Raw genomic sequence first — 54,882 nt, 5'->3', positions numbered from 1 at the left:
TCGCGGTGGCCGGGTAGACGAGCTGGGCGGTGGCGTGGCTGTCGCCCGTCGCGGTCGTCCGGCTGGTCGCGCAGATGTAGGCGTTGGCGGTGACGTGGGTGGAGTAGCCCCAGGCCGCGGCGCCGTCGAGGTTGGCGACGACCGCCTCGATGCCGGTCTTGACGATGCCGGCGGTGCCGTCGGGGTGGGCCATCACGGTCAGGACGGCGTCGTCGGTGAAGAGGGTCCGGAAGACCGTCTTGTCCTTGGTGTCGACGGCGAAGAGGTAGGTCTCCAGCAGGCGTCGGATGGCCAGCTCGTCCTCGGCCGTACCGGTCCCGCAGGCGGAGGCGGCGAGCTCGTAGTCCTCGGACGCGGCGTTGGCGGGCGTCGCGGTGACGAACGCGCCGAGCCCGGCGACGGCGGCACCGGTGCCCAGCATGGTGAGCATGCGGCGGCGTTCCGGGGCGAATTCGGTGGTCGGCATGGCGGATTCCTCTCGACACGGCTGGTGACGCCCGGGCCGGCTCGGGGCGGTCCGGGCACTGACGAGCTTTCCGTGCCGGGGTCGCCGGCGGATCGGCGCGGTGTACGACCGCGATCTCGTACGGATGGACGATGTACGGGGGTGGGGGCGGGTGTCGGCGGTCCTGGGGCTGCCGCCTGCGCGCCCGCGCGCCCGCCCGCCCCGGTCAGGGGAGGAGGCGCTGCTCCTTGGCCACCGCGACCGCGCCCGCGCGGGTGTCGACGCCGAGCTTGTCGTAGATGCGGCCCAGGTGGGTCTTGACGGTGGCCTCGCTGATGAACAGCGCGCGGGCGATGTCGCGGTTGCCGAGGCCGCGGGCCAGCTGGCCGAGGATGTCGAGCTCACGGTCCGTCAGGGTGGGCCGGGTGCCGCGCATGTGGGCCATGACGCGGCTGGCCACCGGCGCGGACAGCGTGGTGCGGCCCTGCGCCGCCGAGTGGATCGCGGCGAACAGCTCCTCGGGTCGTTCCGCCTTGAGGAGGTAGCCGGTGGCGCCCGCGCCGATGGCCCGGGTGATGTCCGCGTCGGTGTCGTACGTGGTCAGGACCAGTACGTGCGGGGGGTGCGGGGCGGCGGTGATGCGGCGGGTGGCCTCGACGCCGTCGATGCCTTCGCCGAGCTGGAGGTCCATCAGGACGACGTCGGGGCGGAGTTTGGCCGCGAGCGCGACCGCCTCCTCGCCGCTGCCGGCCTCGCCGAGTACCTCGATGTCCGGCTCGCTGCCGAGCAGGGCCAGCAGGCCGGCGCGGACCACCACGTGGTCGTCGCACAGGAGGATCGTCGTCATGGTGTGGGCTCCAGGGGGATCGACGCCGAGAGGACCGTGCCCTCGCCCGCGGTGGATTCGATGGTCAGGGTGCCGCCGAGCTGGCGGACGCGGGCGCGCATCGCGGGCAGGCCGTGGCCCCGTTCCGGGGCGGCGGAGCGGGCCTCGGTGAAGCCGTGGCCGTCGTCCGCGACGTCCAGGACGACCTGGTCGCCGAGGAAGCTGAGGGTGAGGGCGGCGGTACGTGCGCCCGCGTGCTCCCGTACGTTCGCCAGCGCGCCCTGGGCGATGCGCAGCAGAGCCGACTCGGCGCGGTCGGGGAGCGGCACGGGGGCGCCCTCCAGGTGGAAGCGGACCTCGATGTCGGGGCCGGCGTCCAGTGCGCGCAGGGCGTCCGGGAGGCCGGCGCCGCCGGCGAGTTCGGGCGGCGCGAGGTCGTGGACCAGGCGGCGGGCCTCGGCGAGGCCGCGCGCGGTGATGTCGGTGGCGGTACGGACGTGCGTGCGGGCGGTGGCCGGGTCGGTGTCCCAGGTGCGGTCGGCGGCCTGGAGCAGCATCTGCTGGCTGGACAGGTGCTGGGCCAGGGTGTCGTGGATCTCCATGGACAGTCGCTGCCGTTCGGCGAGGGTGCCCGCGCGGCGTTCGGTGGCGGCGAGTTCCCTGCGGGTGCGGATCAGGTCGTCGATCAGGGTGCGCTGGGTGGTGGCCTGGCGCTCCATGTGGACGAAGACGGCGGTGGCGAGGGCGGCGACGGCGGGCGGGGCGAGGAGGAGGTTGGGGTCGAAGGGCTCGGAGCCCGCGGCCTGGGAGAGCTTGAGCTGCGCCGCGACGACGAACACCGTCAGGAGGGCGACGAGGACGATCGCGGCGCGGGGCGGGAGGGTGCGCAGGGCGGTGTAGAAGAGCGGCACGGCGCACCAGGCGAAGCTCGGCGCGAGGACGACGAGGACCACCCAGACGGCGACGACGAGGCCGAGCCAGAGGAGCCGGCGCAGGGTGGGGGCGGCGGTGCCGAGGGCGGGGCCGAGTACGTAGAGCAGGGCGAGGGTGATGCTGAGGGCGATGATCCACGGGGTGCGGGGTTCGCCGGGGTGGCGGAGGAGGAAGCGGGCCACGGAGGCGCCGAGGAGCAGGAAGAACGCGGTGTGCATGACCGTGGAGAGCGTGCGGGTGTCCCTCTCGGGCGGGGGGCTCGTGGGGGTCACGGGGGTCACGGGGTGCTCCTGGTTCGGTGGTGCGTGTGGGTACCGCTGCGCGGGGCCGTCCCCTCCCCACCCTTCCACCGTTCCCCGGGCTTCGCCCGGACCCGTGGGCCCGGGGCTCCGCCCGGGCGGAGCCCCGGTCGCCCGCGGCCGCGGTCCCGTGGGGGTGGTCGTGAACAGGTAAGCCGCCCTCGGAGGCGGGGTGCATCAGCCGATCGGTTGACCCTGGGGTCAACCGGTGCGGTGGCCGTTGGGAGCCGGTACGGGGACGGGTGGGCGGGGGTGGCGGGGAGAGGGTGGGAACACGGCAGACAGCCGCCGCGCCGACCACGTTCCAGGAGCAGACATGAACACCCGCACCCGCGTTCTCACCGGTACCGCCCTCGCCGTCGCGCTCGGCGCCGGGACCTTCGGCGCGGTCACCGCCACCGCGGCCCCGGCGACCGCCCCGGCCGCCGCCCCGGCCGCCGCCGCGGCCAAGAAGGACAACGACGGGAACTTCACCACCTCCACCCACCTCACCATCGACGCCGCCACCCGCGCCGCCCAGGCCGCGCTGGAGGCCGCCGAGAAGGAGAACCAGAAGGTGACCGTCGCGGTCGTCGACCGCAACGGCAACACCATCGTCACCCTGCGCGGCGACGGCGCGGGCCCGCAGTCCTACGAGTCGGCGCAGCGCAAGGCCTACACCGCCGTGTCCTGGAACGCCCCGACCTCGGTGCTCGCGGGCCGCCTGGCGCAGACCCCGAACCTGAAGGACATCCCCGGCACCCTCTTCCTCGGCGGCGGCACCCCCGTCCAGGCCAAGGGCGCCCCGGTGGCGGGCATCGGCGTGGCGGGCGCCCCGAGCGGTGAGCTGGACGAGAAGTTCGCGAAGGCCGGCGTGGACGCCCTCGACAAGTAGCCCCCCATGACGCGTCGCGTTCCGCGTCCCCGGGGCGCGGTGCGCCTCGAATAGTCTCGAGCCCGTGGATCTTCGCGCGCTCTCCCGCCTCGCCGCCCCCGCCGCCGTCGCCCTGCTCGCCCTCACCACGGGCTGTACGGGTGACACCGTGCAGGGGCGGCCGGGTGCGTCGGGGGTGCGCGACCCGTACTTCCCGAAGGCCGGCAACGGCGGGTACCAGGTCGAGCACTACGACCTGGACCTCGACTACGACCCCGCCGGCGGGCGGTTGGACGCCACCGCCGTCATCACCGCCCGCGCCGAGCAGGGGCTCAGCTCCTTCAACCTCGACCTCGCCGGCCTCGACGTCGAGCGGGTGCGCGTGCAGGGCAAGGGGGCCCGGTTCAACCGGACCGGCAACGAGCTGACCGTGCGGCCCGCCGAGGACCTGGAGCGCGGCGAGGTCTTCCGTACGGAGATCGATTACGCGGGCAAGCCCAAGCCCGTCACGGATCCCGACGGCTCCAAGGAGGGCTGGATCGCCCTCCCGAACGGCGAGGGCGCGGTCGGCGTCGGCGAGCCCGTCGGGTCGATGGCCTGGTTCCCCGGGAACCACCACCCGAGCGACAAGGCCACGTACGACATCACGCTGACCGTGCCCAAGGGGTACGAGGCCGTGTCCAACGGCGAGTTGCGCTCCCGGAGTCAGGACGCGCAGGGGCGCACCGTGTTCGCCTGGCACAGCCCGGAGCCGATGGCGAGCTATCTGGCGACCGCCGCCGTGGGGAAGTTCAAGGTGACGACCGGTCGGACCCCCGCCGGGATCCCCTTCTACAACGCGGTCGCGCCGACGGCGTCGGGGCCCGTGCTCGCCCGGCTGCCGGAGATCGTCGACTGGGGCAGCGGCAGGTTCGGGGCCTACCCCTTCTCCACGACGGGCGCGATCGTGCTGCCCGAGGGCACCCTCGGCTACGCGCTGGAGACGCAGACGCGGCCCGTCTTCCCCGGGGCGCCCGGCAGCGAGGAGCTGCTCGTCCACGAGCTGGCCCACCAGTGGTTCGGCGACTCGGTGTCGCCGAAGTCCTGGAAGGACATGTGGCTCAACGAGGGTTTCGCGACGTACGCCGAGTGGCTGTGGTCCGAGGACCACGGCGGGCCGAGCGCGCAGCAGCACTTCGACGCCTACCTGGCCGGCGACACCGATGTCGACGCGGCGGCGGGCTCCGACTGGGACGCCTTCCCGCCGGCCGCCCCGCCGGGGCCCGAGGACATCTCCGAGCCTCCGGTGTACGGGCGCGGGGCGATGGTCCTGCAGCGGATCCGGCAGGAGGTCGGCGACGAGCGGTTCTTCGCCCTGGTGCGGGGCTGGGCCGCCGATCACCGGCACGGGAACGTGAGCACGGCCGATTTCACCGCCTACGCGCAGGAGAAGACGGGCCGCGACCTGAAGAAGGTCTGGGACGTGTGGCTGTACGGGGAGGCGCGGCCCACGGCCCCGTAGGCGACGCCCGCGCCACGTCCCCAGGCGGCCCCCGACGCGCTTACGGCTGTTGGAGCGGCTTGCGCAGGACCGTGCAGGGGCGCCCCGCCTCGCGGTCGGCGCCGTGGCGCAGGGGCACGTACCCCTGGGCCTGCCAGAACGCGAGGGCCTTGGGGTTGTTGTCGAGTACGGCGATGCGCACGCCCGAGCGGCCGGCGGCGCGGAAGCGGTCCTCGACCAGGGAGGCCAGGGTCCGGCCGTACCCCTCGCGGTGCGCGGTGGCGTCGACGAGCAGCAGCCCGATCCACGGGTCCGGGTCCTCGGAGGCCGGATCGGGGTGGTGGGCGAGGGTGGCGGCCAGGCCTACGAGGCGGCCGGCGGAGCGGGCGAGGAGGATCTCGGCGCCGTCGTGGGCGAGCTCGTCGGCGAGGGCGGCGGCGACCTGTTCGACCGTGATGCGGCCGGGGTGGGGGAAATCTCCGCTGAGCTCGAAGAACGCGTGGTTGGTCGCGTAGAGCGTGGCGATTTCGGTGAGGACCGGGCCCGGTAGGGCGCCGTCCTCGACGGGGGCGAGCGGGAGGAGGATCACCTACCGAACGGTAGCGAAGCCCCCTCCCCGGACGGCCGGGAGGGGGCTTCGGCCGGCGTGACGCCCGCGTGGCGCCGGCCGGCCGGGCTCGGCCGGCCGCCGCCACGCGTTTCATGCCCGGCGGGTCGTGCCCGGCCGGTCGCCCCGGGCCGGTCGGCCCTGGGTCGGACTCAGACGTTGACGCCGAAGTCCTGGGCGATGCCGGTCAGGCCCGAGGCGTAGCCCTGGCCGACGGCGCGGAACTTCCACTCGGCGCCGTTGCGGTAGAGCTCGCCGAAGACCATGGCGGTCTCGGTCGCCGCGTCCTCGGAGAGGTCGTAGCGGGCGATCTCGGCGCCGCCGGCCTGGTTCACGACGCGGATGTACGCGTTGCGGACCTGGCCGAAGTTCTGGCTGCGGGTCTCGGCGTCGTAGATGGAGACCGGGAAGACGATCTTGTCCACGTCGGCGGGGAGGCCGGCCAGGTTGACGTTGATGGACTCGTCGTCGCCGGAGCCCTCGCCGGTGCGGTTGTCACCGGTGTGGACGATGGTCTGGTCCGGGGTGGACTTGTTGTTGAAGAAGACGAAGTGGCCGTCGGAGACGACCTTGCCGAGCGGGGTGACCGCGATGGCGGAGGCGTCCAGGTCGAAGTCGACACCGGTCGTCGTGCGAACGTCCCAGCCGAGGCCGACGGTGACGGCCGCGAGGCCCGGGGCCTCCTTGCTGAGCGAGACGTTTCCGCCCTTGGAGAGGCTTACTGCCATGGTGACTGGTGTCCCTTCCTAGTCTCACTTGGTCTCACTTGTCGTATGACCGCGAGAGCGCCCAAGTTACCGCTGACCTCCCTAACGCGGGGAGAGGCCCGCTAGGTTCCGGCGTCGGCAAATTGCCCGGAAGGACGCACGGACGGCCGTACGTGCGGACGTGCGGACGGGCCGCCCGTCCGCACGTACGGATCGAGCGCCCTTGCGAAATACGGGTGACGGGGGCCCGCGCGGGGGCGGATCATAGGGGGCATGCCTGGTCCCTATGTCATCCGCGGTTCGGTCGTGCTCCCCGAGGGCGAGCTCGCCTGGCGCTTCTCGCGGTCCTCAGGACCGGGCGGCCAGCACGTGAACACCTCCGACTCGCGCGCGGAGCTGCTCTTCGACGTCGCGGCGACGAAGGCGCTGCCGGAGGTGTGGAAGGAGCGGGCGCTGGAGCGCCTCGCGTCCCGCCTGGTCGACGGGGTGGTGACGGTACGGGCCTCCGAGCACCGCTCCCAGCTGCGCAACCGGGAGATGGCGCTGGTCCGGCTGGCCGCGCTCCTGGCGGAGGCGACCGCGCCGCCGCCCAAGGCGCGGCGGGCGACGAAGATCCCCCGGGGGATCAACGAGCGCCGGCTGCGCGAGAAGAAGGCCCGCGGCGAGACCAAGCGGGGCCGCAACGCGCGGGACTGGTAACGCGCCCGGCGGCGTCCGCCCAGCTGCGCCCGGGGGCGCGTGGCCTGCGGCCCGTCCCGCCCCTACGGCGCCAGGTGCCGGTAGCGCCCGCGGAAGTACGTCAGCGGCGGGGAGTCCGGCGACGGCTGGGCGGCGGCCAGGACGCGGCCGATCACCAGGGTGTGGTCGCCCGCCTCGACCCGGTTCTCCGTGCGGCATTCCAGGGTGGCCAGGGCCCCCGACAGGAGCGGGGCGCCGGAGATCTCGCCCCGGGTGCGGGGGACGTCCGCGAAGAGCAGACGGTCGCTGATGCGGCCCTTCATCGCGAAGCGGCTCGCGATCTGGAGCTGGCTGTCGGCGAGTACCGATACCGCCCACAGGGGCTGCTCCGCCAGCAGGTCGTCCATCCGGGAGCCCTCGCGCAGGCTGACGAGGACCAGGGGCGGGTCCATGGACACGGACATGAAGGCGGTGGCCGTCATGCCGACGTCCTCACCGCGCGGGCCGCCGGCCCTCAGCGCGGGCTCGTGTGCGGTGATCAGACTCACGCCCGCCGCCAGTCGGGACATCGCGGCCCGGAACTCGTCGTTGCTCACCCCCTCAGGATGGGGTGTGGGCTCGGGCAGCGTTGTCGCAGGGGTCGTGTTCGGCACAGTGGGGACGCTACTGTCGCCCTCTCGCGCGGCGCATCGGGCTGAGGTCCGAGCCGCGCCCCCGCCCCTTGGCCTAGGCCCATGCGTATCGTTTGCTCCCGGGAACGCACCGGTGAGGCGTCGGCAACCGACCGGTAGAAAACCGGCCATGGACCGGTGACACGTGCACCTTTATTCATCTCATGTGACTTGAGTCACAGAGGGCAAGATTTGTTGACCCTGTGTACCTGCCGCACAGCTCACTGTGATTCAGTGGACAGGACACCGCAACGAAACGCCGATGACAAACCTGGAGTTGCTGTCGAGGTCTCGGGGAGAGCGAGCAATGGAGACCGAGTCGGAGCCGTACGTCCGTCTTGCGACCCTGCGGCAGCTACACCAAGTAGTGGCCGAGCTCAATACGGCCCGGAGCCTGGCCGACACCCTGCAGACCGTCGTGGACGGCATCGTCGTGGGCCTCGGCTACGAACTCGCCTGTGTCAACCTCGTACGCCCCGACGGTGATCTGGTCGTCGCCGCCTTCGCCGGGGATCCCGCCGCCGAAGCCCTGATCACCGGGCGGGTCGGCTCGCGCGCCTCCTGGGAGCGCCGCCTGACGATGGGCGAGAACTGGGACGGCCTGCGCTTCATCCCGCACACCGAGGGCTGGGTCCTCATGGAGGACGACGTCCCCCAGTGGCATACGGACGGCCCCGATCCGCGCTTCGAAGACGAATGGCATCCCGAGGACCGGCTCTACGCCCCCATGTACGCCTCCGGCGGCGAGCTGCTCGGCGTCGTCTCGGTGGACCGCCCGCGCAACGGGCGACGCCCCGGCGCGTGGGGCCGCGAGGCGCTCCAGATGTACGCGTTCCAGGCCGCGATTGCGATCAGCAATGCCCGCCTTCGCGCGAACATGCAGCGGGCCCTGGTCCGGCTGGAGCGCGAGCAGCAGGCCCTGCGTGCCAGCGAAGAGTCGTTCCGCCAGGCCTTCGAGTACGCGCCCAGCGGCATGGCCATCGCCGAGATGGGCGGCGACCAGCACGGGCGCCTGCTGCGCACCAACGACGCCCTGTGCCGGCTGCTCGGGCGGCCCGCCTCCGTGCTGCGCCGCTATTCCTTCTCCGACCTCGTGCACCCCGAGGACATCGGCACCCTGCTGCGCACCTCCGCCGAGGGCGGCCGCGCGGAGCTGCGCCTGGGCCGGCGCGACGGTACGTACGTCTGGGTGTCGCTGCGCAACTCCGTGGTCGCGGACGCCGCCGACGGGCCCCGGTTCCTCCTCACCCACGTCGAGGACATCGAGGAGCGCAAGCGGCACGAACTCCAGCTCGCCCACCGGGCCAGCCACGACTCGCTGACCGGCCTGCCCAACGGCGCCGAGCTGCGCGCCCGGCTCGGGGCCCGGCTGTGCCGCCGCCCGCAGTCGGTGCGCGCCACCGCCGTGGAGGCGCTGGACGCGGCTTTCGAGGGCCGGCCCGCGGCGGACGGCATCCCGGGACAGGGCACGGGCCAGGGAGCGGGCTCGGGAGCGGGCACGGGCTCCGGCGAGCACGGGTTTCGGCCCGACGGCTTCCCCGACCCCTTCGAGTTTCCCGGCGGCCCCGGGGGCTCGGCCGGTCACGGGGCCGGTCCCGCGGGGGCGGGCCCGTACGACCACCACGTGCACACGGTCGCGCCCGCGACCGACATCGACGACGGTACGAAGGGGCTCGCGGTGCTCTTCTGCGACCTCGACGGCTTCAAGTCGATCAACGACCGGTTCGGGCACCACACCGGCGACGCGGTCCTGATCGAGGTGGCCCGGCGGCTGACGACCGGGGTCAGGGACGGTGACACGGTCGCCCGGCTGGGTGGTGACGAGTTCGTCGTCCTGGCCGACGGCCTGGGCGCCGCCGACGCCGCCGACCTCGCCGTCCGCCTGCGCAACGCGATCATCCCGCCGATCCGGGTGGACGGCCGCGCGGTCCGCGTGGGAGCGAGTTTCGGCATCGGCTGGGCGAGCTGCGGGATGTCCGCGGACGAGGTCCTGCGCTCCGCCGACCAGCGGATGTACATCGAGAAGCGGTCCCGCTCCAAGGCCCACCGGCGGGCCGGGTGAGGTCGCGGGCCACCCGTGGGCGCACCTGTTCGGGGTAGGCTCGCCGCGGTCGAAAGGAGTGACCTGCGATGACGACGCCCGCGAACAACAGCCCGAACGGTGGGGCGAACCAGCCCGAGGACGACGATCCGTTCGGCTACCTCTACGCGGACGGCCAGGCCGCCGGAGCCACCCCGCCGGGCCAGCCCGGTGGGTACGGCTACCCCGGGCCCGCCGGCGGTCAGCCAGGCGGTGCGCAGCCGGGCGTGCCCCGGACCTCGTACAACCAGGTCCGCACGGTCGGTGACCGGCCCTACGGCGGCCAGCGCGGGCAGGTTCCGCCGCAGCAGCAGCCCCAGGCCTACCAGGCGCAGTACAAGGCCCCCGAGGCGCTCCAGGCGGGCGGCTACGGGGTTCCGCCGCAGCAGCAGGCCCCGCAGCCCGTCGGGCCCCACGGCGGCGGCCACGGCGGTGGCGGCGGCGGGTCCAGCCGCAAGGGCATGCTCATCGCGGCCGTCGCGGTGGTCGCCGCGGTCGCGATCGGCATCGGCGCGGCGGTGGCCTTCGGCGACAAGGACAAGGACAAGAACGACGACGCCGGGGGCAACTCCCAGGGCCAGTCGTCGGCCCCGCAGGTCCCCTCGGGCCAGCCGAGCGGTTCCCCGTCGGTGGCGCCCGAGCTGCCCAAGGGTGACGCGGGCGGCCCGGGCATGGTGATCAGCGGCGGCGCCAAGCTGGAGAACACGGTGCCGGGCGCGAAGAGCGCGAGCGGCCAGTACGTCGGCCAGTTCAACCAGCCCGGTGCTGCGGTGACCTGGACGCTGGACGTGCCCAAGGAGGGCAACTACCGGCTCTACGTGCGCTTCGGCATCCCCGGCGAGGAGGCGAACGGCACCCTCGCGGTGAACGGCAAGCCCAACGGCTCGCCGCTGAGCATGCGCAACTTCACCAACTCGCCCAAGGGCGACTGGGAGAAGGGCTGGCAGTCCACCTGGGGCCCGGTGACCCTCACCAAGGGCACCAACACGATCAAGCTGTCGTGCGAGACCGGCAACAAGTGCCAGGTCAACATCGACCAGCTGTGGATCCAGCAGGGCTGAGCGGGTGGCCGGCCTCCCAGGGGCCCGGCCCGTCTAGTGCTGTGCCGGTCGCAGCGCTAGCCGGCTGTCACCTTCACCGACCCCCGTACCTCCTCGTAGGTGCGGGGGTCGAACTCTCCCGCGGCGGGAGCCAGGACCGTGGCCGCCGAGAGGGCGACCGCGCGGGTCAGGCGGTCCGGCCAGTCCAGGCCCTCGGTGAGGGCGGAGAGCAGGCCCGCGACAGCGGAGTCGCCGGCGCCGGTGGGGTTGCCCGCCAGGATGCGGGGCGGGGTCGCTCGCCAGGCGCCCTGGGCGGTGGCGGCGAGCAGGCCGTCCGGGCCGAGCGAGGTGATCACGGCGTGGGCGCCGCGCCGGCGGGCGTCTCGGGTGGCGGGCAGCGGGTCTCGGGATCCGGTCAGCTCCGCGAGCTCGGCGGCGTTCGGTTTGATCATGTCGGGGCGGGCGGCGACCCCGCGCCGCAGGGCCTCGCCGCTGGTGTCCAGGAGCACGGGCACGCCGGCCGCGCGGGCCGCCCGTACGAGGACGGCGTAGGCGCCGACGGGGACGCCGGGGGGCAGGCTGCCGCACAGGGCCACGGCTCGGGCGCCGCCCGCGAGCAGGGCTTCGTAGCGGGAGAGGAACCCGGACCACTCGGCCGGGGTGATCAGCGGTCCCGGCTCGTTGAACTGCGTGGTGTCGCCCGAGGCCTCGTCGACGACGGCGAGGGTGCGCCGGGTGGTGCCCGCGCAGGGGACCAGCTCGTCGCGCACGCCGGGGGAGCCGGCGAGCAGCTCGCGTACGACGGCTCCCGTGCGGCCGCCCGCGAAGCCGGTCGCGGTCACCTCGTGGCCGAGCGCCGCCAGGACGCGGGCGACGTTGAGGCCCTTGCCGCCGGGGCGTTCGGCGACGTCGCTGACGCGGTGGGAGGCGTGCGCGTGCAGCCTCGGGACGCGGTAGGTGACGTCGAGCGCGGTGTTGAGCGTCACGGTCAGGATCATGGCAAGCCTCGGTCGCCTCGGTCTCGGGGTGTGCCGGGATCATGCCAGGAGGCGCCGCCGGGCGGTAGCCGGGGGAAGGAGGCGGCCGGTCCGGTGCCCGGACCGGCCGCCCCGCCCGTGATGCCTGCTCAGGGGCTGCCGTGACGCCCGCTCAGGGCGTCGGCGGCGGCTACGCCTTGACCGGGCTGGTGATCCATTCGCCGCGCCGCATGACGCCCTTGACGTCGAAGGCGGCGTCCAGGACGACGAGGTCCGCGTACTTGCCGGGCTCCAGGGAGCCGACCTGGTCGTACACGCCGATCAGCTTGGCCGGGTTGGCGGAGATCGCCTGGACCACGGACTCGACGGGGAGCTTGTCGAGGGTGACGGACCGTTTGAAGGCGGTGTCCAGGGTGAGGGTGGAGCCGGCGATGGAGCCGCCCTCGACGAGGCGGGCCACGCCCTCCTTGACCTCGACCTCCAGCGGACCGAGGTGGTAGATCCCGTCGCCGAAGCCGGCCGCGTCCATCGCGTCGGTGATCAGCGCCACGCGGTGGGCGCCCGCGTGGTGGAAGGCCAGCTCCAGCATGGCCGGGTGCAGGTGGGTGCCGTCGTTGATCAGCTCGACGGTGACCCGCTCGTCCTCCAGCAGCGCCGCGATCGGGCCCGGGGCGCGGTGTTCCAGGCCCGGCATCGCGTTGTAGAGGTGGGTGGCCACGGTCGCGCCCGCGTCGATGGCCTGGAGGGTCTGCTCGTACGTGGAGTCCGTGTGGCCGATCGCGGCGATGACCCCGTGCTCGGCCAGCAGCCGTACGGAGTCCAGGCCGCCGGGGAGCTCGGTGGCGAGAGTGAACATGCGGGCGGTGCCGTGCGAGGCGTCGATCAGCTTGCGGACCTCGGCCGGGTCGGGGTCGCGCAGGAGGTCTTCCTTGTGCGCGCCCTTGCGGCAGGCGTTGATGAACGGCCCCTCGAAGTGGATGCCCGCGATGTCGCCCTGCTGGGTCAGCTCGCGGAGCAGTCCCGCGCGGCGGGCGAGCTCGTCGAGGTCGCCGGTGACGGTGGAGGCGACCAGCGTGGTGGTGCCGTGCTCGCGGTGGGTCCGTACGCCCTTGAGGACCTCCTCGGCGGTGCCGGAGGTGAAGGAGGCGCCGCCGCCGCCGTGGTTGTGCATGTCGACGAAGCCGGGGACGATCCAGTGCCCGGACAGGTCGATGACGGCCGCGTCCTCCCGGGCGCTGCCGGCGATGCGCTCGCCTTCGACGATGAGCCGCCCGCCCTTCACGGTGCCGGTGGGCAGCACCACGTCGGCGCCGGAGAGAACGGTGCTGCGGCCCACATGTGCGCTTCCGGACATCAGGCAGGTACCTCCGTGGCGAGTAGATCCCAGGCGAGCAGCCCTGCGCCCAGGCATCCGGCGGTGTCCCCTAGGGCCGCCGGAACGATGTGGGGCAGCCGCTGGAACGTCACGCGTTCCTCCACGGCCGTCCGGAGTGGTGTGAACAAGGTTTCCCCGGCCTCGGCCAGGCCGCCACCGATGATCAGCGTGCTCGGGTCCAGCAGGGTGATCGCGGTGACCAGCCCGTCGGCGAGGGCTCCGATGGCGGCGAGCCACACCTCTTTCGCCGCGTCGTCACCGGATTCCACGGCCTTGGCGCAGTCGGCGGCGTCGGCCTCGGGGTCGCCGGAGGCGGCCGCCCAGGCGCGGCTGACGGCGGAGGCGGAGGCGAGGGTCTCCAGGCAGCCGTACTGGCCGCAGCCGCAGGCGGGGCCGCCGGGGCGGACCACGATGTGGCCGATCTCGCCCGCGTAGCCGTGCGCGCCGGCTTCGATGCGGCCCGCGATGCCGATGGCGCCGGCGATGCCGGTGCCGAGCGGGACGAACAGGAAGCGGTCGGCGCCGCGGCCCGCGCCGATGCGGCCCTCGGCGAGTCCGCCCGTGCGGACGTCGTGGCCCAGCGCGACGGGGATCCCGCCGAGGCGTCTGCCGAGCAGTTCGCGCATGGGGACGTCGCGCCAGCCCAGGTTCGCCGCGTAGACGGCGATCCCGTTCTCGGCGTCGACGATGCCGGGGACGGCGACGCCGGCTGCCGAGGCGGCCGTGCCGAAGCGCTCCCGGCCCAGGGCGAGGAGTTCGAAGGCGAAGTCCTGGATCGTCTCGACGACGGCTTCGGGGCCACGCTCGCGGCCGGTGGCCCGGCGCGCCTCGTGGAGCAGGGTGCCGTCGTCGGCGACGAGGGCGGCCTTCATCCCAGTGCCGCCCACATCGAGGGCGATGACGTGTTTCACGGGTTTCACGGGTGACAGTCTCGCGTGCTCGGAGGGGAAAGGTCTAGTCCACTGAGGAGGGATTGTTGAGCGGCCATACAAATCAGGGGCCCGGGTCGGCCCGCGGGCCCGCGGCGGGGCGGGTGTGCGGGGTTCGCGCGCACGTGTGCGGGGGGTCGCGTGCAGGGCGTGTGGACGTTTGGGGGCGGATGTTGACGAGGCGCGAAAGTGGTGTAGACCTTTATTCGAATCGTACGGAACAACCTGGGGTGGAACGAGAACTGTGAAGGCCCGAACTGTGCAGGCCCGGAACCTGAAGCTCGCCGCGTCCGGCGTCGCACTGTGCCTGACCACCGTGACGCTGACCGGCTGCGGAGCCCTGTCGGCCGTCACCGGGAACAACGAGGTCACCCTGCGGGTCGTGGCGGCCGATTACGGGGACAATCCCGAGAACTCCTCGAAGAGCTACTGGAAGGGCCTCGCCACGGCCTTCGAGAAGGACCACCCCGGCATCAAGGTCCAGGTCGACGTCTACTCCTGGTCGGAGGTCGACGCCAAGGTCGCCGCGATGGTCAAGGACGGCAAGGCCCCCGACGTCGCCCAGATCGGCGCCTACGCCGACTACGCCGCCGACGGCAAGCTCTACTCCGCCGACGAGCTGCTCTCCGTCAACACCGAGGCCGACTTCCTGGCGCCGCTCGCCGACGCCGGCAAGGTCAAGCGCGTCCAGTACGGCATGCCCTTCGTGGCCAGCACCCGGCTGATGTTCTACAACGAGAAGCTGCTCACCGACGCCGGGGTCATCGCCAAGGACGCCAAGGGCACCTGGCAGCCCAAGAGCTGGGCGGAGCTGGAAGCGGCCGCCAAGAAGCTCAAGGCGGCCGGGGTCCCGACCCCGTTCGCGCTGCCCCTGGGCCGCGAGGAGGCGCAGGCCGAGACGATGCAGTGGATGCTCGCGGGCGGCGGCGGCTACAGCGACAACGAGGAGGCGTACTCGATCGACTCCGCGGACAACGTCAAGACCTTCGAGTACCTGCGCGACAAGCTCGTCGCACCGGGCCTGACCGGCCCCGTCGAGCCGTCCAAGCTGGACCGGCAGGCCGCCTTCGACGCCTTCACGCGCGGCGAGGTCGGCATGCTCAACGGACACCCCACGCTGCTCAAGCAGGCCGCCGACAAGGGCGTGAAGTACGGCATGACCCCCATGCCGACCGCCGACGGGACCGAGCACTCCACGATGGGCGTCGCCGACTGGGTCATGGCCTTCAAGACCGGCCACAAGAAGGAGTCCGGGCAGTTCCTGGACTTCCTGTACCAGCCGGCCAACGTGACGGCCTTCACCGGCAAGTACGACCTGCTCCCCGTCACCACCAGCGGCTACCGGGAGACCGAGGCAGCCACGGGGGCCTCGTCCACGCAGCTGAAGACCTTCCTGCAGGCGCTGCCCAACGCGCGGCTGTACCCGGTGGGCAAGAAGTCCTGGGCGGGCGTGAGCGAGGACGTCAAGCAGAACATCGGCAAGAGCGTGCAGCCGGGCGGGCAGCCCGCCAAGGTCCTCGGCGACATAGCGGAGGCGGCGCGCAAGAACGACCCGCGCTGAGCGGTGGCGCCACCGCCGGCCGTCGCGGCGGGGTCGGTGGCGCCCGCGCCGGCTGTCGGTGGGCGGCGTTAATCTGGCCGTATGACGGACGAGGGGCGGCCGCCGGCCGGGCTGAGCGCCGACGAAGCGGCGGTGCTCGCCTACGAAGCCCGCACCTGGCCTGGTCCCGGCGCCAAGGAGCGGGCCATACGGGAAGGGCTGGGGATGGCCCCGGTCCGCTACTACCAGCTGCTCAACGCGCTGATGGACGACCCGAGGGCGCTGCGGCACGCGCCGGGCACCGTGAACCGCCTGCGACGCATCCGCGAAGCCCAGCGGTCGCGGCGGTAGCGGTCTCCCGCGCGCCGTAGCCGTGGCCCGGCGGGGCCGTTAGGGTCGAGCGTATGGGGAGCCATCCGCACGATCTGCCGATGCCCGTCACCGCCGCCGGACGCGAGGGACTCCAAGCCCTCCTGCACGCACCGCACCGCTCCGTCGTCGCCCTCGACTTCGACGGCACCCTCGCCGACATCGTCCCCGACCCCGACCAGGCCCGGGCCCACCCCGGAGCCGTCGCCGCGCTCTCCGCGCTCGCCCCCGAAGTGAAATCGGTCGCGGTCGTCACCGGCCGGCCGGCGGGGGTCGCCGTCCGCTACGGGGGCTTCGCCGGGGTCCCCGGCCTGGAGCACCTCGTGGTCCTCGGCCACTACGGAGCCGAGCGCTGGGACGCCGTGAGCGGCATCGTGCACGCCCCGGCCGAACATCCCGGGGTCGCGGCGGTACGGGCCGAGCTCCCGGGGTTCCTGGACGCCATCGGCGCGTGGCGCGGTACCTGGATCGAGGAGAAGGGCCGGGCGCTGGCGGTGCACACCCGCCGGGCGGAGGACCCCGCGGCGGCCTTCGCGGCCCTGCGCGAGCCGCTGGCGGGGCTGGCGGCCCGCCACGGCCTGATGGTCGAGCCGGGCCGGGCGGTCCTGGAGCTGAGGCCGCCGGGGATGGACAAGGGAGTCGCGCTGAGCGAGTACCTCGCGGAGGTGGGGGCGACGTCCGTGCTGTACGCGGGGGACGACCTGGGTGACCTCGCGGCGTACTCGGCGGTGGAGAAGCTGCGGGCGGACGGGATGCCGGGGCTGCTGGTGTGCAGCGGCTCCGCGGAGGTCCCGGAACTCGCCGCACGCGCGGACCTGACCCTGTCCGGCCCGGGCGAGGTCGTGGCCTTCCTGGCCGCCCTGGCCGCGGCGATCGCCGGTGACCCGTCTTCTTGACCCGGCCCGTCCGGCGGACGCGGGTGGGTGCGGGTGGCTGCCCTGCGGGGCCGGCCCCTCCCCACCCTTCCACCGCTCCCTGGGCTCCGCCCAGACCAGGGCCTAGCCCCGCAAGGCGTCCAGTTGGGCGGTGAGCCATTGTGCCGGGGGGAGGGACGTCGCGGCCGCGGCCAGGCGCTTCGTGCGGTCCGCGCGCTCGGCGGCCGGCATGGACAGCGCCGTGTGCAGGGCCTCCGCCGTCTGCGTCACGTCGTACGGGTTCACCGTCAGCGCGTCCTCGCGGAGTTCCCCGTACGCCCCCGCCCCCGTCGACAGCACCAGCACGCACCCCGCGTCCGACACCACGGGGATCTCCTTCGCCACCAGGTTCATGCCGTCCCGCACCGGGTTGACCAGTGCCACGTCCGCCATCCGGTACACGGCCAGTGAGCGCGCGAAGTCGTCCTCGACGGAGACCACCACCGGCTGCCAGTCCGCGGTGCCGAACTCCTCGTTGACCGAGGCCGCGAGCTCCTCCACCGACCGGGTGTACGCGCGGTACGCCTCCAGGTCCTGCCGGGACGGATACGCCGAGGCCAGGTGGACGACCCGGCCGCGCCATTCGGGGTGGACCGTCAGCAGCTCCCGGTAGGCCAGCAGGCCGCGCAGGATGTTCTTCGACAGCTCCGTGCGGTCCACGCGCACGATGGTCTTCAGGCCGCGGGTCTGCTCCCGCAGCCGCGCCAGCTTCCCGTCCACCTCCGGCCGGTGCGCCAGCGCCCGCAGCTCGTCCCCGTCCACGCCCAGCGGGAACACCGCCACCGGCGCCCCCGGCTCCGCCGAGGCCGTGAACTCCCGCGCCCACTCTCCCGTGTGGAAACCCACCTGGTCCGCCCCGAGCATCCCCCACAGCAGCTGGCCGCGGATGTCGTCCGGGAGCATGCGCAGGAAGTCGGGGGACGCCCACGGGGTGTGCGTGAAGTGGCCGATCCGCAGGTCCGGGCGCAGGTCCCGCAGCAGGCCCGGGACCAGCGCCAGGTGGTAGTCCTGGACCAGGACGCAGGCGCCCTGCGCGGCCTCCTCGGCCAGGGCCTCGGCGAACGCCCCGTTGTACGTCACGTACGAGGCCCAGCGCCGCCGGAACTCCGCGTCGAAGACCGGCTCGCGCGGGATGTCGTACAGGTGGTGGTGCAGGAACCACAGCACCGAGTTCGCGATGCCGTTGTACGCGTCGTCGTAGACCGCCGGGTCGATGTCCAGCATCCGCACGCCCGGCTCGGCCACGCCCCGCCGTACCGCCTCCCGGTCCGCGCCCGACAGCGCCGCGCAGATCCACAGCGCATCCGGCTGCTCCGCGAGGGCCGCGGAGAGGCCGGAGACGAGGCCGCCCCCGCCGCGGCGGGCACTGAGCGTGCCGTCTTCGGCGAGGGCGTACGAGAGCGGGCCGCGGTTCGCGGCGACGAGCACCTGGGAAGCCATGCGGCGAACCTAGCCCGCCCCGCGTCCGGTCAAACGTAAGTGCCCACGAGTGCGCCCGCGCCGGACCGAGACAAAGACCACGGCGCCCATTGCCCGGTGAACCGGCCTGCCGGAGGTTCCGGTCACGCCACGCGACGCCGCGCGTACTCCTCGACGTCCCGCATCGGCGGCCGCTCCTCGGTGTCCACGGCATGGGTGTGCGGGACGAAGCCGTCGGGGCCGCGCTCGAACTGCGTCAGCTCCGGCCGTACGAGGTGCCCGCGCGCGAGCCGTACCAGCGCCGTGCGGTAGATCGCCGCGGCCATCCGCCCCAGCGCCTGACCGTCCTGGTGGCGGTGCAGCCGAACGCCCACGTCCACCTGGGCCAGCGCGTCCAGCCCGACCGTGTGCAGCGCGTCCACCAGCAGGCCCAGCTCGACGCCGTAGCCGACGGGGAACGGCAGCCGCTCCAGCAGCTCGCGGCGGACGGCGTACTCGCCGCCCAGCGGCTGGACGAAGCCGGCCAGCCGGGGCCAGTGCAGATTGAGCAGGGGGCGGGCCACCAGCTCCGTGACGCGGCCGCCCTGGCCGTGGGTCTTGCCGGAGGCGAGCCCATTGAACCCGGTGCCCGGCCCGAGCCCGTCGAATTCCCCGTCGAATTCCGCGACGAGCGGGCGGTCGTACATCGCCTTGACGAATTGGATGTCCGGATCGGTCAGCAGCGGGCCGACGATCCCGGAGACGAAGGTGGCCGAGAAGTCGCGCAGATCGGCGTCGACGAAGCAGACGATGTCACCGGTGGTCGCCAGCAGCGAGCGCCACAGCACCTCGCCCTTGCCGGGCAGCGCGGGGATCCGCGGCAGGATGTCGTCGCGGTGCACCACCCGGGCGCCGGCCTTCGCCGCGAATTCCGCCGTACGGTCGGTGGAGCCCGAGTCGATCACGACCAGTTCGTCCACCAAGGGGACCGGCAGTCCGTCGATCAGATCGCGTCGGATCACCTCGACGATGTCGCCGACCGTCGCCTCCTCGTCGAGCGCCGGCAACACCACGCTCACCGTGGTCCCCGCTGCCCGCTTGGCGGAGAGCAGCTGGTCGAGCGGTCGGTCGGCTGCGGACCAGGAGCGGTCCGCCAGCCATCGCTCCACCTCTTCCAGCACCTTCAGCACTCCCTGGTTCATCCATGTTTTGGACCGAATTGTGATCCATCTCGCGGTTCGGACGGCTGTCTCAACCACCCGGGCCTTCGGTTACAGTCTTGAACAACGCGAAGGTCCACCGCATGCCGGGGGTCCCCGCGTACAAACGCCCGGGTGCGCCAAAGAGCGCGTTGCCCGGTGCCATACCGCTCATCCAGAGGGGCAGAGGGACACGGCCCGTTGAAGCCCCGGCAACCCTCCAGTCGGTTCTCGCGATCGCGTACATCAGCGACGTCAGCGAGGTCCCCGGCTAGGGAAGGTGCCAATTCCGTCTCATGGCGAAGTGCGCCATGGGGAAGATGAGGAGAAAGGGCCTCGCCATCATGGCTGCACAGTCTGTCGCAACCTCTGCCGAAACCGTTGCCGTCGTTGAAATCGGCACCGTTGGCGCCTCTGTCGATCTCGGTCCCGCCACCGGCCTTTCCTGTCGTGAGTGCGGCACCCGCTTCGAACTCGGCCCGATCTTCGCCTGCGCCGAGTGCTTCGGCCCGCTCGAAGTCTCGTACGACCTGCCCCTCGGCGACCCGGAGGCGCTGCGCGCCGCGATCGAGGCCGGCCCGAACAACATCTGGCGTTACGCGCCGCTGCTGCCCGTCCCGGCGGACGTGGCCTCCAAGCCGAGCCTGAACCCGGGCTTCACCAAGCTCGTGGACGCGGCCAACCTGGCCAAGGAGCTCGGCGTCACCGGCAAGCTGTACGTCAAGGACGACTCGGGCAACCCGACGCACTCCTTCAAGGACCGCGTCGTGGCCATTGCCGTCGAGGCCGCCCGCGCCTTCGGCTTCACCACCCTGTCCTGCTCTTCCACCGGCAACCTGGCCGGCGCCGTCGGCGCCGCGGCCGCGCGGGCCGGCTTCCGCTCCTGCGTGTTCATCCCGCACGACCTTGAGCAGGGCAAGGTCGTCATGGCCGGTGTCTACGGTGGCGACCTGGTCGGCATCGAGGGCAACTACGACGACGTCAACCGCTTCTGCTCCGAGCTCATCGGCGACCCGCTGGGCGAGGGCTGGGGCTTCGTCAACGTCAACCTGCGCCCGTACTACGGCGAGGGCTCCAAGACCCTGGCGTACGAGATCTGCGAGCAGCTCGGCTGGCAGCTGCCCGACCAGATCGTCATCCCGATCGCGTCCGGCTCCCAGCTGACGAAGATCGACAAGGGCCTGCAGGAGCTGATCAAGCTCGGCCTCGTCGAGGACAAGCCGTACAAGATCTTCGGTGCCCAGGCCGAGGGCTGCTCGCCCGTCTCCACCGCCTTCAAGGCCGGTCACGAGGTGGTCCGCCCGCAGAAGCCGAACACCATCGCCAAGTCGCTGGCCATCGGCAACCCGGCGGACGGCCCGTACGTCCTGGACATCGCGCGCCGCACCGGCGGCTTCGTCGAGGACGTCAACGACGAGCAGGTCGTCGAGGCCATCAAGATCCTCGCGCAGACCGAGGGCATCTTCGCCGAGACCGCGGGCGGCGTGACCGTCGGCGTGACGAAGAAGCTCATCGAGAACGGGCAGCTCGACCCCTCGCTGACCACCGTGATCCTCAATACCGGTGACGGCCTCAAGACCCTGGAGGCGGTGGCCGCCGACAGCGGCCAGACCGCCACCATCCGTCCGAGCCTGGACGCGTTCCGCGCCGCCGGCCTGGTCTGATCTCTCTCCCTGCACCCGGAAAGGCAGTAGCGCCATGAGCGTCAACGTCCGCATCCCCACCATCCTGCGCACCTACACCGGCGGCCAGGCCGAGGTCTCCGCCGAGGGCGCGACCCTCGCCGAGGTCATCGAGTCCCTGGAGAAGAGCCACCCGGGCATCGCCGCGCGCGTCCTGGACGACCAGGGCAAGCTGCGCCGCTTCGTGAACGTCTACGTCAACGACGACGACGTGCGCTTCGAGGGCGGGCTGCAGGCGTCCACCCCGGACGGCGCGGGCGTCTCGATCATTCCCGCCGTCGCGGGCGGCTGCTGACCCGCTGCTGCTGACGGGCAAGCGGCCGCCGATACGCGGCCGCCGGCACCCGGAACGCTGAATTGCCCCCTCCGGTAATAAACGGAGGGGGCAATTCTGCTTGGTTGGGCGCGGTAGAGTTGGGGAAGTCCCCTCCGCTGTACTTGCCCGCCGCATATGAGCGGGTCGCGTGAGGGTTGACATTGAGTCAACATGCAAGTGCGGTATGGGCCGTTGGCGTGGTTTGTCCGGCCCGAGTTGCCCTGGAATATTCCTGGTTTTCACCCTATTTCAATCTTTTGCCATGTCCAGAATTCTCGTCGGAATGACCTGTTGCAGACAGCAGCGGTGCAGATACATTCAGCCCCGGTCGAGGCGTTCCGGCGCAAGTTCTGACCCGGGACCGCGAAGTGCGGTCCTGCGCAAGGGCCAGTAATAGGGGAGTTAGGCATGGCTCAGGGCACCGTCAAGTGGTTCAACGCGGAGAAGGGCTACGGCTTCATCGCGGTCGACGGTGGTGCGGATGTGTTCGTCCACTACAGCGCCATCCAGATGGACGGGTACCGCACCCTTGAAGAGGGTCAGCGGGTCGAGTTCGAGATCTCGCAGGGCCAGAAGGGTCCGCAGGCGGACATGGTCAAGCTCGCCGCCGGCTAGTCCGACCGCGATCGACCACCGACACGTACCGCGGCCACGCACGGAGGCCGCGTACGACGGACAACGGCATGCATACGAGGGGCCCACATCCTGGACACGGGATGCGGGCCCCTCGTGCGTGGGGCGGCCGCGGCCCTTGTCCCGCCTGGGTATTCATCAGGGTTTCCCCAAAGCCGCTTGCACTCGGGGGTGCCGAGTGCTAATCATTGGCGTTAGCACTCTCCTGGTGAGAGTGCTACTAAACGAGGACCGGGTCGGTGAGGCCCGCAGGGTCCGGTGGGAAGGAACCGCCGGGCACGCAGGCCGTCCGTCGCGGGCGCGGGCGCGGTCCGGGAGCAATCCACCGCTGTCCGGGAGGACCACTTCAGATGGCCAAGATCATTGCGTTCGACGAGGAGGCCCGGCGCGGCCTCGAGCGTGGGATGAACCAGCTCGCCGACGCCGTCAAGGTCACCCTTGGCCCCAAGGGTCGCAACGTCGTCCTTGAGAAGAAGTGGGGCGCCCCCACGATCACCAACGATGGTGTCTCCATCGCCAAGGAGATCGAGCTCGAGGACCCGTACGAGAAGATCGGCGCCGAGCTGGTCAAGGAAGTCGCCAAGAAGACGGACGACGTCGCCGGCGACGGTACGACCACCGCCACCGTTCTCGCCCAGGCGCTCGTGCGCGAGGGCCTGCGCAACGTGGCCGCCGGTGCGAACCCGATGGCCCTCAAGCGAGGCATCGAGAAGGCCGTCGAGGCCGTCTCCGCCGCCCTGCTCGACCAGGCCAAGGACGTGGAGACCAAGGAGCAGATCGCTTCTACGGCCTCCATCTCCGCCGCCGACACCCAGATCGGCGAGCTCATCGCCGAGGCCATGGACAAGGTCGGCAAGGAAGGCGTCATCACGGTCGAGGAGTCCCAGACCTTCGGGCTGGAGCTCGAGCTCACCGAGGGCATGCGCTTCGACAAGGGCTACATCTCGGCGTACTTCGCCACCGACATGGAGCGCATGGAGTCGTCCCTCGACGACCCGTACATCCTGATCGTCAACTCGAAGATCGGCTCGGTCAAGGACCTGCTGCCGCTCCTCGAGAAGGTCATGCAGTCCGGCAAGCCGCTGCTGATCATCGCCGAGGACGTCGAGGGCGAGGCCCTGTCGACCCTGGTCGTCAACAAGATCCGCGGCACCTTCAAGTCCGTCGCCGTCAAGGCCCCGGGCTTCGGCGACCGCCGCAAGGCCATGCTCGGCGACATCGCCATCCTCACGGGCGGCACGGTCATCTCCGAGGAGGTCGGCCTCAAGCTCGAGAACGCCGGTATCGACCTGCTCGGCCACGCCCGCAAGGTCGTCATCACCAAGGACGAGACCACCATCGTCGACGGTGCCGGTGACAGCGACCAGGTCGCCGGTCGCGTGAACCAGATCCGCGCCGAGATCGAGAGCTCCGACTCGGACTACGACCGCGAGAAGCTCCAGGAGCGCCTCGCGAAGCTGGCCGGCGGCGTGGCCGTCATCAAGGCCGGCGCCGCGACCGAGGTCGAGCTCAAGGAGCGCAAGCACCGCATCGAGGACGCCGTTCGCAACGCGAAGGCGGCCGTCGAAGAGGGCATCGTCGCCGGTGGCGGCGTGGCCCTGCTGCAGGCCTCCGCGGTCTTCGAGAAGCTCGAGCTCACGGGCGACGAGGCGACCGGCGCCAACGCCGTGCGCCTGGCCCTGGAGGCCCCGCTCAAGCAGATCGCCGTCAACGGTGGTCTCGAGGGTGGCGTCGTCGTGGAGAAGGTCCGCAACCTGCAGATCGGTTGGGGCCTGAACGCCGCGACCGGCGAGTACGTCGACATGATCGCCGCGGGCATCATCGACCCGGCGAAGGTCACCCGCTCTGCCCTGCAGAACGCGGCGTCGATCGCGGCCCTCTTCCTCACCACCGAGGCCGTCATCGCCGACAAGCCCGAGAAGGCCGGCGCCGGCGCCGGCGGCGGCATGCCGGGCGGTGACATGGACTTCTGATCGGCCCCGGCTGATCGGCTGTTCTCGTACCGAGGGCGGCACCCCTTCTCCACGAAGGGGTGCCGCCCTCGGGCGTTCGGCGGGGTGGTCTTCCTGCCCGGCCCATGGGACGCATCGCCGCGGATCGGCCGGGTTTGGTTGACTGCTGGCATGACTGAGCCGTTCGTCAAGATCTGCGGTCTGAAGACCGCGCGTGACATCGACACCGCCGTGGAGGCCGGAGCCGATGCCGTGGGGTTCATCCTCGCCGCCGGCACCGTGCGCACGATCGATGCCGCCGCCGCGCGGGAGCTGGCCGCGCGCGTGCCCGCCGGGGTGCTCACCGTCGGGGTGTTCCGGGGGCAGTCGGTGGACGAGGTCCGGCGGCTCGCCGAGGAGAGCGGGGTGCGCGCCGTACAGCTGCACGGGGACGAGGGGCCCGAGTACTACGAGGAGCTGCGCGCGGAGGGCCGGACGCTGATCCGGGCCACGGCCCGCGCGGTGCCCGCCGTGGGGGAGTACGGGGAGGACCTGCTGCTGATCGACGCCCCCGACGCAGGCTCCGGCAAGCCGTGGAACTGGGGATCACCGGATTTCACCGCGCCGCGCGGCCGGTGGCTGCTGGCGGGCGGGTTGAACCCGGGGAACGTGCGCGAGGCCCTGTCGGTCACCGGGGCGTGGGGCGTGGACGTGTCCAGCGGGGTGGAGCGGGAGCGCGGGGTCAAGTCCCCGGAGCTGATCCGTGCCTTCATCGCGGCGGCCCGGGGTGCGGGCGGCTGAGGGGCTGAAGGGCGGCCGGCCGGCGGTGCGGTGTCGCCGGGGTGGTTCGGCTGCGCCGTCCGGCCGCTCGCGGGAGGTGTCGCCGGGGGCCGGGACCCGGGGGGTGGTCGGCTGGCCGACGGCCACGAACGCCGACATCGAAAGGTGGTACCCGGTGAACCGAGCACGGTTCCTCGCCGCGGTCGTCCCGTCCCTGCTGGTGGCTGCGCTCGGGGGCGCCGCCGCGACCGCGTCGGCCGAGGCCGCGCCGCTGCCGAGGCCCGAGCAGCAGGTCCCGCACTGCTTCGACTCCGACGGCGTCGACGTCAACGAGCTCCTCGGCCTGAAGGAGCGGATCATCGGACCGCCCTCCTGCCGCGAGACCTACGCCAAGGAGAAATGGGTCAGGACCGCGCCGGCGTGGGTCACGGCGCCGAGCGCCGAGAAGGCCGTCTATCCGGAGGGCTACACGCCGTCCCGTCCCGATCCGATCGACGACTTCGACTCCAAGTTCGTCAGTGCCACTTACATCAACGACATGGGCACACCGCGGGAGCGGAGCTTCACGTACGAGAAGAAGCGGGTCCTGCACACCGGTTTCGTCGGCACCGACGGTCTCCCGTTCTCGGTCGTCGCCTCGCCCCCGCTCAAGGCGCTGCCCCTCGGGCCGCACACCAACACCGTCCTGTTCACCCTGAAGGAGCAGCACTGCGACGGCTTCGGGACGGTCGAGGCGGAGAACTGCCTGCCGGCCGGCACCTTCGCGTACTCGACCGACACCCCCTTCACGGTGGTCCCGAGGCCGGCCGGCTGACCACCGGCTGACCATCGCCGACCGCCGGCCGACCGCCTGCTGGGAGGGGCGGCCGGGCGTCAGGCCAGCGAGTCGATCCAGCGCTCCAGCCGGCGTCCCTCCGTGGCCATCAACTCCGGGTCGCGGAAGGTGTTGGTGAGCAGCGAGATGCCCTGGTACGAAGCGATCAGGGCGACCGCGAGCTCACGTGCGTCGGCGGCCCGGCCCAGTGCGTGGAACTGCTGCTCGGCCCAGTCGAGCAGCACCCGCATGACCTTGGCGAGGGTCTGGTCGAGGCCGTCGTCGCGCTTGTCGAGCTCGGAGGCGAGCGTGCCGGTGGGGCAGCCGTAGCGGGCGGTGACCTCGCGCTGCTCCACCCAGCCGGCGAGGAGGGCCTTCAGGCGGTCCTGGGGGGTCGGGAGCGCGTCGAGGGCGGTGATCAGGCCCGCGAGGGTCTGCGCGTGGGCGTCGATGGCCGCCTCGACCAGCTGGTCCTTGGTCTTGAAGTAGTAGTAGACGTTGCCGAGCGGGACGTCGGCCGCGCGCGCGATGTCGGCGATCGTCGTCTTCTCCATGCCCTGTTCGTGCAGGACTTGGGCCGCTGCCGCGGCGAGCCGTTCGCGCTTGCCCCCGCGCCTGGCCTTCGGGCGGGACGGCTCGGCGGGGCGGGACGGCTCTGTGGCTGCGGATTCTGAGTAAGTCACCTGACTAAGTGTAGACGGGCGCCGCCCGGCGGGCTATGGTCGTCGCAGGAGTTAGCCAGTTGGCTAACTAAAAACCGACGGGCGGGGAGCCTTTCATGATCGTCATCACGGGTGCGACCGGAAACGTCGGCAGCGAGCTCGTACGGGTCCTCGCGGCGGCGGGGGAGCAGGTCACGGCCGTCTCCCGCCGGACGCCGGAGCACGCCCTGCCGGCCGGCGTCCGCCACCACCGGGCCGACCTCGCCGACCCGCAGAGCCTGCGGCCCGCGCTCGACGGCGCCGAGGCCCTGTTCCTGCTCGTCGCCGGCGAGGACCCGCGGGCGCTCCTCGATCTGGCCGCGGCAGGCGGCGTACGCAGGGTCGTGCTGATGTCCTCCCAGGGGGTCGGGACCCGGCCCGAGCAGTACCGCCACCCGGCCGCCTTCGAGGAGGCCGTCCGCCGGTCGGGCCTGGAGTGGACGATCCTGCGCTCGGGCGGGCTCGACTCCAACGCCTTCGCCTGGGCCGAGTCGATCCGTACCCACCGCACGGCGGCCGCGCCCTTCGGGGACGTCGCCCTGCCCACGGTCGACCCGGTGGACGTGGCCGAGGTCGCGGCGGCCGTGCTGCGCGGCGGGGGGCACGCGGGAGCGGTGTACGACCTGACCGGGCCGGTCCTGGTCACGCCGCGCGAGCGGGCCGAGGCGATCGCGGGGGCGATCGGCGAGCCGGTGCGGTTCGTGGAGCAGAGCCCCGAGGAGGCCCGCGCGCAGATGCTGACCTTCATGCCCGAGCCGGCGGTCGAGGGGACCCTGTCGATCCTGGGCGCGCCCGTCGCCGCCGAGCTGGCGGTGAGCCCCGCCGTCGAACTGATCCTGGGCCGCGCCCCGCGGCCGTTCGCCGCCTGGGCGGACCGCATGGCCCCGGCCTTCCGCTGACCGGCCGCGTACCCGGCCCCGGTCCCTCCCGCGCCCGGCTCCGCCGTCCGAAGCGTCACCGTCAACTCCCAGGAGGAGCAGCAGCCATGCCCGTACAGCCCGTACTCGACTCGACGATCCACTACCGGGAGGCCGGAGCCGGAGCCGGAGCCGGCGTGCCCGTGGTCTTCCTGCACGGAAACCCCACCTCCTCCCACCTCTGGCGGGAGGTCCTTCCCGCCGTCGGGGGCCCCGGCCGGCTGCTCGCGCCGGACCTGATCGGCATGGGGGAGTCGGGCAAGCCGGCCATCGACTACACCTTCGACGACCACTCCCGCTACCTCGACGCCTGGATCGAAGCCCTCGGCCTCGGCGAAGTGGTGCTCGTCGGGCACGACTGGGGCGGTGCGCTCGCCTTCGACTGGGCAGCCCGGCATCCGGGGCGGGTACGCGGGATCGCGTTCACCGAAACCATCGTCAAGCCGATGAGCTGGGAGGAGTTCCCCGAAGGCGGCCGCGGGCTGTTCCGGGCGATCAAGACGCCCGGCGTCGGCGAAGCCATGATCCTCGACGAGAACGCCTTCATAGAGCAGGGGCTGCCCGGCAGCGTCGCCGTCCCGCTCGACCCGCGCGACCTGGACGCGTACCGGGCCCCGTACCCGACGCGGGAGAGCCGGCGCCCGCTGCTCCGGTGGGCGCGGTCGATGCCGCTGGGCGGGGAGCCCGCAGAGGTGGTGGCCCGCGTGGCGGCGTACGGCGACTGGCTGGCGGCGAGTCCGGAGGTGCCCAAGCTGCTGGCGACCTTCGCGCCGGGACCCGGGGCCATGACGGGACCGGAGACCGTCGACTGGTGTGCGGCGAACATCGCGGGCCTGGAGCTCGCTCGGCACGACGACGTGGCCGCCGGGCACCACACGCCCGAGGACCACCCGCTGCTGATCGCGGCGGCGGTGGGGGAGCGGGCCGAGCGGCACGGGCTGTGGAGTTGATCCGGCTGCCGGGGTGGAGCGGGCCGCCGGGGTGGAGCGGGCCTTCGGGGTGGAGCCGGCCGCCGGGGTGGAGCGGGCCTTCGGGGTGGAGCCGGCCGTCGAGAACAGGGCGAAGGGCGGGCAGCGCGGGTCTTCGGTCCCTCCGGAGGCGGACGTAGGTCCCTGTCGGCGGGCCTTCCGCCCCGGCGAGACTTCGGGGATGGACACCCTGGACTCGATGATCGTCAGCGCGAACGATCACCTCTGGACCTACCTGCTGATTCCGCTGGTGGTCGGTGCCGGCCTGTACTTCACGGTCCGGTCCCGGGGTGTGCGGCTGCGCCTGCTCCCGGAGATGTTCCGGGTGCTGACGGAGAAGACCCCGCCGCGCTCGGACGGCCGCAAGCAGGTCTCGTCCTTCGGCGCCTTCACGATCTCCGCCGCCGCACGCGTCGGCACCGGCAACATCGCCGGCGTCGCCACCGCCATCACCCTGGGCGGCGCGGGCGCCGTCTTCTGGATGTGGATGATGGCGCTGATCGGCGCCGCCTCCGCCTTCGTCGAGTCGGCGCTCGCCCAGCTCTACAAGGTGCGGGGCTCCACCGGCGCCTACCGGGGCGGTCCGGCGTACTACATGCAGCGCGCGCTCGGCAAACGCTGGCTCGGGGTGCTCTTCGCGGTGACGATCACCCTCACCTTCGGCTTCGTCTTCAACGCGGTGCAGGCCAACACCATCACCGCCGTCGCCTCCGGCTCGCTGGCGGACGCGGACGGGGCGAACTGGTTCGGGCCCTCGCTCGGCGTGCTGCTGGCCGCCCTGCTGGGCCTGGCCGTCTTCGGCGGCGTCAAGCGGATCTCCTCCGTCACCACCGTCCTGGTGCCGGTGATGGCGATCGTCTACCTGCTGCTGGGCGCGGCGGTGGTCCTCCTGAACATCACCGAGTTCCCCCGGGTGATCGCGGACATCGTCGGAGGCGCCTTCGGCTTCCGCGAGCTGGGTGCCGGCGGCATCGGCGCGGCACTCCAGCAGGGCATCCGGCGCGGCATGTTCTCCAACGAGGCGGGCCTCGGCTCGGCCCCGAACGCGGGCGCCGCCGCCGAGGTCTCGCACCCGGTCAAGCAGGGCCTCGTACAGTCCCTGGGCGTCTTCTTCGACACGCTCCTGGTGTGCACGATGACGGCCTTCATCGTCCTCGTCACCAACCCGGAGCTGTCCGGCCGCCAGGGCGCGGACCTGACCCAGACGGCGCTGAGCGACACGCTCGGCGGGTGGGCCGGCCACCTGCTCACGGTCGTGGTCTTCATGCTCGCCTTCAGCAGCATGATCGGGAACTACTACTACGGCGAGACGAACATCCAGTTCATCACCCGCAAGCGGTGGGTCCTGCCCGGGTACCGCGCGCTGGTCCTGGGCGCGGTCGTGCTGGGCTCGCTCGGCTCGGTGTCGGTCGTCTGGAACCTGGCGGACGTGTTCATGGGCCTCATGGCCCTGATCAACCTCGCGGCGATCATCCCGCTGTCGGCGATCGCGTTCCGCCTCCTGGACGACTACCTCGCCCAGCGCCGGGCGGGCCTGGAGCCGGTGTTCACCCGCGACCGCATGCCGGACCTGAAGGGCGTCCAGTGCTGGGATCCGATCCGCACGACGGTCCCGTCGGCGGCGGCTCCCGAGCGGGTGTAGTCAGCGCCGCGCCAAGGCGGCGATCTCCTCTTCGGAGATCGGCGGGTGACCGCCCGCGCTCATTGCCGAAGTCGCCGGGAGCCCTCATTGATCCCAGGGCTGCTCCTAGGGGGCATTTCAGGGGTCGGCACCCGATGCGACTCGGGGTGTCGGGCCCGTAGCTTCGTGGTCATGACCACACCGCGAACCGCCTTCATCGCAGCCCCCGTTCTGATGGGCGCCTATGGCGTCATCCGCATCATCGACGGTCTCGACGGCAGCCGCGGGCCGGGCTTCGCGTGGAGCCTCGGGCACCTGTGCTTCCTCGGCGCGCTCGTCTACTTCGTCCAGGGCTTCGCCGCGATGCGCACGATGGCCGGCCGCAACCGGCTGTCCACCGTGGGCCTGTGGACCGGCACGGCGGGGGCCATAGCCGTCGGCGGGCAGTTCGCCATCGACCTCGTGGTCGGGTTCCTTTCGGCGGACCGGGGCGCCATGGAGGTGCTGTTCGCCCGGGTCCAGGAGATACCCGGCATGCTCCCCGTGTTCTACGACTTCGGCCCGATGCTGTTCTTCGTCGGCCAGCTGATCCTGGTCTCCCAGCTCGCCGCGCGCCGCATCCTCAAGCCGTGGGCCCCGGTCCTGGTCCTCATCGACACCACCCTGCCCTTCGCCGACAAGGACCTCATACCGCTCGGAGCCGTACTCCTCCTGGTCTCCCTCGCACCGCTCTACCGCGGCCGCCCGGCTGCCGATCCGGTCGGCCCGGTCGCTTCCGCCTCCGCTGCGGCGAAGGTGCTGGTCTAGGACCGGGCAGGTCCGGGCGATCACGCTGTTCGTCGGGGTGCGAGGCCGGCAGCGTCTCGGCCACGGTGATCTGTTCGCCGTCCGCCCATCACCAGGTCTTCGGGGCCCGGACCACGCTGACGAGGAACCAGGTCGTCATCCTGCACCAGCCCTGCCCCAACGGTGAGGTACCCACTGGTGGAGGAGGGCGGGGTCAAGCGCAAGGAGTGGTCATCCAGAGTTCACTCCAGAGCCTCAACACGTGGGAGGTCAGGTACTGGAACAACTCCGGGGCGACCCACACGGTGGAGCCCTTCGTCGTCTGCTCGGCCGCTCCCCACCATCAGGTCCCCGGACGGCCGGGCTCGGTGGGGAAGTTCCACGGTGTCGGAACCTCGTGGGTCGGGTGTCCGGCGGGACAGCAGGTTACCGGTGGTGGAGGGTACAGCGAGAACTCCGAGTTCATCCTGACGACCTTCGAGAACAACGGCTGGCGGGCCAGCGTCGCCAACGAATCAGCGGACTTCCAGCAGGTGAACGCGTTCGCGGTATGCACGGCAGCTAGGACGCCGGTGACCGTCCGCCTCTTGACTCCTTGAGCGGGCGGGCGGCCCGGCCGGCGCCGCATCGCCTGTTGCCTCACGGGCCGGCCGGCCGGACGCGCTAGCCGAGGGCGGCCACGAAGGCGGACCACGCCGGGGCACCGAAGGCGAGGTGGGGGCCGTCGGGGACCTTGGAGTCGCGGACGGGGACGATGCCGGGGTGGCCGTCGGCGACTTCGACGCAGCTGCCGCCGCTGCCGTCGCTGCCGTCGCTGTGGGTGGACTTGCGCCAGGTGGCCATCTCCAGACAGTCACCGCCGCTTCCGCCGCTGTAGCTGGACTTGTGCCAAGTGGCCGCCGACAGGTCGTACTCAGGCTGGTGCGTCATGCTCGTAACCCTCCGCCACGTACTCGATCATGGCCGGCGACTTGTCTGGGGAGAGCGCGTTGGCCGTGAGCAGATCGTAGGTCAGGGAGTGCCGGGCGACCTCGGCCGGATCGTCCAACAGCAGTCCTGTTCCATTGCCTTGAACGTAAGCGAGCGGGGGAGCATCCTCGAAGCCCATCAGCTTGAGAGAACCCTCTGGGGCGTGTATCGAAAGTGTCGACGGGCCGGGCGAGGTGATGTCCAGGTCCGGCCCGTCTGTTTGCAGCTAGAGGTCGAGCTGGTGCTGGTGCGTCGTGTGCGTGGGTGTGTAGCCGAGACTGTCGTTGATGTGTCTCATGGGCCTGTTGCTGTCGGCGGTGTCGGTCAGGAGGCCACCGAGGCCCGGATAGTGCCCATGGGCCTGTCGGATCGACTCGGCCTTCATCCGTCGGCCAAGGCCGTGTCCACGGTGCTCGGGCCGCACGCCGGTGCCGTAGTGCTGGCCATCACCTGTGCCGTTGCCGGGAATGACGAGTTCTGTGAATCCGGCGATCGAGCCGTTGGAGGTGTCGATGGCGACGACGGTGTGCAGCTGGTCGCCGCGCCGTTCGACGGCCTTCGCCGCGGCCCGGACCCGGTCCACGTCCCACGTCACGGTGCCGTAGTCGGTGTCTTCCATGGGCATGTCGTCCATGGCGCGACGTGAGGCGGCAAACGTTTGGGCGAGGTCGTCGGGGACAGCTCCCTGCCATGCCGCCAGCCGGTAGCCGGGATGCGAATGCTCGATGATCTCGGCGAGGGCGGTGGTGTCCACATCGGCCAGTGGCAAGCGGGAGAACCTCAGGGTGAGCACCTTACGAAAACCGCGCGCCACCAGGAACTGGTCGCCGGGCGATCCGGCCTCGGCCTGCGCAATGACGCAGCGGCGGGCGTTGTCCCGGGCGGCGGCCACGGCGGCGTCGAGGAGCTGCGAGCCGACGTGCTGGCCTCGCTCCGCCGGATGGACCTGGAGGGTCAGTTCGGCCAGGTGCTCCTGTCCGGGACTGTTGAACAGGCGCAGAAAGGCGGTTCCGATGGGGATGGAATCGGCGTCGGACGCCAGCCATGCGAGGCGCCGGCTGTTCGGGCCGTGAGCGGGGTCGGTCAGTGGGGTGATGCGAGACGACAAGGTGTCTCCGTCGTGAGGAAGTGGCAAAGGTCAGTACGCGGACTCAACTGCTGGGCACTCCTGCACATGTGCTCCACACCTCCTCGTCGACAGCGCCGGTCCGGAACAACCGGGACGGCTGGGAGAACCTAGCTGGCCCATCGGTTCCTCGGCAAAGGGTTAACGAAAGACCGGTGCGAGCGTGCGGCCACGGCCACTCATTGGTGGCCGCGACCAGCACGGTTGCCTCATAGCGGACCGCCAGCTTGTCGTACCTCGTGGCCACGGCCCGGTGGCGCTTGAGGCGATTGATGTCGCACTCGACCGCATGCCGATCTCGATAGTCGATCTTGTCGAACTTCGGCGGACGGCCACCGCGCGAGCCGCGCTTCTTGCGGTTGAGGGCCTGGTCGGCCTTGTCCGGGATGGTGCAGCGGATGCCGCGTTTGCGCAGGTAGGCGCGGTTCTTGCGGGAGGCGTATGCCTTGTCGGCGCGGACCCGGTTGGGCCGGGTCCGCGGCCGGCCCGCACCAGTGCGGGCGACGCGGATTTTGTTCAGGACCGGCTCGAATTGCGGGGAGTCGCCGCGCTGTCCGGCGGTGATCACAATCGACATGGGCTTCTGCTCTTGCTCGACGGCCAGGTGGAGCTTGGTGGTCAGGCCGCCGCGCGAGCGGCCAAGGCCATGGTCGTCCGGCTCGACGGTGACGCCGCCGGGCGGCTCGACCTGCAAGTCCCCCTTTCACCGACACCCACGCGAACCGCAAGACCGCCGTCCTGGGCTGGTCGCAGGGCGGCGGCGCGGCGGCGTTCATCGCCCAGAACTACCGCTCGTACACCCCGGAGACCCAGCTGGTCGGCATCGCGGCGCTGGCGCCGGCGGCCAACCTGGGACCGGACTTCACGGGCCTGGTGCTGCCCGGCCCGACCGATGCCACCTCGGCCGCCCACAACGCGGCGCTGCGCATCAACGTCTACCGGGGCTTCCTCGCTGCCTACCCCGAGCTGAAGGCCGAGGACGTGCTGAAGCCGGCCGGCCTGGAGGCGCTCAGAGGCGACGGGGTGGCGTGCATCGAGCACTTCTCCGACGTGATCCAGAACAACGTGGGCAACGTCGGGCAGCTCGACACGCTGTTCCAGCCGCTTTCGGAGGTGCCGGAGGTCTGGCACCAGCACTTCCGCGAGAACACGGCGGGCCTGGTCGCCGCGGTGGCGCCGGTGCTGGTGATGCAGGGGACGGCGGACACCGTCATCAACCCGAACTCGACCGACGAGTACGTCGCGCGGGCCTGCAGCTTCGACGACGCGGTGGTGCAGTACACGAAGTACCAGGGCGCGACGCACCAGACGATCCCCAACGTCGCGGAGCAGGAGTACCTGGGCTGGATCGCGGACCGCTTCGCGGGCCGGCCGGCTCCGTCCAACTGCGCCTGATGCGGCGTGATGCGGCGTGATGCGGCGTGACGTGATGTGACGTGAGGCAGTGAAGGCTCCCGGCCGGTGTGGTCCACCGGCCGGGAGCCTTCTTCCGTCAGGCCAGGGCCGGTTCCTTCGTGCGCTCCGGGTGGGCGGCTTCCGCCGGCTCGGTGTCCGGGTCGGTGTTGAAGTCGGCCAGCATCTGACGCGTGAAGCCGAAGAAGTACGTGGCGAGGAAGCCGACGAGGTAGCCGACGGCCAGGCCGCCCGCGTAGATCGCGATGGTCATCCCCATGCCCGACTTGCCGTCCAGCAGCGGGAAGAGGGCCCAGCCCGAGGGGCCGATGGCGTTGGAGCCGAAGGCGGTGCCCAACTGGTTGAAGAGGCCGACGAAGGCTCCCCCGGCCGCGCCGCCGACGCACGCGGTGATGAAGGGTCGGCCCAGGGGGAGGGAGACGCCGTAGATCAGCGGTTCGCCGACGCCCAGGAAGCCGGCCGGGAGGGCGGACTTGATCGTGGTGCGGATCGAGCGGTTGCGCGGGAGGCGGTAGTAGACGGCGATGGCCGCGCCGACCTGGCCCGCGCCCGCCATGGCGAGGATGGGCAGGAGGACGGTGTAGCCGGTCTGCTCGATCAGGGTGGTGTGGATGGGGATCAGGGCCTGGTGCAGGCCCAGCATGACCAGCGGGAGGAAGAGGCCGCCGAGGACCAGGCCCGCGAAGGCGCCGCCGGTGGCGAGGAGCCACGTGGCGAACGTACCGATGGCGCTGGAGACCTCACCGGCGACGAACATCAGGCCGAAGATGGTGACCAGGCCGGAGATCAGGACGGTGAGGGTGGGGGTGACGAGGACGTCCAGCGCCTCCGGGACCCACTTGCGGCACCACTTCTCCACCTGGACCGCGAGCAGCGCGGCCGCCAGGGCGCCGAGTACGCCGCCCTGGCCGGGGGAGAGCTGCTGGCCGAAGGCGTCGATCTTGGTGACGCCCGGGAAGACGATGATCGCGGCGACGGCGCCGCCGAGGATCGCGGTGCCGCCGAACTCCTTGGCGGTGTTGTAGCCGACGAAGACCGCGATCAGGGACATGAACCCGGTGGCCGTGGCGGCGAGCGCCGGGACGACCGCGGGCAGCCAGCCCATGTTCGTCATGAAGCCGCCCAGGCCCGCGATGATGCCGCAGCCGATCAGGGCCGGGATCAGCGGGACGAAGATGTTCGCGACGCGGCGCAGGACCAGCTTGAAGGGGGTGGCGTTCCTCGCCTTCCGGGCGTCCTTGATGGCCGCGCCCTGGGCGGCGAGTTCGTCGGCGGTGACGGTGTGGCCGGGGGCCCCGGGGGCCCCGGCCACCGGGGCGGCCGAGCGGCCCTCCGCGACCAGGGCCTCGAACTCGGGCGTCACGCGGGCGACGGTGCCCGGTCCCAGCACGATCTGGTAGGTGTCGTCCTCGACGACGCCCATCACGGCGGGCACGGCCTTCAGGGCCTCGTCCTGGACCAGGGAGCGGTCGCGCAGGGTGATGCGCAGCCGGGTCATGCAGTGCGCGATGGAGAGGACGTTGTCCGGGCCGCCGACCAGAGGAAGGATCGCGGCGGCTGTGGCGCGGTTCTTGTCAGTGGACATCGTGGTGTTCGCCTTGCTGCTCGGGGTCGGCGGGGGTCAGCGGGTGGTCTGGGCGAGGGCGGCCCGGAGGTGGCCCTGGGAGGCGGTGAGCAGTTCGGCGGCCGTCGGGCCGTCGACGCCGCCGAGGATGACGAGGATGGCCTGCTTGACCTCGCCGCCGGCGGCGGTGAGCGCGGCCTCGATCTCCTCGTCGGGGGCCCCGGTGGCGAGCGAGACGATGCGGCGGGCGCGGGCGCGCAGCTTCTCGTTGGAGGAGCGCATGTCGACCATCAGGTTTCCGTACGTCTTGCCGAGCCGGATCATCGTGACGGTGGAGATGAGGTTGAGGACGAGCTTCTGCGCGGTGCCGGCCTTCAAGCGGGTGGAGCCGGTGAGGAGTTCGGGGCCGACGACGACCTCGATGCCGTGGTCGGCGGCCGCGGCGAGCGCGGAGCCGGCGTTGCAGGACAGGCCGACGGTGAGCGCGCCGCGGCCGCGGGCGAACTCGACGGCGCCGATCGCGTACGGGGTGCGGCCGGAGGCGGAGATCCCGATGACGGTGTCGTCGGCGGTCAGGGCCAGCGCGGTCAGGTCCTCGGCGGCCAGTTCCCTGGAGTCCTCGGCGCCTTCGACGGCCTTGACCATGGCGGAGGGGCCGCCCGCGATCAGGCCGACGACCTCGCGGGGGTCGGTGTTGAAGGTGGGCGGGCACTCGCTGGCGTCCAGTACGCCCATCCGGCCGGCGGTGCCGGCTCCCGCGTAGACCAGGCGCCCGCCGCGGGCCATCCGCTCGGCGATCCCGTCGATGGCGGCGGCGATCTCCTCCAGCCGGCCGGCGACGGCGGCGGGGACGGTGGCGTCCTCGGCGTTCATGAGACGGGCGATCTCAAGGGTGGACAGCCGGTCGATCTCGGCCAGCTCGGGGCGGAAGGCCTCGGTGGTCAAGGTGGCGAGCTGGGCGCGGAGTTCGGTGTACGCGGTCATGAGTGGGGGCTCCTGAACTGCTAGCGGGTGGTGCTGCTGCGCTTGGCCGTGGGTACGGGGGTGTGGTGCCGGGGCGCGAGCGCCTCGTACGAGGCCGCGAGCGCGGGCGCGGCGGTCTCGTACGTCTGCTGAGCGACGCCGACGAAGAGGCAGTCGACGACGAGCAGCTGGCTGGTCCGGCTCGACATGGCGGCCGGGCGCAGCTGGGTCTCGCGGGCCGCGGAGGTGGCCAGTACGAGGTCGGCGTAGTGGGCGACGGGGGCGTTCGGGCGGCCGGTGAGCGCGAGGGTGGTGGCGCCGCGCTCGAAGGCGATCCGCAGGGGCTCGATGACGTCGCCGGTGCCGCCGGAGTAGGTGATGGCGACGGCCACGTCGCCGGGGCGGAGCAGGACGGCGTTGGTGACGGCCAGGTGCGGGTCGTTGTGCGCGTGGGCGATGAGGCCGATGCGCTGCAGCTTCTGGGCGAGGTCCTGGGCGACGAGGCCGGAGGCTCCGACGCCGTAGATCTCGATGCGGCGGGCGCCCGCGAGGGCGGTGACGGCCGTGCCGAGGGTGGCGACGTCGAGGCCGGCGGCGGTGTCGGCGAGGGTCTGCGCCTCCTCGTGGGCCAGCTTCGCCACGACGTCCGCGAGGGAGTCGTCGACGGCTATGTCCACGGTGACGGCGGGGGCCGCGCCGGACTCCTGCTGGGCGGCGAGCGCGGCGAGCGCGAGGCGCAGGTCGCGGTAGCCGGGGTAGCCGAGGAGGCGGGCGGTGCGGACGACGGTGGCCTCGCTGGTGCCGGTGCGGGCGGCGAGGTCGGTGACGGTGAGCGCGGCGCAGCCGGCGGGGTCGTCGGCGACGGCTTCGGCGACGGCCTGCATGGAGCGGGTCATGGAGGGGCCGAGGCTGCGGACGCGGGCGCGCAGGGCGGCGGGGGCGGGGGGTGCGGGGGTGCCGGGGGTGTCTGCGTCCGCTTCCCCGCCGCCGTTGAAGGTTTCTTTCACATGCTTGCTCACCCTTGAAATCTATTTTCAGAGGGGTGGGGGCGTCAAGCCGCCATGAGTCACCGGTGGAAGGGGCCGTATGCGGGCGGCAAAGAGGACCTTCACCACTTGGCCCGCGCGGGTCCACAATGTCTCCATGGACCACGCGACCCCCCTGGAACAGGCGCTGCACGCCGCACGCGCCCTCGTACTCGCCGATCTCGTCGCGGGAGAGGTCGCCGAGGCCGATGTCGTCTCCCTCGTCGAGAACTCGGTCACGCACCGCCGGTGGTGGGTGGAGCAGTGGCCGGAGGGGGTCGACTACCTCGCCGGACTCGTCGCCCAGGACGTCAAGGACGCGCTGCTGCAGAAGTACGGGCGCTGGCCGCTGTGCCCGGTCTGCAGTCACGGAGAGCCGCACGCGCTGGACGTGGAGCCCGAGCTCGGACCCGACCCGCAGTGGGTGTGCTCGGAGGCCGGCGTGCGGGTGGCGCCGGTGGGCGGACTGGGATCCGTCCTCGGGTCCGTCCTCGGGCCCGGCGAATGAGCCGCCGGTGACCGTGTACATCGACCCGCCGACCTGGCCCGGCCACGGCCGCATGTGGTCGCACCTGGTCAGCGACGTCTCGTTCGAGGAGCTGCACGCCTTCGCGGCGTCGATCGGCTGCCCCGCGAAGGCCTTCGAACGCGACCACTACGACGTGCCCGAGCAGCGGTACGCGGACGCCGTGGGAGCGGGCGCGGTCGAGGTGGGCAGCAAGGAACTGCTCCGCCGCCTGACCCAAGCGGGCCTGCGGCGGCCCAAGGGCCGGCCGGCGGCTTAGACCCGGCTTAGACCCGCTCGGACTCGGCCGCGAGGGCAGGGGCCGAGGTGGCCACCAAGCGGCTCGGGGCCGGGGTGCGGCGGTCCAGACGGAGGGCTACGAGGCCCAGGGCGATGGCGGAGACCGTCATGGCGCCGCCGGCCCAGGCGGTGGCGGAGTAGCCGTAGCCGGCGTCGATGACGGTGCCGCCGAGCCACGGGCCGCCGGTGTTGCCGAGGTTGAACGCGGCCGTCGTCGTCGCGCCGGCCAGGGTCGGGGCGGCTCCCGCGACGTTGAACATGCGGGCGTTGAGCGCGGGCGCGGTGAAGAAGGCCGAGAAGCCGATCAGGAAGGAAAGGGCGACGGCCGCCGCGGCGACCGAGGCCAGCAGGGCCAGCGCCGCCAGGAAGAGGGTGGAGGCCGTGATGCCCCACAGCATCACCCCGAAGAGGTGCGCGTCGGCGATCCGCCCGCCCACCGTGGTGCCCACCAGCGCGCCCACCCCGAAGAGGCCCAGCACCCACGGCACCCAGCCGGAATCGAGCCCGGCCACATCCGTGAGCAGCGGGGACAAGTAGCTGAAGGCGCAGAAGACGCCGCCCGCGGCGAGCGCGGTGACGCCGATCGACAGCCACACCTGGCGGTCGCGGTAGATGCGCAGCTCCCGGGCGAGCGTCGGCTTCTCGGCGGGCAGCGGGATCCGCGGGATCAGGGCGAGGATGCCCACGAGCGCGACGGCGGAGGCCGCGCCGACCGCCCAGAACGCAGAACGCCAGCCCAGGTGCTCGCCGAGGAACGCGCCGGCCGGGACGCCGAGGACGTTGGCGATGGAGAGCCCGCCGATCATGACGGCCATGGCGCGGGCGCGCTGGTGCTGCTCGACCATGGCGATGGCCACGGCCGCGCCGACCGCCCAGAACCCGGCGCAGGCGAGCGCGGAGACGATGCGGGAGGCGAAGAGCAGCTCGTACGAGGGCGCCAGCGCGCCCGCGATCTGCCCGAAGCCGAAGAGGCTGATGAGCGAGACGAGCGTGGTGCGGCGGGGCAGCCGCAGCGTGGCGACGGCGAGCAGGGGCGCGCCGACGACCATGCCGATCGCGAAGGCGGATATGAGCAGCCCCGCCTGGGGGATGGTGACGCCCATGTCCTCGGCGATGGGCGGGAGGAGCCCGGAGAGCATGAACTCGCTGGTTCCGAGTGCGAAGACGGACAGGCCGAGGACGTAGACGGCGACGGGCATGCGGGTGCGTTCGGCTGAGGCTGCGGGCATGGATTACACCAACCGTCGCGAACGGGATCACATTCCCCCGGTCCGTTTCAGGTGTGTGAAGACAGCTCCGCGAGCTCGGCGGCCAGGTTCGCGCGCGCCGGTGCCTCCCAGTGCGCGGTGCCGTACGGGGTGCGGAAGAGCCGGGGCAGGTCCAGCAGCTGGCGCAGGACGGCGGCGCGGCCGGCGCGGAAGGCTTCGTCGGGGACGAAGCCGTACTCGGCGCGGACGGCGGCCGCGTACGCGGCGTACGCCTGCGGGGAGCCGGCCAGGACGGCCAGGTCGGCGTCGCACAGCACCTCGCCGTCGGTGTCGCCGGGCGCGGGGTCGTGGGTGACGGTCAGGCGGACGAGCCGGGCCGTCTCGGCGGTGCGGGCGTCGCCGATGCCGAGCTCGGGCAGGGCCCGCTCGGCGAGGGCGGCGCTGCGCTCCTCGTTCTCGGAGCGGTCGGGACGGTAGACGGCGTCGTGGAACCAGGCGGCGAGCCGCACGGCGGCAAGGTCTTCGGCGTGCTCGGCGAGTACGTCGATCCGCGCGAGTACGTCGGCCAGGTGCGCGGTGGTGTGGTACTCGCGCTGCGGCTCCGCCCAGGCGGCGAGGAGGCGGTCCGCGTAGGGGGCGGGATCGCGATCGGGGTCGGCGCCGGCGTCGATGACGGTGCGCTGCCAGCGGGCGCGGAGTCCGTGCTCCTGATCGGCCGCGTCGGGGTGCGGGTCGGGGGGCGTGCCGGGGGGCGTGCCGGGGTGCGCGTCGTCGTGCGCGTCGGATGTCATGCGCACATTGTGGTGGTGGCGTGATTGTGCTGGTGGAGGGTGGGGGAAGGCCCGTACCCTGAATATTGGACTAGACCTATTTGCCATACTGGCCCGGAAGGGTCATACGAGCAGTTTTCCGAAGGATGGGATGACATGAGCAACCGTGCGCTCCTGGAGGTGATCGCCCTCGACGTGGAGGATGCGGTCGCGGCCCAGGCCGGTGGGGCGGACCGACTCGAGCTGGTCACCGACATGGCCGCCGACGGGCTCACCCCGCCGCGCGAGACCTTCGCGGGGATCAGGGCGGCGGTCGACATCCCCCTGCGCGTGATGCTCCGCAAGGCCGACGGCTTCTCGGCGGGCCCCGCCGCGGACCTGGAACGCCTGGTGGCGCAGACACGGGCGCTGCGCGCGGAGGGGGCGCGGGAGTTCGTCTTCGGCTTCCTGAACCCGGACGGCAGTCCCGACCTGGCCGCCGTCGAGACGGTCGTGGCGGAGCTCGACGGCTGCGCGTGGACCTTCCACCGGGCGATCGACCGGACGGCGGACCGGGACCAGCTCCGCAAGGCGCTGGCGGAGCTGCCCGGGCTGGACACGTACCTGACGGCGGGCGCGGCGGGCGGGGTCGACGAGGGCCTGCCGGTGCTGCTGGAGGAGGCGGCGAGGGCGGGTACGCCCGGCTACGAGGCGCGGATCCTGGTCGGCGGCGGGCTGGCGCTCTCGCACCTGCCGGTGCTGCGCGAGGCGGGCATCGACGCCTTCCACATCGGCGGCGCGGCCCGGCCCTCGGGCTGGACCCATCCCGTCTCGGCGTCGGCGGTCGCCGCGTGGCGGTCCGCCCTGTCCTGACGGACCGGGGGCCTGGCAGTTCGGGTGCGGCGACGTTGCCGGGGGCCGGCCCCCGGACCCCCGCGCCTCGAACGCCGGCGGGGCCGGGTTGGCCCGTCCGGCGCTTGAGGACCGGGTCCGGGCGGAGCCCGGGGAACGGTGGAGGGCGGGGAGGGGCGAGCCCCGCAGGGCGGCCGGGCCCGCGTGGGGCTATGTCAGGGCCGCCGGCAAGGGGGCCGCGTGGAGGAGGGTCAGGCCTGAGACCGCTCGGGTGAGGCAGACGTACAGGCGGCGCAGGCCCGTGCGCTCGTCCGGTTCGCCGTCGACGATCGCCGCCGGCTCGTCCAGCACGACGTAGTCGTACTCCAGGCCCTTGGCGAGTGACGCCGGCACCAGCGTCAGCCGCGAGTGGGCCGTCGTCTCCTCGCCGGGCGAGAGGTACGGGAGGTCCGCCGCCAGCAAGGCCTCCGCCAGCTCCGGGATCCGCGCGTCCGCCGCGATCAGCCCGATCGAGCCCTCGTACGCGAGTGAAGCCCGGCAGGCGTCCACGGCCGCGGCCGTCGGATCCGCGACCGGCGAGACCACCAGCGAGCCCGGCGTCTCACGCACCGAGGAGACCGGCACCAGCCCCGGCGAGATCGACGGGAGCAGGCGGGAGGCGTAGGCGATCACCTCGCGCGGTACGCGGAAACCGGCCGTCAGCTCCTCCAGCACCGCCCCCGGCTTGCCCAGGTGCTCCAGCGCCTCGACCCAGCTGCGTGTCGCCCACGGCGTCGTGCCCTGCGCGAGGTCGCCGAGGATCGTCGCCGATCCGGTCGTGCAGCGCCGCCCGACCGCGCGGTACTGCATCGGGGACAGGTCCTGCGCCTCGTCGAGGACGACGTGGCCGAGCGAGTGCGTGCGCTCCACCAGGTCCGCCGTCTCGTCGATCAGGACCAGGTCCGCCGGCGACCACTTCGCCGATTTCACGCTCCGGAACGGCTTCTGCCACAGGAGCAGCTTCTGTTCGTCGTCCGTGAGGACGCCCTGCGCGTGCTCCGCCAGGAACTCCGGGTCGGAGAGGAGGCGCAGCACCAGCTTCGCCGGCTCCACCAGCGGCCACACCGCCTTGACCACGGCCTTGACCGCCGCATTGCGCGCCACGGCGTCCTGGACGCGGTCGTCCGGGGCCTCACCCGCCTGTTCCATCCGTACGAGGACCGTGTGCGCGATCCGCTGCGGCAGCGCGTCGCGGGCGGCGCCGTAGCGGATGTCGCGGTTCTGCAGCTCGGCGACGATCTCGGCGAGCTCGTACGCCGGCACCCGCCAGCGCCGCGATCCGCGCACCACCATCAGCGGCTCGGCCGGCTCCGTCACGTGCGAGTGGACCGCTCGGCGCAGCACCTGCGCCATTCGGGCGTCGCCCTTGACCACGGCGGTTTCGGCGGCGTCCGCGCCGCGCACCTCCAGGTCCGCGCGGGCGACCAGGTCGTCGACCGTGGCCTGCTTGACCTCCAGCTCGCCCAGCGCCGGCAGGACCTGCTCGATGTAGTGCAGGAAGGAACGGTTCGGTCCGATGACCAGCGTGCCGGTGCGGGCGAGGCGGTCGCGGTGCGCGTAGAGGAGGTACGCGACCCGGTGCAGGCCGACCGCCGTCTTGCCGGTGCCGGGACCGCCCTGCACGCAGACGGAGCCGGACAGCCCGGAACGGACGATCTCGTCCTGCTCCGGCTGGATCGTCGCGACGATGTCGCGCATGGGGCCGACGCGTGGGCGCTCGATCTCCTGCTGGAGCAGCTTGCTGACGGTCGCCGCCGCCTCGGCCGGGTCGGAGAGGTGCTCGTCCTCGTACGCCGTCAGCTCGCCGCCGGTGTAACCGAAGCGGCGGCGCAGCGCGACGTCCTGCGGGTCGGCCTTGGAGGCCCGGTAGAAGGGCTGGGAGACGGGCGCGCGCCAGTCGATCACCATCGGGTCGCCGCCGGCGTCGTGGACGTGGCGGCGGCCGATGTAGAACTGCTCGCCCTCCGCACCTTCGGCGAGCTCGGCGCCGGGCGCGTGCAGGTAGTCGAGGCGGCCGAAGAAGAGGGGGGTGTGGGAGAGGTCGGCGAGGGCCTTGATGCGGTCGTCGATCTGGGCCCGGAGGACGACCGCGTTGACCCAGTTCGCGGTGACGTCGCGGATGTCGAGGGCCTCGACGTCCTCGCGCATCGCGCGGAGCGCGGAGCGGGAGGAGGCGAGGTGGGCGCGCTCGCGGCCCAGGGGGCCGGTGGCGGCTGCGTCGGTGTCCGCGGAGGTGTCTGCGGCGGGGTCGGTGACGTGGGCGTGCGCGGGCACGGAAATGCCTCCAGCTGCTGGGTGACTGCGGGATGCGGACGGACCCCGCCGGTTTCCGGCCGGCGGGCGGCTCTCCCGGTGACGCGGCGGGAGGCGGCAAGAGCGGAGATTCTAGTCACCGGGCCGTGTGGCGCGCGAACGGATAACGCACGGGGTGGTGCGGCGGGCCGCCGGTCGGGGCGGGGCTTCGCGGTCCGGGTCGAAAGAGGGCGGGACATGGTCCCAAGCCCCTTCGCCCCGTTGCCCCGTACGGGTGTCGTTCGGGTCGGATCCTCCTTCGGACAGAGCCCGTAGGGGGAGGCATGGGTCGTGAGTCGTAGACGGGAGGCCCGGACGTTCAGCCCTGGGGCCGATGTGCCGGACCGGGCGAGAACGCACCATGGATACATGAGCACCGCAACCTTCACCCCGGTCCAGGTCGGCCGCCCGAGCGGCGCCACCGCCATCTCCGACTCCCGCCCGCGCCACGGCGTCGGCAACGTCCTGCGCGCCGCGAGGGTCTTCGCGGCCGCCGCCGTGAGCGTCGTCGTCCTCGGTGAATACGCCGAGGACGCGGGCGTCATACGCCGCTGACCCAACCCGCCCGGTCCGGCCCCCGTTGCGTGCCGACGCACCGCCCGTCCGGCCTTCGGTCCGTGCCGGTGCCCCGTCCCCGGACCCGCTAAGGTCACGCCGTGACCCAGAGTCCCGACACCAGCCGCTTGCCGTCGCCTCGCGCCGGTGTGCTGGTCGCGGGCCTGCTGCTCGCGCTGGGCGTGCTCTGCATCGCTCTGCGCATCCCGACCGCCGATGCCCTCGTCCACGGCTTCTCCGCCGCCGAGTGGCGTCCGCCCGCCGCGTATCCGCCCTTCGCGGCGATCCTGTTCACGCCGGCCGCCTGGCTGCCGTCCGGCGTACTGAAGGCCGTCCTGGTCCTGGGCGATGCCGGCCTGCTCGCCCTGCTGATCCTGTTGTCCTGCCGCCTGGCGGGTCTGCGGACCAGGCCGGGCGCCGTCCTGGCCGCCACCGTCGCCGGGCTGTGGCTGGAACCGCTGTTCCAGACCCCGCTGACCGGCCAGATCAACCTGGCGCTCGCCTGCCCGGTCCTGTGGGACCTGCGCAGGCCGAGCGCCGCGCTCGGCAAGGGCTTCGCGCTGGGCACGGCCGCCGGGATCACGCTGACCCCGGCGCTCTTGATCCCGTACCTCCTGCTGACCGGCCGCGTCAAGGCCGGCCTGACCGGGCTGGGCGCCTTCGCCGGCACCGGCCTGCTCGGGCTGCTGGTCCTCCCGCGGGCCTCCGCCGAGTTCTGGTCCCGGCACCTGCCCGCCGGCGGCCGCTCGATCCTGCTGGACTGGCCCCATCTGTGGGTCTGGGCCGTCCCCCTGCTCACGGCCCTGCTCGCCGCCGCCCTGCGCCGCCGCGGCAGCCTCCGCGGCTGCCCCGGAGTCCCGGGCGTCCCGTCGCCGAGGTCACCCCTCCGGGAGGAGGGGGTCCGCGTCGCCGCGGACCCGCACGACCACGGGCGGCAGCCGCCGGCGCGACACCACGTACTGCGCCACGATCTGTGAGGTGAGCCGGATCCCGCGATCCTGCTCGCCCGAGGCCGTCAGTCGCTCGCCAGCAGCTCGTCCGCGTCCATGATCCGGTAGGCGTAGCCCTGTTCGGCCAGGAAGCGCTGGCGGTGCGCGGCGAAGTCCTGGTCGATGGTGTCGCGCGCGACGACCGAGTAGAAGCGCGCCTCGTGGCCGTCCGCCTTCGGGCGCAGGACGCGGCCCAGCCGCTGGGCCTCCTCCTGGCGCGAGCCGAAGGTGCCGGACACCTGGATGGCGACCGTGGCCTCGGGCAGGTCGATGGAGAAGTTCGCGACCTTCGAGACGACCAGCACGCTGATCTCGCCCTCGCGGAAGGCGTTGAAGAGCTTCTCGCGCTGCGCGTTGGAGGTCTCGCCCTTGATGACGGGGGCGTCGAGGTGCTCGCCGAGCTCGTCGAGCTGGTCGATGTACTGCCCGATGACCAGCGTCTGCTCGCCCGCGTGCTTGCGCACCAGTGCCTCGGTGACCTTGCGCTTGGTCGCGGTGGTCGCGCAGAAGCGGTACTTCTCCTCCGTCTCGGCGGTCGCGTACGCGAGCCGCTCCGATTCGGTGAGGTTCACGCGGACCTCGACGCAGTCCGCCGGCGCGATGTAGCCCTGCGCCTCGATCTCCTTCCACGGGGCGTCGAACCGCTTGGGCCCGATCAGCGAGAAGACGTCCGACTCGCGGCCGTCCTCGCGCACCAGCGTGGCGGTCAGCCCGAGCCGCCGCCGCGCCTGGAGGTCGGCGGTGAACTTGAACACCGGCGCCGGCAGCAGGTGCACCTCGTCGTAGAGGATCAGGCCCCAGTCCCGGGAGTCGAAGAGCTCCAGGTGCGGGTAGATGCCCTTCCGCTTCGTCGTCAGGACCTGGTACGTGGCGATCGTGACGGGCCGGATCTCCTTGCGCGTACCGGAGTACTCGCCGATCTCCTCCTCCGTCAGCGAGGTCCGCTTGATCAGCTCGCTCTTCCACTGGCGGGCGGAGACGGTGTTCGTGACCAGGATCAGCGTCGTCGCCTTGGCCTTCGCCATCGCGCCGGCGCCGACCAGCGTCTTGCCGGCGCCACAGGGCAGCACGACCACGCCGGAGCCGCCGTGCCAGAAACCCTCGACGGCCTGCTGCTGGTAGGGGCGCAGCGACCAGCCGTTCTCGTCGAGCTCGATCGGGTGCGCCTCGCCGTCCACGTACCCGGCGAGGTCCTCGGCCGGCCAGCCCAGCTTGAGGAGCGTCTGCTTGATCTGCCCGCGCTCGGAGGGGTGCACGGCGACGGTGTCGGCGTCGAGCCGCGCGCCGACGAGCGGGGCGATCCGCTTGGACCGCAGGATCTCCTCCAGCACGGGCCGGTCGGTGCTGGTCAGGACCAGTCCGTGGACGGGGTGCTTGGAGAGGGTGAGGCGGCCGTAGCGGGCCATGGTCTCGGCGACGTCGACGAGCAGCGCGTGCGGGACGGGGTAGCGGGAGAACTCCACGAGCGCGTCCACGACCTGCTCGGCGTCGTGACCGGCGGCCCGCGCGTTCCACAGGCCGAGCGGGGTGATCCGGTACGTGTGGATGTGCTCGGGAGCGCGCTCCAGCTCGGCGAACGGCGCGATGGCGCGGCGCGCGGCTCCGGAGAGCTCGTGGTCGATCTCGAGGAGGAGGGTCTTGTCGCTCTGGACGATGAGTGGACCATTCACGCGGCGCCCCGTTTCATTCAGGTCAAAACTCCAGTGTGCCGTACGCCGGCGGAACAAACGAGCCGCAGGGACGGCGTGTGTCCGTCGTTCAGCCGCGAGGAGGGTTGTCGAACGATGCCGGGACCTCGTCCGCCCAGTATTCGTGGGCGAGGTCCTGGGCGGTCCAGCCGTGGCACGCGATTCTCGGTGCGCCGTGCTCGTCGGCGAAGGGCAGGCAGATCGCGAAGTTCCGCCTCTCGTCGTGAGCCATCAGCGTGAGGAAGCGGAGCATGGACTGTTCCACCCCGCGTACACAGACGTCGGCCGAGTCCTGATAGCGGAGGGTACGAAAACTTTCGGCGTGCGGACGTGAATAGAACAAGGGGAAGGCGCCCGTGCCGTTGTCGCGCTCGGTCCCTGAGGCGTTTCGGGGGTCGTTCGGATCCGGAATCAGGCACCACTCTCCGGTGGCTTCCCCGTTCTCCTGCCTCATCAGGGTCCAGAAGGGCTGTCCCACCGCGGACTCCGCCGGGCAGGCGATCGGGGAGATCATGGCGGCGATCACATTGCCGAGGTGGGGAAGATCCCCTCCGGCGTAGTGGACGATTCCGTGGTCCTGAAGGTACTTGCGCGCGGCGGGCTGGAAGCCGCTCTTCGAAATGAAGATCCCGATGGTGCTGGGCAGATCCCTGATCTTCCCGGCGAAAGCGATGGCGTCGTCGCGCTCCACGGGACGACGGGTGTCCTTGCACTCGATGGCCACCCTGTGGTGGAGACCTGCCACATCGAACTCGTAGAAGATGTCGATGTTGTAGGAGTTTCCGTGGTTGTCGAAGACCGTCGCCCGCCTGGAGACCGAGATGTTTCGCCCCTGGGCTCCCAGCAGGGTCTGATAGACGAACTGGACATAACTTTCGAAGGATTCGCCCGTATTCTTCAAGAGTGCTCCGATCGTGAGGCAGGGATTGCGCGCTCTTCGATCTCCTCCATGAGGAGCCGCAGAGTGAGCGAGTGCTTTTCCGGTGGCAGGGCATCCAGCGCGCCCCGCGCGTAAGCGGTCCCACCGGATACGTCGCCGGAGCGGGCAAGCATGAGGCCACGGTGCATCTCGAGATGAGTCGCGAACCGGGGCAGCTCTGCGGGCAGTTCACGCCGCGCCGCTTCCTGTGCCTGAACTGCCCCTTGTTCGTCACCCAGGCGGGCCAGGAGGAGCGACAGGAAGACATTCATGCGCCACCAGGGCACGGCGTAGTCGCTGGTCTGCTCGTAGGAACCGGCCTTGTCGAAGATTCGCCGGCCGTCCTCGGCGAGCTTGAGTGCCGTGGCTCGGTCACCTCGAAGCGCTGCGGCGTGAGCCTTGCCCATTACGGCGTTCAGGAGGCCCAGAGAGGGCCGTTCCGATATGGCCAAGGCCTGGTCCGCGAGCACATCGGCGACTCCCAACGACGCCCCCTCGTAGCCCAGGGCGATAGCAGCACGTCCACGCACCCACACTCGTGCATCATCGTCTCCGGACTCGTCTGCGGCTCTCGCTGCCATCCGGTACCAGTGGACAGCTTTGGAGCCATCCGAACCCGGAAACGTCTTGGCGTACAGGGTCATCAGACGGGAGGCGACCGACCACAGCCGGGGGGTGTCTAGCTGCTGCTGGACGACGACGAGTTCACCACTGATGCGACGCTGAATGTCGGCAGCCCCAAGGCTCATGTACTCCGTGCCGTAGGTGGTCAGCTTGGCCTCCCAGGCGTCCACTGAGGGACCGCCGGAGAGTCGGGCAGCGAATCCTGCGGACAGCAGGTCTGAGGCCACGACAGGGGCTATGGCGACCCCTGCCACGTCGGTGAGGAACTCGCGTCGGTCCACTTGGCCTTCCAGGACAGCTAGGGGCACGTCGAGCGTGGCGGACAGCGCGGCAAGGTAGAACGCGCCAGGCGTCACCTTGGAACGCTCCCAGTTGCTCACGTACTCCCGCGTGAGCGTGGTGCCGTACGCCTTGTTGATCGCTGACGCTAACCGCCCCTGGCTCCACCCGCGAGCCTTGCGGAGATCACTGATCAGTGCCCCGAGTTCCATGGGCTCAGCCTGCCACCCGGAGTGCCACTAGACAGCCCTCTTTCCTTCCGCCGGCTGGGGTTGCCACTAGGGATCTCACTAGGCCGTGCAATTGGAGGGGCCGATGGTTAGAGCACGCTCGATGGGCAACGCAGAGGGGTGCGGCATGGTGGCGACGGCACAGCGGCTTTGGGTTCAGGTGCCCCAGCGGGACCCCTTTGAGCGGCCTGACGCGGAGCCCCACCCCGGGTGCGATGTGTGCGCCGCCCTCGTGAACCAGCGGGCCGCGTATCGGAGCGAGCGCAACGCATCAGGGGTCACTGACTGCAATGTGGAGATCCGGCAGCACCCGCACCCGGGACGGAAGCGGTGACCACCGTCATGCGGTACGTACAACACCGCATCACCTCTCATCCCACCGGAGAGATCAGCGTGTCGGCGCAGTGTCTCGACCCTGATTGCCGATGGGCGTCAGCGGTGATCCCGGACGTGGCCGCCGTGGACGTGGCGTGCATGTCTCACACGGGCCGTACGGGTCACCCCACGTTCGCGAGGAGGTACGAGGACGTGGCCCTTGTGACGCGCGTCGAGCAGCCCCTTGAACGGCCCCGTCCGGCGCCGGTTAGCGGACAGCCAGGCGGGGCTTCCCGCTCTGCTCCCCGGCGGGCTAAGTATGTGTATCGGGCTTGATCGAATGGACGATGAGGGGCCCGTTCACGCGCGTCCCTTTCCTGCGGGGGAAGGCCGCCCGGACGCGGGCGGCCAAACCTCCAGTCTGCCGTATCGCGGCGCAGGCTGAGCGGTTCTGCGGCCTACGGGCCCTGCCCCGGGATCGCGGCGAGAGCGGACCGGGCTCCTGGGGCGGCCCCGGGTGCTGTTCCGGGCGCGGTCAGGCGGGGCGCGGTCAGGCAGTGGGGATGGAGGTGGGGATGGGGATGGAGGTGGAGGTGGCGAAGGCGAGGATTTCGGGGGCGGCCTCGCGGAGCGTGGGGAAGTGGCGGTGGGCTTCGGGGTGGGGGGCGGGGGTGTTGACCGTCCAGACCGTCATGCCCGCCGCGAGGCCCGAGCGGATGCCCGAGGGGGCGTCCTCGATGACCAGGCAGTGGGCCGGGTCGGCGCCCAGGAGGGCCGCGCCCCGCAGGTACGGGACCGGTGAGGGCTTGCCCTCGGTGACGGCGGCGGCGTCCACGAGCACCGGCGGCACCGGCAGGCCGGTGCGCTCGAAGCGGCCGCGCACGCGGTGTTCGTAGTTCGAGGTGACCAGCCCCCAGCTGCCCGGGGGCAGGGCGGTCAGCAGCTCGGCGGCGCCGTCGAAGGCCCCGTAGACCCCGGAGCGGACGTCCTCGTCCTCCAGCTCGTGCAGCGCGGCCAGGCACGCGTGCGGGTCCTGGTCGGGGGCGACGGCCGCGAAGGTCTCCATCGGGCGGGTCCGCAGCGCGACCTCGTACACCGCGTCCGGGTCCAGGCCGTACCGGGCGGCCCAGGTCGCCCAGACCCGGCGCTGGTTGGCGACGGCGTCGACGAGGGTGCCGTCGACGTCGAACAGGACGTACCGGGCGGGCGGTGCGGGCGGTGCGGTCGGCGCGGGAGCGGTGGCTGCGGTGGTCACCCGCGGATCATGCCAGGCCGCGTAGGAGCAGGGTCAGGCCGCCCAGGAACTCCCGGTCCGGGGTGACCGAGCGGGCGTCGCGCGCGGTGGCCGTCATGTACGGGAACTCGTGCGCGGGCAGACCGGCGATGGCGGTGGTGCCGGGTCCGGCGAGCGGGCCGAGGCGTTCCAGCTGCGTGGCGCCGATGACGTACGCGATGACCGCGCGCAGGGCGACGACCCGGTCCTCGGCTTCGATACCGGCCTCGGTGAGCACGCCGAGCACCGTCTCCGACCAGCGCAGGCCGCTCTGCGAGCGGTGCCGGTGGGTGAGGGTGAGCGGCAGCACGGCCGGGTGGTCGCACATGGCGTCCCGCAGGCGGGTGGCCAGGGCGGTGATCCGCTCGCGCCAGGGCCCGGGGGGCGGCGGGGTGGTGTCGACGCCGCTGAGGACGAGTTCGACGACGAGTGCTTCGAGTTCCTCGCGGTCCCGGACGTAGCGGTACAGGGCCATGGGGCTGATGCCGAGTTCGGTGGCGACGGCGCGCATGGACAGGCCGGGGAGTCCGTCGCGGTCGATGACGGCGAGGGCGGCGGCGGCCAGTTGGTCCGGGGTGTGCGAGCGGGGGCGGGGCATGACGGTTGACAGCGTACGGCATACGCCTACGCTGAGGGGGTAGGCGTACGGCATACGCCTACGCCCGTCGAGGGAGGGTTTCCCATGCTCGAACCCGGTTCCGCCGTGCCCGCCCGCCGTCTCGCCGCCGTCACGGGACAAGCCGTGCCCGTGTCCGTGCCCGACCCCGGGCGGCTCGTCCATCTGCAGTTCCGGCGTTTCGCCGGCTGCCCCGTCTGCCACCTCCACCTGCGCTCGGTCGTCCGGCGCCACGCGGAGATCGAGGCCGCCGGGATCCGCGAGATCGTGCTCTTCCACTCCTCCGCCGAGGAACTGCGGCCGCACACGGCCGACTTCCCCTTCGCCGTGATCGCCGACCCGGAGCAGCGGCTCTACCGGGAATTCGGCGTCGAGGCCTCCCCGCGGTCCCTGCTGAACCCGCGCGCCTGGGGGTCGGTGCTGCGGGCGCTCGCCCGGTCGGCCGCGGCCGTGGCGCGCGGCCGGGAGCGGCTTGCGGCCCCGAGGCCGCGGGGCGGGCGGTTCGGGCTGCCCGCGGACCTGCTGATCGGTCCGGACGGGCGGGTACTGGCCGCCAAGTACGGGGAGCACGTCTACGACCAGTGGTCGGTCGACGACCTCCTGCGGCTGGCGGCCCGATATCCCGTGGGCACCGGGGAAGGGGCTGCGTAGGGTCGCCGCATGAGTACCGATCAGCAGGACTTCGTGCCGGGAGCGGACGCGTTCGAGGTGCCCGCCGGGCTCGTCGGGGACGGCTTCCGGCTGGATCCCCTCGGGCCCGAGCGCAACGAGCGGGACCTCGCCGCCTGGAGCGGGAGCATCGAGCACGTGCGGGCGACCCCAGGATTCCAGGGGCGCCACTGGCCGCCGCCGGAGGGGATGAGCGCCGAGGAGAACCTGGCCGACCTGGTGCGCCACGCACGGGACTTCGCCGAGCGGCGCGGGTTCACGTACAGCGTCCTGGAAGGGGAGGGCGAGGTCATCGGGTGCCTCTACGTCTACCCCGCGAAGGACGACCCGGAGCGCGTGCGCGTCAGCTCCTGGGTGCGCGCCGACCGGGCCGCGCTGGACAAGGTCCTCTACGACACCGTCACGCGCTGGCTCGCCGAGGTGTGGCCCTTCGGCGCGGAGCGCGTCGACTACGCGCCCAGGTGAGAAAGGCCGAAGGGGCCCGGCACACGCGGTGCGCGTGCCGGGCCCCTTCGCAATGGTGCGTGGTGACTAGCCGCGGACGGCGCGGCGGCGGCGGGCGCCGAACCAGGCGGCAGCGCCGCCGAGGGCGATGAGGACGCCGGCCAGGCCGGTGTACAGGCCGGTGTTGGAGTCGGAGCCGGTGTGCGCCAGGGAGCCGGTCGCGGCAGGGGTGTTGGCCGTGGTGGGGGCGGCCGTCGTCGGGGCCGGGGCCGACGTGGCCGGCGCGGCGGACGTCGGGGCCGGGGAGGTGGGCGCGGGGGTGGTCGGCGCCGGGGAGGCGGGCTTGACCGGGCCGAGCTGGAACTGCTGGTCGGCGGACAGGAAGCTGTGGGTGTTGCCCTCGGCGAGAGCGACCGAGGCGGTCGCCTTGACCAGGGTGAGCTTCTTGACCTGCGTCTGCGGGCCGAGCTTGACCTGCACGTAGGTGAGGTGGTGGCCGGAGGCGGCGCTGAAGCCCTTCGGGATGACCGGCAGGTTGAAGTTGCCGGACTCGCCCGGCAGGTCCTTCCACTGGCCGTCGACCTTGACGCGCGCCTGGAGGTCGGCCTTGTCCAGGCCGGGCATGTCCACGCTGAAGCGGGTGGCGAGGGCGGAGTTGAACTCGCCGTCACCGCCGGCCGCGTAGCGCACGGCCATCACCTGGCAGTCGTCGGCGCCGGTGGCGTCGCAGGGGCCGACCTGGTCGAACCAGGCCTCCAGGGTCCCGGGCTTGGCCTCCGGGCCGGCCTTGAAGGTCAGGGCGGCCGTGCCGCCGTCCGCGATCTCGTTCGCGAAGCTCGACGCGCGCAGCTGGAAGTCGCCGTTGTTGGTCGGGTAGCTCGCGCCGAGGCCGATGGTGACCTTCCAGGTCAGCTTCCCGCCGGCCGGGATCTCGAAGCCGTCGGAGGCCGTCTTGCCCACCGGGTAGAACATGCCCTGCCACTCGCCGTCCTGCTGTCCGATCTCGGACTTGGTCGCCGGGGCGCTCAGCGCTTCGACCTTGTAGACCACGTCGCTCTGCTGGAGCGGGCTGGCGCCGGTGGGGTCGAGGAGCATCCACGGGTGGTAGGAGGAGACCTTGTCGGTCGCGTTGGTCACCGTCAGCTCGAAGGTCTCCGTCGCGCCGCCCCGGGTCAGCGGGCTGCTCGGCACCGGAGCGCTCATCGTCGTCTTCAGCGCCTTGGGGTTGCCCTCGGCGGCCTGGGCCGACAGCGGCATCAGGACGGTCCCGGCGACGGCGGCGACGACGGCGGTGGCGGTGGCGGCGCGGAGGGTGGCGGTGCGGAGGGTGGCGGTGCGAGCGGACATGGTGGACTCCCCCAGGAATCAACGAGATCAGACGGCAGTGGCGGCCGAGAGGCCGAGAGGCAGAGCAGAGGTTGAGCGGCCGAGCGAGGTGGCCGGCGGTTCAACGCCGGTCCGGTGGTGCTGGGTTCTCGCTGGCGGTCCGGTTTCTTTCCCCCCGGTCGCTGCTGCGATGAACTGATCTTCACACAGAGCACATCTCCAATCCGTCGTCGGAATGTCACCGCTGCGCAACAGGCCCGGGATCCCCTTCCGTGCCCTCTGACGCGTAAATAGCAGCAGGTCAGGGTGGGTGTGGGCATGGCTGGGTGCCCGGTGGCCGTTGTCGGCTGCCGGGTGTCCGGTGCGGGGAGGGTCAGGCCGCGGTTTCCATCGGGTTGAGGGTGACGGTGTAGCCGAGCTGGTTGAGCTGGGTGATCGCGCGGCGGGTGGCCCGTTCGGGGTCGCGCTGGGTGAAGTAGGTGCCGCCGAGCTCGGCGTAGGGCTTGTGGTCGGTCAGCATGTGCCAGATCGCGGTGATGATCGAGTGCTCGACGGCGACCAGTGCCCTGAGCGGGCCGCGGCGGGCGGTCAGCCGCCGGTAACGGGCGGCGAGGTAGGTGTCTTTGGTTCTCACCGCGCCGAACGCGGCGAGGCCGAGTGCGCCTTTGAGGTAGGGGTTGCCGGGCCGGACCTTGGTGTTCTTGGTGCGGCCGGCGGACTCGTGGTGGCCGGGGCAGACCCCTGCCCAGGACGCGAGGTGCTTGGCCGTCGCGAACCGGGTCATGTCGCCGCCGGTTTCCGCGATGATCACTTCGGCGGTTGCCTGGTTGATTCCGGGGATGGTGTCGAGGAGGTCGAGGGCGTCACGAAAGGGGGCCATCGCCTCCTCGATGCGTCCGCTGAGTTGCTCGATCATGCTGGTGAGCTGGTCGTACTGGTCGAGGTGCAGGCGGACCAGGAAGGCGTGGTGCTCACGGAAGCGTCCGGTCAGCGCCTCGGTGAGTGCGGGAATCTTGTGGCGGAGCCTGCGTTTGGCCATGTCCGCGAGGGTCTGCGGGTCGCGTTCGCCGTTGACGAGGGCTTCGAGCATGGCCCGCCCGGAGACGCCCATGATGTCGGAGGCGACCGCGGACAGTTTGATCCCGGTGTCCTCCAGGAGCTTCTCCAGGCGCTGGACGACCCGGGAGCGTTCCCGGGTGGCGGTGGTGCGGGCCCGGGTCAGGTCCCGCAGTTCCCGGATGGGCTGCGGCGGGACGAAGGAGGGGCGGACCAGGCCGTGGGCGCCGAGCTGGGCCAGCCAGGCCGCGTCGGAGACGTCCGTCTTGCGGCCGGGCAGGTTCTTGACCTGGCGGGCGTTGACCAGAATCACGTTCAAGTCGTCGGCCAGCACGTAGTAGAAGGGTTTCCAGTAGTCCGAGGTCGCCTCGATCACCACCAGGGTGACCCCGGCGGCGAGCAGGTGGTCGAGCAGGGCCAGGACC

The 54,882-nt window shown here is 71.9% G+C and carries 56 protein-coding genes and 1 riboswitch (1 of these 57 only partly in view); of the genes, 27 read left to right on the top strand and 29 right to left on the bottom strand.

Going from position 1 to position 54,882, the window contains the following annotated elements; genetic code table 11:
- The 3 genes from J7F03_RS15095 to J7F03_RS15085 all read right to left on the bottom strand — a co-directional run.
- Nucleotides 1–466 carry the 5' portion of a nuclear transport factor 2 family protein gene (locus J7F03_RS15095; RefSeq protein WP_214949701.1) on the bottom strand. It extends 146 nt beyond the left edge of the window, so only the first 466 of its 612 coding nucleotides appear in the window; its start codon is at nt 464–466; its stop codon lies beyond the left edge, outside the window.
- A 205-nt stretch (nt 467–671) separates the two neighbouring features.
- Nucleotides 672–1,292, bottom strand: a complete 621-nt coding sequence (locus J7F03_RS15090; protein ID WP_214949700.1) for a response regulator transcription factor — start codon at nt 1,290–1,292, stop codon at nt 672–674.
- Nucleotides 1,289–2,422 (bottom strand): sensor histidine kinase, encoded by a 1,134-nt coding sequence (locus J7F03_RS15085; RefSeq protein WP_214949720.1) that lies wholly within the window; start codon nt 2,420–2,422, stop codon nt 1,289–1,291. Before J7F03_RS15085 ends, J7F03_RS15090 begins: the two co-directional genes overlap by 4 nt.
- A 397-nt stretch (nt 2,423–2,819) precedes the next feature.
- Between J7F03_RS15085 and J7F03_RS15080 the strand changes: the two genes are divergently transcribed.
- Nucleotides 2,820–3,377, top strand: a complete 558-nt coding sequence (locus tag J7F03_RS15080; protein WP_214949699.1) for a heme-binding protein — start codon at nt 2,820–2,822, stop codon at nt 3,375–3,377.
- 64 nt (nt 3,378–3,441) lie between these two features.
- Nucleotides 3,442–4,857 (top strand): M1 family metallopeptidase, encoded by a 1,416-nt coding sequence (locus J7F03_RS15075; RefSeq protein ID WP_214949697.1) that lies wholly within the window; start codon nt 3,442–3,444, stop codon nt 4,855–4,857.
- Nucleotides 4,858–4,897: 40 nt separating this feature from the next.
- Here the strand turns inward: J7F03_RS15075 and J7F03_RS41010 are convergent, their stop codons facing one another.
- Together J7F03_RS41010 and J7F03_RS15065 are read right to left on the bottom strand one after the other, a co-directional pair.
- Nucleotides 4,898–5,425: an N-acetyltransferase gene (locus J7F03_RS41010; protein ID WP_214949695.1), complete on the bottom strand. Its 528-nt coding sequence runs from the start codon at nt 5,423–5,425 to the stop codon at nt 4,898–4,900.
- 170 nt (nt 5,426–5,595) lie between these two features.
- On the bottom strand, nt 5,596–6,171 hold the full coding sequence (locus J7F03_RS15065) for a TerD family protein (protein WP_214949694.1): 576 nt from the start codon (nt 6,169–6,171) through the stop codon (nt 5,596–5,598).
- A 252-nt stretch (nt 6,172–6,423) separates the two neighbouring features.
- Here J7F03_RS15065 and arfB point away from each other — a divergent pair, with 252 nt between their 5' ends.
- Nucleotides 6,424–6,849 (top strand): alternative ribosome rescue aminoacyl-tRNA hydrolase ArfB, encoded by a 426-nt coding sequence (gene arfB / locus J7F03_RS15060; RefSeq protein ID WP_214949692.1) that lies wholly within the window; start codon nt 6,424–6,426, stop codon nt 6,847–6,849.
- Nucleotides 6,850–6,911: 62 nt separating this feature from the next.
- Here the strand turns inward: arfB and J7F03_RS15055 are convergent, their stop codons facing one another.
- Entirely contained in the window at nt 6,912–7,481 is a 570-nt protein-coding gene (locus J7F03_RS15055; protein WP_308379540.1) for a flavin reductase family protein, read from the bottom strand.
- A gap of 325 nt (nt 7,482–7,806) precedes the next feature.
- Between J7F03_RS15055 and cdgB the strand changes: the two genes are divergently transcribed.
- Together cdgB and J7F03_RS15045 are read left to right on the top strand one after the other, a co-directional pair.
- A complete protein-coding gene (gene cdgB / locus J7F03_RS15050) occupies nt 7,807–9,561 on the top strand; it encodes a diguanylate cyclase CdgB (RefSeq protein ID WP_214949690.1) in 1,755 nt (584 codons plus the stop codon).
- 68 nt (nt 9,562–9,629) lie between these two features.
- The gene (locus tag J7F03_RS15045; RefSeq protein ID WP_214949688.1) at nt 9,630–10,640 is read left to right on the top strand and encodes a CBM35 domain-containing protein; all 1,011 of its coding nucleotides are present in this window, start codon (nt 9,630–9,632) and stop codon (nt 10,638–10,640) included.
- Between the two features lie 56 nt (nt 10,641–10,696).
- Here J7F03_RS15045 and J7F03_RS15040 read toward each other — a convergent pair whose 3' ends face one another.
- The 3 genes from J7F03_RS15040 to J7F03_RS15030 form a co-directional block, all read right to left on the bottom strand.
- The gene (locus J7F03_RS15040) at nt 10,697–11,617 is read right to left on the bottom strand and encodes a 1-phosphofructokinase family hexose kinase (protein WP_214949686.1); all 921 of its coding nucleotides are present in this window, start codon (nt 11,615–11,617) and stop codon (nt 10,697–10,699) included.
- A 169-nt stretch (nt 11,618–11,786) separates the two neighbouring features.
- Complete coding sequence (nagA, locus tag J7F03_RS15035; protein ID WP_214949684.1) at nt 11,787–12,950, bottom strand: N-acetylglucosamine-6-phosphate deacetylase; 1,164 nt, start codon at nt 12,948–12,950, stop codon at nt 11,787–11,789.
- A complete protein-coding gene (locus J7F03_RS15030; protein ID WP_251071954.1) occupies nt 12,950–13,843 on the bottom strand; it encodes an ROK family protein in 894 nt (297 codons plus the stop codon). Before J7F03_RS15030 ends, nagA begins: the two co-directional genes overlap by 1 nt.
- Nucleotides 13,844–14,144: 301 nt before the next feature.
- Here J7F03_RS15030 and J7F03_RS15025 point away from each other — a divergent pair, with 301 nt between their 5' ends.
- The 3 genes from J7F03_RS15025 (at nt 14,145) to otsB (ending at nt 16,705) form a co-directional block, all read left to right on the top strand.
- A complete protein-coding gene (locus tag J7F03_RS15025; RefSeq protein WP_308379538.1) occupies nt 14,145–15,461 on the top strand; it encodes an extracellular solute-binding protein in 1,317 nt (438 codons plus the stop codon).
- An 81-nt stretch (nt 15,462–15,542) separates the two neighbouring features.
- Nucleotides 15,543–15,791 carry a DUF3263 domain-containing protein gene (locus tag J7F03_RS15020; protein WP_214949682.1) on the top strand — a complete coding sequence of 83 codons (249 nt, stop codon included), beginning with the start codon at nt 15,543–15,545 and terminating at the stop codon, nt 15,789–15,791.
- Nucleotides 15,792–15,844: 53 nt separating this feature from the next.
- Entirely contained in the window at nt 15,845–16,705 is an 861-nt protein-coding gene (otsB, locus tag J7F03_RS15015; RefSeq protein WP_214949679.1) for a trehalose-phosphatase, read from the top strand.
- A gap of 102 nt (nt 16,706–16,807) precedes the next feature.
- Here the strand turns inward: otsB and J7F03_RS15010 are convergent, their stop codons facing one another.
- Together J7F03_RS15010 and J7F03_RS15005 are read right to left on the bottom strand one after the other, a co-directional pair.
- Nucleotides 16,808–18,163, bottom strand: coding sequence for a trehalose-6-phosphate synthase (locus tag J7F03_RS15010; RefSeq protein ID WP_214949677.1), 1,356 nt, complete (start codon nt 18,161–18,163; stop codon nt 16,808–16,810).
- Between the two features lie 122 nt (nt 18,164–18,285).
- Nucleotides 18,286–19,302 (bottom strand): glucosyl-3-phosphoglycerate synthase, encoded by a 1,017-nt coding sequence (locus J7F03_RS15005; RefSeq protein WP_214949713.1) that lies wholly within the window; start codon nt 19,300–19,302, stop codon nt 18,286–18,288.
- 186 nt (nt 19,303–19,488) lie between these two features.
- Nucleotides 19,489–19,647, top strand: a riboswitch (SAM riboswitch).
- On the opposite strand from J7F03_RS15005, the gene thrC reads away from it, so the two are divergent.
- The 6 genes from thrC to J7F03_RS14975 all read left to right on the top strand — a co-directional run bounded on the left by thrC (nt 19,641) and on the right by J7F03_RS14975 (nt 25,476).
- A complete protein-coding gene (gene thrC, locus J7F03_RS15000; RefSeq protein WP_214949675.1) occupies nt 19,641–20,984 on the top strand; it encodes a threonine synthase in 1,344 nt (447 codons plus the stop codon). It overlaps the preceding riboswitch by 7 nt.
- A gap of 34 nt (nt 20,985–21,018) precedes the next feature.
- On the top strand, nt 21,019–21,297 hold the full coding sequence (locus J7F03_RS14995; protein WP_214949673.1) for a MoaD/ThiS family protein: 279 nt from the start codon (nt 21,019–21,021) through the stop codon (nt 21,295–21,297).
- Between the two features lie 429 nt (nt 21,298–21,726).
- The gene (locus tag J7F03_RS14990; RefSeq protein ID WP_008743607.1) at nt 21,727–21,933 is read left to right on the top strand and encodes a cold-shock protein; all 207 of its coding nucleotides are present in this window, start codon (nt 21,727–21,729) and stop codon (nt 21,931–21,933) included.
- Between the two features lie 368 nt (nt 21,934–22,301).
- A complete protein-coding gene (groL, locus tag J7F03_RS14985) occupies nt 22,302–23,924 on the top strand; it encodes a chaperonin GroEL (protein WP_214949671.1) in 1,623 nt (540 codons plus the stop codon).
- Between the two features lie 150 nt (nt 23,925–24,074).
- Nucleotides 24,075–24,683: a phosphoribosylanthranilate isomerase gene (locus J7F03_RS14980; RefSeq protein ID WP_214949669.1), complete on the top strand. Its 609-nt coding sequence runs from the start codon at nt 24,075–24,077 to the stop codon at nt 24,681–24,683.
- Nucleotides 24,684–24,837: 154 nt separating this feature from the next.
- Entirely contained in the window at nt 24,838–25,476 is a 639-nt protein-coding gene (locus tag J7F03_RS14975; protein ID WP_214949666.1) for a hypothetical protein, read from the top strand.
- Nucleotides 25,477–25,535: 59 nt separating this feature from the next.
- Here the strand turns inward: J7F03_RS14975 and J7F03_RS14970 are convergent, their stop codons facing one another.
- Complete coding sequence (locus tag J7F03_RS14970; protein ID WP_214949665.1) at nt 25,536–26,159, bottom strand: TetR/AcrR family transcriptional regulator; 624 nt, start codon at nt 26,157–26,159, stop codon at nt 25,536–25,538.
- 95 nt (nt 26,160–26,254) lie between these two features.
- Between J7F03_RS14970 and J7F03_RS14965 the strand changes: the two genes are divergently transcribed.
- The 5 genes from J7F03_RS14965 to J7F03_RS14945 all read left to right on the top strand — a co-directional run bounded on the left by J7F03_RS14965 (nt 26,255) and on the right by J7F03_RS14945 (nt 31,068).
- The gene (locus tag J7F03_RS14965) at nt 26,255–27,076 is read left to right on the top strand and encodes an SDR family oxidoreductase (RefSeq protein WP_214949663.1); all 822 of its coding nucleotides are present in this window, start codon (nt 26,255–26,257) and stop codon (nt 27,074–27,076) included.
- Between the two features lie 86 nt (nt 27,077–27,162).
- Entirely contained in the window at nt 27,163–28,044 is an 882-nt protein-coding gene (locus J7F03_RS14960; RefSeq protein ID WP_214949661.1) for a haloalkane dehalogenase, read from the top strand.
- Nucleotides 28,045–28,243: 199 nt separating this feature from the next.
- Nucleotides 28,244–29,704, top strand: coding sequence for a sodium:alanine symporter family protein (locus J7F03_RS14955; RefSeq protein ID WP_214949659.1), 1,461 nt, complete (start codon nt 28,244–28,246; stop codon nt 29,702–29,704).
- A 171-nt stretch (nt 29,705–29,875) separates the two neighbouring features.
- A complete protein-coding gene (locus J7F03_RS14950) occupies nt 29,876–30,490 on the top strand; it encodes a hypothetical protein (protein WP_214949657.1) in 615 nt (204 codons plus the stop codon).
- Between the two features lie 206 nt (nt 30,491–30,696).
- Nucleotides 30,697–31,068, top strand: a complete 372-nt coding sequence (locus J7F03_RS14945) for a hypothetical protein (RefSeq protein ID WP_214949655.1) — start codon at nt 30,697–30,699, stop codon at nt 31,066–31,068.
- 64 nt (nt 31,069–31,132) lie between these two features.
- On the opposite strand, the gene J7F03_RS14940 is transcribed toward J7F03_RS14945, so the two are convergent.
- Genes J7F03_RS14940 through J7F03_RS42650 form a run of 4 tightly spaced genes read right to left on the bottom strand, consistent with a single transcriptional unit; the run spans nt 31,133 to nt 33,258 of the window.
- A complete protein-coding gene (locus J7F03_RS14940) occupies nt 31,133–31,399 on the bottom strand; it encodes a DUF397 domain-containing protein (RefSeq protein WP_214949653.1) in 267 nt (88 codons plus the stop codon).
- Nucleotides 31,383–31,607: a Scr1 family TA system antitoxin-like transcriptional regulator gene (locus tag J7F03_RS14935; protein ID WP_308379545.1), complete on the bottom strand. Its 225-nt coding sequence runs from the start codon at nt 31,605–31,607 to the stop codon at nt 31,383–31,385. The genes J7F03_RS14940 and J7F03_RS14935 overlap by 17 nt, the downstream gene beginning before the upstream one ends.
- Before the next feature lie 57 nt (nt 31,608–31,664).
- Nucleotides 31,665–32,546, bottom strand: a complete 882-nt coding sequence (locus tag J7F03_RS14930; protein ID WP_214949649.1) for a GNAT family N-acetyltransferase — start codon at nt 32,544–32,546, stop codon at nt 31,665–31,667.
- Between the two features lie 43 nt (nt 32,547–32,589).
- A complete protein-coding gene (locus J7F03_RS42650; protein ID WP_374104336.1) occupies nt 32,590–33,258 on the bottom strand; it encodes an IS5 family transposase in 669 nt (222 codons plus the stop codon).
- 44 nt (nt 33,259–33,302) lie between these two features.
- Between J7F03_RS42650 and J7F03_RS14920 the strand changes: the two genes are divergently transcribed.
- The gene (locus J7F03_RS14920) at nt 33,303–33,959 is read left to right on the top strand and encodes a lipase family protein (protein WP_214949711.1); all 657 of its coding nucleotides are present in this window, start codon (nt 33,303–33,305) and stop codon (nt 33,957–33,959) included.
- A gap of 97 nt (nt 33,960–34,056) precedes the next feature.
- On the opposite strand, the gene J7F03_RS14915 is transcribed toward J7F03_RS14920, so the two are convergent.
- From J7F03_RS14915 to J7F03_RS14905, 3 genes are read right to left on the bottom strand one after another with little or no spacing between them, the layout of a single operon-like run.
- Nucleotides 34,057–35,562 (bottom strand): PTS transporter subunit EIIC, encoded by a 1,506-nt coding sequence (locus tag J7F03_RS14915; protein WP_214949647.1) that lies wholly within the window; start codon nt 35,560–35,562, stop codon nt 34,057–34,059.
- A gap of 36 nt (nt 35,563–35,598) precedes the next feature.
- Nucleotides 35,599–36,525, bottom strand: a complete 927-nt coding sequence (gene murQ / locus J7F03_RS14910; protein ID WP_214949645.1) for an N-acetylmuramic acid 6-phosphate etherase — start codon at nt 36,523–36,525, stop codon at nt 35,599–35,601.
- 20 nt (nt 36,526–36,545) lie between these two features.
- Entirely contained in the window at nt 36,546–37,523 is a 978-nt protein-coding gene (locus J7F03_RS14905) for a MurR/RpiR family transcriptional regulator (protein WP_214949643.1), read from the bottom strand.
- A gap of 124 nt (nt 37,524–37,647) precedes the next feature.
- Here J7F03_RS14905 and J7F03_RS14900 point away from each other — a divergent pair, with 124 nt between their 5' ends.
- Nucleotides 37,648–38,037: a hypothetical protein gene (locus J7F03_RS14900; RefSeq protein WP_214949641.1), complete on the top strand. Its 390-nt coding sequence runs from the start codon at nt 37,648–37,650 to the stop codon at nt 38,035–38,037.
- Nucleotides 38,038–38,044: 7 nt separating this feature from the next.
- The gene (locus tag J7F03_RS14895) at nt 38,045–38,314 is read left to right on the top strand and encodes a DUF4031 domain-containing protein (protein WP_214949639.1); all 270 of its coding nucleotides are present in this window, start codon (nt 38,045–38,047) and stop codon (nt 38,312–38,314) included.
- A 7-nt stretch (nt 38,315–38,321) separates the two neighbouring features.
- Here the strand turns inward: J7F03_RS14895 and J7F03_RS14890 are convergent, their stop codons facing one another.
- Together J7F03_RS14890 and J7F03_RS14885 are read right to left on the bottom strand one after the other, a co-directional pair.
- Nucleotides 38,322–39,533 (bottom strand): Cmx/CmrA family chloramphenicol efflux MFS transporter, encoded by a 1,212-nt coding sequence (locus tag J7F03_RS14890; RefSeq protein WP_214949709.1) that lies wholly within the window; start codon nt 39,531–39,533, stop codon nt 38,322–38,324.
- Nucleotides 39,534–39,610: 77 nt separating this feature from the next.
- The gene (locus tag J7F03_RS14885; protein WP_214949637.1) at nt 39,611–40,333 is read right to left on the bottom strand and encodes a hypothetical protein; all 723 of its coding nucleotides are present in this window, start codon (nt 40,331–40,333) and stop codon (nt 39,611–39,613) included.
- A 135-nt stretch (nt 40,334–40,468) separates the two neighbouring features.
- Between J7F03_RS14885 and J7F03_RS14880 the strand changes: the two genes are divergently transcribed.
- Nucleotides 40,469–41,164 (top strand): copper homeostasis protein CutC, encoded by a 696-nt coding sequence (locus J7F03_RS14880; RefSeq protein WP_214949635.1) that lies wholly within the window; start codon nt 40,469–40,471, stop codon nt 41,162–41,164.
- 189 nt (nt 41,165–41,353) lie between these two features.
- On the opposite strand, the gene J7F03_RS14875 is transcribed toward J7F03_RS14880, so the two are convergent.
- Entirely contained in the window at nt 41,354–43,456 is a 2,103-nt protein-coding gene (locus tag J7F03_RS14875; RefSeq protein WP_374104335.1) for an AAA family ATPase, read from the bottom strand.
- A 387-nt stretch (nt 43,457–43,843) separates the two neighbouring features.
- On the opposite strand from J7F03_RS14875, the gene J7F03_RS14870 reads away from it, so the two are divergent.
- Nucleotides 43,844–44,029, top strand: coding sequence for a hypothetical protein (locus J7F03_RS14870; RefSeq protein ID WP_214949633.1), 186 nt, complete (start codon nt 43,844–43,846; stop codon nt 44,027–44,029).
- 101 nt (nt 44,030–44,130) lie between these two features.
- Entirely contained in the window at nt 44,131–45,006 is an 876-nt protein-coding gene (locus J7F03_RS14865) for a glycosyltransferase family 87 protein (RefSeq protein ID WP_214949631.1), read from the top strand.
- Nucleotides 45,007–45,044: 38 nt separating this feature from the next.
- On the opposite strand, the gene J7F03_RS14860 is transcribed toward J7F03_RS14865, so the two are convergent.
- The 5 genes from J7F03_RS14860 to J7F03_RS14840 all read right to left on the bottom strand — a co-directional run bounded on the left by J7F03_RS14860 (nt 45,045) and on the right by J7F03_RS14840 (nt 50,944).
- Nucleotides 45,045–46,688 carry a DNA repair helicase XPB gene (locus tag J7F03_RS14860; protein WP_214949629.1) on the bottom strand — a complete coding sequence of 548 codons (1,644 nt, stop codon included), beginning with the start codon at nt 46,686–46,688 and terminating at the stop codon, nt 45,045–45,047.
- Between the two features lie 88 nt (nt 46,689–46,776).
- On the bottom strand, nt 46,777–47,607 hold the full coding sequence (locus J7F03_RS14855; protein ID WP_214949627.1) for a restriction endonuclease: 831 nt from the start codon (nt 47,605–47,607) through the stop codon (nt 46,777–46,779).
- On the bottom strand, nt 47,604–48,740 hold the full coding sequence (locus tag J7F03_RS14850) for a helix-turn-helix domain-containing protein (RefSeq protein WP_214949626.1): 1,137 nt from the start codon (nt 48,738–48,740) through the stop codon (nt 47,604–47,606). The genes J7F03_RS14855 and J7F03_RS14850 overlap by 4 nt, the downstream gene beginning before the upstream one ends.
- An 883-nt stretch (nt 48,741–49,623) precedes the next feature.
- Entirely contained in the window at nt 49,624–50,328 is a 705-nt protein-coding gene (locus J7F03_RS14845; protein ID WP_214949625.1) for an HAD family phosphatase, read from the bottom strand.
- Nucleotides 50,329–50,335: 7 nt separating this feature from the next.
- Entirely contained in the window at nt 50,336–50,944 is a 609-nt protein-coding gene (locus J7F03_RS14840) for a TetR/AcrR family transcriptional regulator (protein WP_214949624.1), read from the bottom strand.
- An 84-nt stretch (nt 50,945–51,028) separates the two neighbouring features.
- On the opposite strand from J7F03_RS14840, the gene J7F03_RS14835 reads away from it, so the two are divergent.
- Both J7F03_RS14835 and J7F03_RS14830 read left to right on the top strand, forming a co-directional pair.
- Nucleotides 51,029–51,613 (top strand): peroxiredoxin-like family protein, encoded by a 585-nt coding sequence (locus J7F03_RS14835; RefSeq protein ID WP_214949623.1) that lies wholly within the window; start codon nt 51,029–51,031, stop codon nt 51,611–51,613.
- A 9-nt stretch (nt 51,614–51,622) separates the two neighbouring features.
- Complete coding sequence (locus tag J7F03_RS14830; RefSeq protein ID WP_214949622.1) at nt 51,623–52,096, top strand: N-acetyltransferase; 474 nt, start codon at nt 51,623–51,625, stop codon at nt 52,094–52,096.
- Between the two features lie 66 nt (nt 52,097–52,162).
- Here the strand turns inward: J7F03_RS14830 and J7F03_RS14825 are convergent, their stop codons facing one another.
- A complete protein-coding gene (locus tag J7F03_RS14825; RefSeq protein WP_214949620.1) occupies nt 52,163–53,422 on the bottom strand; it encodes an LPXTG cell wall anchor domain-containing protein in 1,260 nt (419 codons plus the stop codon).
- A 352-nt stretch (nt 53,423–53,774) separates the two neighbouring features.
- The coding region (locus tag J7F03_RS14820) for an IS110 family transposase (protein WP_214949619.1) at nt 53,775–54,882 on the bottom strand (1,108 nt) is incomplete at its 5' end.

It is taken from the genome of Streptomyces sp. ISL-43 (assembly GCF_018614195.1).
Classification (GTDB): domain Bacteria; phylum Actinomycetota; class Actinomycetes; order Streptomycetales; family Streptomycetaceae; genus Streptomyces.
Note: the sequence above shows the minus strand (reverse complement) of the source record. Positions and strands in the feature narration are given on the sequence as shown.

Bases quoted from the DNA above. Each gene is read 5' to 3' on its own strand.
- J7F03_RS14830 (WP_214949622.1), top strand. From the start codon at position 51,623: ATGAGTACCGATCAGCAGGACTTCGTGCCGGGAGCGGACGCGTTCGAG.
- otsB (WP_214949679.1), top strand. From the start codon at position 15,845: ATGGGGAGCCATCCGCACGATCTGCCGATGCCCGTCACCGCCGCCGGA.
- J7F03_RS15040 (WP_214949686.1), bottom strand. From the start codon at position 11,617: ATGATCCTGACCGTGACGCTCAACACCGCGCTCGACGTCACCTACCGC.
- J7F03_RS14940 (WP_214949653.1), bottom strand. From the start codon at position 31,399: ATGACGCACCAGCCTGAGTACGACCTGTCGGCGGCCACTTGGCACAAG.
- J7F03_RS14980 (WP_214949669.1), top strand. From the start codon at position 24,075: ATGACTGAGCCGTTCGTCAAGATCTGCGGTCTGAAGACCGCGCGTGAC.
- J7F03_RS15080 (WP_214949699.1), top strand. From the start codon at position 2,820: ATGAACACCCGCACCCGCGTTCTCACCGGTACCGCCCTCGCCGTCGCG.
- J7F03_RS15085 (WP_214949720.1), bottom strand. From the start codon at position 2,422: ATGCACACCGCGTTCTTCCTGCTCCTCGGCGCCTCCGTGGCCCGCTTC.
- J7F03_RS14870 (WP_214949633.1), top strand. From the start codon at position 43,844: ATGAGCACCGCAACCTTCACCCCGGTCCAGGTCGGCCGCCCGAGCGGC.
- J7F03_RS14835 (WP_214949623.1), top strand. From the start codon at position 51,029: ATGCTCGAACCCGGTTCCGCCGTGCCCGCCCGCCGTCTCGCCGCCGTC.
- J7F03_RS14825 (WP_214949620.1), bottom strand. From the start codon at position 53,422: ATGTCCGCTCGCACCGCCACCCTCCGCACCGCCACCCTCCGCGCCGCC.
- J7F03_RS14880 (WP_214949635.1), top strand. From the start codon at position 40,469: ATGAGCAACCGTGCGCTCCTGGAGGTGATCGCCCTCGACGTGGAGGAT.
- J7F03_RS14890 (WP_214949709.1), bottom strand. From the start codon at position 39,533: ATGCCCGTCGCCGTCTACGTCCTCGGCCTGTCCGTCTTCGCACTCGGA.
- J7F03_RS14960 (WP_214949661.1), top strand. From the start codon at position 27,163: ATGCCCGTACAGCCCGTACTCGACTCGACGATCCACTACCGGGAGGCC.
- groL (WP_214949671.1), top strand. From the start codon at position 22,302: ATGGCCAAGATCATTGCGTTCGACGAGGAGGCCCGGCGCGGCCTCGAG.
- J7F03_RS14950 (WP_214949657.1), top strand. From the start codon at position 29,876: ATGACCACACCGCGAACCGCCTTCATCGCAGCCCCCGTTCTGATGGGC.
- J7F03_RS14965 (WP_214949663.1), top strand. From the start codon at position 26,255: ATGATCGTCATCACGGGTGCGACCGGAAACGTCGGCAGCGAGCTCGTA.
- J7F03_RS14840 (WP_214949624.1), bottom strand. From the start codon at position 50,944: ATGCCCCGCCCCCGCTCGCACACCCCGGACCAACTGGCCGCCGCCGCC.
- J7F03_RS15065 (WP_214949694.1), bottom strand. From the start codon at position 6,171: ATGGCAGTAAGCCTCTCCAAGGGCGGAAACGTCTCGCTCAGCAAGGAG.
- J7F03_RS15045 (WP_214949688.1), top strand. From the start codon at position 9,630: ATGACGACGCCCGCGAACAACAGCCCGAACGGTGGGGCGAACCAGCCC.
- J7F03_RS14885 (WP_214949637.1), bottom strand. From the start codon at position 40,333: ATGACATCCGACGCGCACGACGACGCGCACCCCGGCACGCCCCCCGGC.
- J7F03_RS15090 (WP_214949700.1), bottom strand. From the start codon at position 1,292: ATGACGACGATCCTCCTGTGCGACGACCACGTGGTGGTCCGCGCCGGC.
- J7F03_RS14850 (WP_214949626.1), bottom strand. From the start codon at position 48,740: ATGGAACTCGGGGCACTGATCAGTGATCTCCGCAAGGCTCGCGGGTGG.
- J7F03_RS15020 (WP_214949682.1), top strand. From the start codon at position 15,543: ATGACGGACGAGGGGCGGCCGCCGGCCGGGCTGAGCGCCGACGAAGCG.
- J7F03_RS14915 (WP_214949647.1), bottom strand. From the start codon at position 35,562: ATGTCCACTGACAAGAACCGCGCCACAGCCGCCGCGATCCTTCCTCTG.
- J7F03_RS14900 (WP_214949641.1), top strand. From the start codon at position 37,648: ATGGACCACGCGACCCCCCTGGAACAGGCGCTGCACGCCGCACGCGCC.
- J7F03_RS14990 (WP_008743607.1), top strand. From the start codon at position 21,727: ATGGCTCAGGGCACCGTCAAGTGGTTCAACGCGGAGAAGGGCTACGGC.
- J7F03_RS14995 (WP_214949673.1), top strand. From the start codon at position 21,019: ATGAGCGTCAACGTCCGCATCCCCACCATCCTGCGCACCTACACCGGC.
- arfB (WP_214949692.1), top strand. From the start codon at position 6,424: ATGCCTGGTCCCTATGTCATCCGCGGTTCGGTCGTGCTCCCCGAGGGC.
- murQ (WP_214949645.1), bottom strand. From the start codon at position 36,525: ATGACCGCGTACACCGAACTCCGCGCCCAGCTCGCCACCTTGACCACC.
- J7F03_RS15030 (WP_251071954.1), bottom strand. From the start codon at position 13,843: ATGAAGGCCGCCCTCGTCGCCGACGACGGCACCCTGCTCCACGAGGCG.
- J7F03_RS14955 (WP_214949659.1), top strand. From the start codon at position 28,244: ATGGACACCCTGGACTCGATGATCGTCAGCGCGAACGATCACCTCTGG.
- J7F03_RS15010 (WP_214949677.1), bottom strand. From the start codon at position 18,163: ATGGCTTCCCAGGTGCTCGTCGCCGCGAACCGCGGCCCGCTCTCGTAC.
- nagA (WP_214949684.1), bottom strand. From the start codon at position 12,950: ATGTCCGGAAGCGCACATGTGGGCCGCAGCACCGTTCTCTCCGGCGCC.
- cdgB (WP_214949690.1), top strand. From the start codon at position 7,807: ATGGAGACCGAGTCGGAGCCGTACGTCCGTCTTGCGACCCTGCGGCAG.
- thrC (WP_214949675.1), top strand. From the start codon at position 19,641: ATGAGGAGAAAGGGCCTCGCCATCATGGCTGCACAGTCTGTCGCAACC.